The 57,671-nt window shown below is 59.8% G+C and carries 53 protein-coding genes and 1 tRNA gene (1 of these 54 cut by a window edge); 21 read left to right on the plus strand and 33 right to left on the minus strand.

Annotated elements, in window-relative coordinates:
• The first annotated feature begins 26 nt into the window (after window positions 1–26).
• From GDA65_07815 to GDA65_07835, 5 genes are read left to right on the plus strand one after another with little or no spacing between them, the layout of a single operon-like run.
• Window positions 27–1,421 carry an MmgE/PrpD family protein gene (locus GDA65_07815; protein ID MBA5862599.1) on the plus strand — a complete coding sequence of 465 codons (1,395 nt, stop codon included), beginning with the start codon at window positions 27–29 and terminating at the stop codon, window positions 1,419–1,421.
• A complete protein-coding gene (gene prpB / locus GDA65_07820; GenBank protein MBA5862600.1) occupies window positions 1,418–2,356 on the plus strand; it encodes a methylisocitrate lyase in 939 nt (312 codons plus the stop codon). The genes GDA65_07815 and prpB overlap by 4 nt, the downstream gene beginning before the upstream one ends.
• Window positions 2,304–3,482: a citrate synthase gene (locus tag GDA65_07825; protein ID MBA5862601.1), complete on the plus strand. Its 1,179-nt coding sequence runs from the start codon at window positions 2,304–2,306 to the stop codon at window positions 3,480–3,482. Before prpB ends, GDA65_07825 begins: the two co-directional genes overlap by 53 nt.
• Window positions 3,457–5,175 (plus strand): AMP-binding protein, encoded by a 1,719-nt coding sequence (locus GDA65_07830; protein ID MBA5862602.1) that lies wholly within the window; start codon window positions 3,457–3,459, stop codon window positions 5,173–5,175. Before GDA65_07825 ends, GDA65_07830 begins: the two co-directional genes overlap by 26 nt.
• Window positions 5,176–5,200: 25 nt before the next feature.
• On the plus strand, window positions 5,201–7,198 hold the full coding sequence (locus GDA65_07835; GenBank protein MBA5862603.1) for a hypothetical protein: 1,998 nt from the start codon (window positions 5,201–5,203) through the stop codon (window positions 7,196–7,198).
• Between the two features lie 202 nt (window positions 7,199–7,400).
• On the opposite strand, the gene GDA65_07840 is transcribed toward GDA65_07835, so the two are convergent.
• From GDA65_07840 to GDA65_07850, 3 genes are all read right to left on the minus strand, one after another.
• Window positions 7,401–8,327: a mechanosensitive ion channel gene (locus GDA65_07840; GenBank protein ID MBA5862604.1), complete on the minus strand. Its 927-nt coding sequence runs from the start codon at window positions 8,325–8,327 to the stop codon at window positions 7,401–7,403.
• A 192-nt stretch (window positions 8,328–8,519) separates the two neighbouring features.
• Window positions 8,520–9,719 (minus strand): hypothetical protein, encoded by a 1,200-nt coding sequence (locus tag GDA65_07845; protein MBA5862605.1) that lies wholly within the window; start codon window positions 9,717–9,719, stop codon window positions 8,520–8,522.
• A 61-nt stretch (window positions 9,720–9,780) separates the two neighbouring features.
• Window positions 9,781–11,154: a tetratricopeptide repeat protein gene (locus GDA65_07850; GenBank protein MBA5862606.1), complete on the minus strand. Its 1,374-nt coding sequence runs from the start codon at window positions 11,152–11,154 to the stop codon at window positions 9,781–9,783.
• A 191-nt stretch (window positions 11,155–11,345) separates the two neighbouring features.
• Between GDA65_07850 and GDA65_07855 the strand changes: the two genes are divergently transcribed.
• Window positions 11,346–11,421 (plus strand) — tRNA-Met (locus GDA65_07855).
• 325 nt (window positions 11,422–11,746) lie between these two features.
• On the opposite strand, the gene GDA65_07860 is transcribed toward GDA65_07855, so the two are convergent.
• From GDA65_07860 to lexA, 3 genes are all read right to left on the minus strand, one after another.
• A complete protein-coding gene (locus GDA65_07860; protein MBA5862607.1) occupies window positions 11,747–12,655 on the minus strand; it encodes a DUF3365 domain-containing protein in 909 nt (302 codons plus the stop codon).
• Window positions 12,656–13,189: 534 nt separating this feature from the next.
• Window positions 13,190–13,438, minus strand: coding sequence for a hypothetical protein (locus GDA65_07865; protein ID MBA5862608.1), 249 nt, complete (start codon window positions 13,436–13,438; stop codon window positions 13,190–13,192).
• Between the two features lie 12 nt (window positions 13,439–13,450).
• Window positions 13,451–14,002, minus strand: a complete 552-nt coding sequence (lexA, locus tag GDA65_07870) for a repressor LexA (protein ID MBA5862609.1) — start codon at window positions 14,000–14,002, stop codon at window positions 13,451–13,453.
• A 510-nt stretch (window positions 14,003–14,512) separates the two neighbouring features.
• Between lexA and GDA65_07875 the strand changes: the two genes are divergently transcribed.
• Window positions 14,513–15,232: a hypothetical protein gene (locus GDA65_07875; GenBank protein MBA5862610.1), complete on the plus strand. Its 720-nt coding sequence runs from the start codon at window positions 14,513–14,515 to the stop codon at window positions 15,230–15,232.
• A gap of 13 nt (window positions 15,233–15,245) precedes the next feature.
• Window positions 15,246–15,992: a hypothetical protein gene (locus GDA65_07880; GenBank protein ID MBA5862611.1), complete on the plus strand. Its 747-nt coding sequence runs from the start codon at window positions 15,246–15,248 to the stop codon at window positions 15,990–15,992.
• 75 nt (window positions 15,993–16,067) lie between these two features.
• Here GDA65_07880 and GDA65_07885 read toward each other — a convergent pair whose 3' ends face one another.
• The 16 genes from GDA65_07885 to GDA65_07960 form a co-directional block, all read right to left on the minus strand.
• Window positions 16,068–17,162, minus strand: a complete 1,095-nt coding sequence (locus GDA65_07885) for an ATP-binding cassette domain-containing protein (GenBank protein MBA5862612.1) — start codon at window positions 17,160–17,162, stop codon at window positions 16,068–16,070.
• Entirely contained in the window at window positions 17,147–17,821 is a 675-nt protein-coding gene (modB, locus tag GDA65_07890) for a molybdate ABC transporter permease subunit (GenBank protein MBA5862613.1), read from the minus strand. Before modB (GDA65_07890) ends, GDA65_07885 begins: the two co-directional genes overlap by 16 nt.
• An 81-nt stretch (window positions 17,822–17,902) precedes the next feature.
• Complete coding sequence (locus GDA65_07895; protein MBA5862614.1) at window positions 17,903–18,106, minus strand: molybdenum-pterin-binding protein; 204 nt, start codon at window positions 18,104–18,106, stop codon at window positions 17,903–17,905.
• Window positions 18,107–18,116: 10 nt separating this feature from the next.
• Window positions 18,117–18,548, minus strand: a complete 432-nt coding sequence (locus GDA65_07900; protein ID MBA5862615.1) for a helix-turn-helix domain-containing protein — start codon at window positions 18,546–18,548, stop codon at window positions 18,117–18,119.
• Window positions 18,549–18,766: 218 nt separating this feature from the next.
• Window positions 18,767–19,861 carry an ATP-binding cassette domain-containing protein gene (locus GDA65_07905; protein MBA5862616.1) on the minus strand — a complete coding sequence of 365 codons (1,095 nt, stop codon included), beginning with the start codon at window positions 19,859–19,861 and terminating at the stop codon, window positions 18,767–18,769.
• A complete protein-coding gene (modB, locus tag GDA65_07910; GenBank protein ID MBA5862617.1) occupies window positions 19,846–20,520 on the minus strand; it encodes a molybdate ABC transporter permease subunit in 675 nt (224 codons plus the stop codon). Before modB (GDA65_07910) ends, GDA65_07905 begins: the two co-directional genes overlap by 16 nt.
• A gap of 75 nt (window positions 20,521–20,595) precedes the next feature.
• Window positions 20,596–20,799 carry a molybdenum-pterin-binding protein gene (locus tag GDA65_07915; protein ID MBA5862618.1) on the minus strand — a complete coding sequence of 68 codons (204 nt, stop codon included), beginning with the start codon at window positions 20,797–20,799 and terminating at the stop codon, window positions 20,596–20,598.
• Window positions 20,800–20,848: 49 nt separating this feature from the next.
• Complete coding sequence (locus GDA65_07920; GenBank protein ID MBA5862619.1) at window positions 20,849–21,157, minus strand: hypothetical protein; 309 nt, start codon at window positions 21,155–21,157, stop codon at window positions 20,849–20,851.
• Between the two features lie 64 nt (window positions 21,158–21,221).
• Window positions 21,222–21,968 (minus strand): molybdate ABC transporter substrate-binding protein, encoded by a 747-nt coding sequence (gene modA / locus GDA65_07925; protein MBA5862620.1) that lies wholly within the window; start codon window positions 21,966–21,968, stop codon window positions 21,222–21,224.
• A 116-nt stretch (window positions 21,969–22,084) separates the two neighbouring features.
• Window positions 22,085–22,441, minus strand: coding sequence for a hypothetical protein (locus GDA65_07930; GenBank protein MBA5862621.1), 357 nt, complete (start codon window positions 22,439–22,441; stop codon window positions 22,085–22,087).
• Between the two features lie 69 nt (window positions 22,442–22,510).
• Window positions 22,511–24,244: a hypothetical protein gene (locus GDA65_07935; GenBank protein MBA5862622.1), complete on the minus strand. Its 1,734-nt coding sequence runs from the start codon at window positions 24,242–24,244 to the stop codon at window positions 22,511–22,513.
• 50 nt (window positions 24,245–24,294) lie between these two features.
• A complete protein-coding gene (locus tag GDA65_07940) occupies window positions 24,295–24,996 on the minus strand; it encodes a hypothetical protein (protein ID MBA5862623.1) in 702 nt (233 codons plus the stop codon).
• Window positions 24,997–25,079: 83 nt separating this feature from the next.
• Window positions 25,080–25,919: a molybdate ABC transporter substrate-binding protein gene (modA, locus tag GDA65_07945; protein MBA5862624.1), complete on the minus strand. Its 840-nt coding sequence runs from the start codon at window positions 25,917–25,919 to the stop codon at window positions 25,080–25,082.
• A 65-nt stretch (window positions 25,920–25,984) separates the two neighbouring features.
• On the minus strand, window positions 25,985–27,178 hold the full coding sequence (locus GDA65_07950) for a helix-turn-helix domain-containing protein (protein ID MBA5862625.1): 1,194 nt from the start codon (window positions 27,176–27,178) through the stop codon (window positions 25,985–25,987).
• A gap of 531 nt (window positions 27,179–27,709) precedes the next feature.
• Window positions 27,710–28,159 (minus strand): hypothetical protein, encoded by a 450-nt coding sequence (locus GDA65_07955; GenBank protein MBA5862626.1) that lies wholly within the window; start codon window positions 28,157–28,159, stop codon window positions 27,710–27,712.
• Window positions 28,160–28,191: 32 nt separating this feature from the next.
• Complete coding sequence (locus GDA65_07960; protein MBA5862627.1) at window positions 28,192–30,477, minus strand: TonB-dependent receptor plug domain-containing protein; 2,286 nt, start codon at window positions 30,475–30,477, stop codon at window positions 28,192–28,194.
• Window positions 30,478–30,773: 296 nt separating this feature from the next.
• Between GDA65_07960 and GDA65_07965 the strand changes: the two genes are divergently transcribed.
• Genes GDA65_07965 through GDA65_07990 form a run of 6 tightly spaced genes read left to right on the plus strand, consistent with a single transcriptional unit; the run spans window position 30,774 to window position 36,687 of the window.
• Complete coding sequence (locus GDA65_07965) at window positions 30,774–31,031, plus strand: hypothetical protein (GenBank protein ID MBA5862628.1); 258 nt, start codon at window positions 30,774–30,776, stop codon at window positions 31,029–31,031.
• A gap of 31 nt (window positions 31,032–31,062) precedes the next feature.
• Window positions 31,063–31,761, plus strand: a complete 699-nt coding sequence (locus tag GDA65_07970; protein MBA5862629.1) for a hypothetical protein — start codon at window positions 31,063–31,065, stop codon at window positions 31,759–31,761.
• On the plus strand, window positions 31,758–32,861 hold the full coding sequence (locus GDA65_07975) for a molybdopterin-dependent oxidoreductase (protein ID MBA5862630.1): 1,104 nt from the start codon (window positions 31,758–31,760) through the stop codon (window positions 32,859–32,861). Before GDA65_07970 ends, GDA65_07975 begins: the two co-directional genes overlap by 4 nt.
• A 22-nt stretch (window positions 32,862–32,883) precedes the next feature.
• A complete protein-coding gene (gene epsI / locus GDA65_07980; protein ID MBA5862631.1) occupies window positions 32,884–34,494 on the plus strand; it encodes an EpsI family protein in 1,611 nt (536 codons plus the stop codon).
• Entirely contained in the window at window positions 34,491–35,618 is a 1,128-nt protein-coding gene (locus GDA65_07985; GenBank protein MBA5862632.1) for a GNAT family N-acetyltransferase, read from the plus strand. The genes epsI and GDA65_07985 overlap by 4 nt, the downstream gene beginning before the upstream one ends.
• Before the next feature lie 4 nt (window positions 35,619–35,622).
• On the plus strand, window positions 35,623–36,687 hold the full coding sequence (locus GDA65_07990; GenBank protein MBA5862633.1) for a hypothetical protein: 1,065 nt from the start codon (window positions 35,623–35,625) through the stop codon (window positions 36,685–36,687).
• On the opposite strand, the gene GDA65_07995 is transcribed toward GDA65_07990, so the two are convergent.
• The 10 genes from GDA65_07995 to GDA65_08040 all read right to left on the minus strand — a co-directional run bounded on the left by GDA65_07995 (window position 36,684) and on the right by GDA65_08040 (window position 46,694).
• Entirely contained in the window at window positions 36,684–38,861 is a 2,178-nt protein-coding gene (locus GDA65_07995; protein ID MBA5862634.1) for a tetratricopeptide repeat protein, read from the minus strand. The genes GDA65_07990 and GDA65_07995 overlap by 4 nt on opposite strands.
• Window positions 38,861–39,664 carry an ATP-binding cassette domain-containing protein gene (locus GDA65_08000; protein MBA5862635.1) on the minus strand — a complete coding sequence of 268 codons (804 nt, stop codon included), beginning with the start codon at window positions 39,662–39,664 and terminating at the stop codon, window positions 38,861–38,863. Before GDA65_08000 ends, GDA65_07995 begins: the two co-directional genes overlap by 1 nt.
• Window positions 39,661–40,722, minus strand: a complete 1,062-nt coding sequence (locus GDA65_08005; GenBank protein MBA5862636.1) for an iron chelate uptake ABC transporter family permease subunit — start codon at window positions 40,720–40,722, stop codon at window positions 39,661–39,663. Before GDA65_08005 ends, GDA65_08000 begins: the two co-directional genes overlap by 4 nt.
• Window positions 40,723–41,805 carry a TonB family protein gene (locus tag GDA65_08010; GenBank protein MBA5862637.1) on the minus strand — a complete coding sequence of 361 codons (1,083 nt, stop codon included), beginning with the start codon at window positions 41,803–41,805 and terminating at the stop codon, window positions 40,723–40,725.
• A 149-nt stretch (window positions 41,806–41,954) separates the two neighbouring features.
• Window positions 41,955–42,506 (minus strand): hypothetical protein, encoded by a 552-nt coding sequence (locus GDA65_08015; GenBank protein MBA5862638.1) that lies wholly within the window; start codon window positions 42,504–42,506, stop codon window positions 41,955–41,957.
• 3 nt (window positions 42,507–42,509) lie between these two features.
• Window positions 42,510–42,998 (minus strand): TOBE domain-containing protein, encoded by a 489-nt coding sequence (locus GDA65_08020; protein MBA5862639.1) that lies wholly within the window; start codon window positions 42,996–42,998, stop codon window positions 42,510–42,512.
• 134 nt (window positions 42,999–43,132) lie between these two features.
• Complete coding sequence (locus tag GDA65_08025) at window positions 43,133–43,576, minus strand: hypothetical protein (GenBank protein ID MBA5862640.1); 444 nt, start codon at window positions 43,574–43,576, stop codon at window positions 43,133–43,135.
• 35 nt (window positions 43,577–43,611) lie between these two features.
• Entirely contained in the window at window positions 43,612–44,652 is a 1,041-nt protein-coding gene (locus GDA65_08030; protein ID MBA5862641.1) for an ABC transporter substrate-binding protein, read from the minus strand.
• 105 nt (window positions 44,653–44,757) lie between these two features.
• On the minus strand, window positions 44,758–45,759 hold the full coding sequence (locus GDA65_08035; protein MBA5862642.1) for an LLM class flavin-dependent oxidoreductase: 1,002 nt from the start codon (window positions 45,757–45,759) through the stop codon (window positions 44,758–44,760).
• Between the two features lie 170 nt (window positions 45,760–45,929).
• Entirely contained in the window at window positions 45,930–46,694 is a 765-nt protein-coding gene (locus GDA65_08040) for a helix-turn-helix domain-containing protein (protein MBA5862643.1), read from the minus strand.
• A 276-nt stretch (window positions 46,695–46,970) separates the two neighbouring features.
• Between GDA65_08040 and GDA65_08045 the strand changes: the two genes are divergently transcribed.
• From GDA65_08045 to GDA65_08070, 6 genes are all read left to right on the plus strand, one after another.
• Window positions 46,971–48,611 carry a hypothetical protein gene (locus GDA65_08045; protein ID MBA5862644.1) on the plus strand — a complete coding sequence of 547 codons (1,641 nt, stop codon included), beginning with the start codon at window positions 46,971–46,973 and terminating at the stop codon, window positions 48,609–48,611.
• A gap of 39 nt (window positions 48,612–48,650) precedes the next feature.
• Entirely contained in the window at window positions 48,651–49,475 is an 825-nt protein-coding gene (gene modA, locus GDA65_08050) for a molybdate ABC transporter substrate-binding protein (protein ID MBA5862645.1), read from the plus strand.
• Window positions 49,472–50,206: a hypothetical protein gene (locus tag GDA65_08055; GenBank protein MBA5862646.1), complete on the plus strand. Its 735-nt coding sequence runs from the start codon at window positions 49,472–49,474 to the stop codon at window positions 50,204–50,206. Before modA (GDA65_08050) ends, GDA65_08055 begins: the two co-directional genes overlap by 4 nt.
• A gap of 546 nt (window positions 50,207–50,752) precedes the next feature.
• Entirely contained in the window at window positions 50,753–52,348 is a 1,596-nt protein-coding gene (locus GDA65_08060) for a HAMP domain-containing protein (protein MBA5862647.1), read from the plus strand.
• Window positions 52,218–53,711, plus strand: coding sequence for a response regulator (locus GDA65_08065; GenBank protein ID MBA5862648.1), 1,494 nt, complete (start codon window positions 52,218–52,220; stop codon window positions 53,709–53,711). The genes GDA65_08060 and GDA65_08065 overlap by 131 nt, the downstream gene beginning before the upstream one ends.
• A gap of 116 nt (window positions 53,712–53,827) precedes the next feature.
• Window positions 53,828–54,430, plus strand: coding sequence for a pyridoxamine 5-phosphate oxidase (locus tag GDA65_08070; protein MBA5862649.1), 603 nt, complete (start codon window positions 53,828–53,830; stop codon window positions 54,428–54,430).
• Between the two features lie 42 nt (window positions 54,431–54,472).
• On the opposite strand, the gene GDA65_08075 is transcribed toward GDA65_08070, so the two are convergent.
• Window positions 54,473–56,863 carry a S1 RNA-binding domain-containing protein gene (locus GDA65_08075; protein ID MBA5862650.1) on the minus strand — a complete coding sequence of 797 codons (2,391 nt, stop codon included), beginning with the start codon at window positions 56,861–56,863 and terminating at the stop codon, window positions 54,473–54,475.
• A gap of 317 nt (window positions 56,864–57,180) precedes the next feature.
• On the opposite strand from GDA65_08075, the gene trkD reads away from it, so the two are divergent.
• Window positions 57,181–57,671, plus strand: the 5' portion of a protein-coding gene (trkD, locus tag GDA65_08080; protein MBA5862651.1) for a potassium transporter Kup. It continues 1,393 nt past the right edge of the window; 491 of the gene's 1,884 nt are visible here — the first part of the coding sequence; the start codon lies at window positions 57,181–57,183; the stop codon falls past the right edge of the window.

Here is a 57,671-nt window from a genome sequence, read left to right on the forward strand (position 1 = left end):
TTGTGGCGTTTGCCGTGAGGTGGCGCATGCTGGCCGACCGCCTAGCGCACTATACGCAGTCGCTCCGGTTTCATGACCTGCCCGGCGACGTGGTCCATGAGGTGAAGCGGCGCATCCTGGACAGCCTCGGGTGCGCACTTGGCGCCTGGACTGCGACCCCGTGCAAGATCGCCCGCGAGATGGCGCTCACCGCAAAGGTTCCCGGCGGGGCGACGGTGTGGGGAACAAATCAGAGGACCCTTCCCGACCTCGCGACCTTCGCCAACGGAGCCATGGTCCGTTATCTCGACTTCAACGATACCTATCTGTCGAAAGAGCCGGCCCATCCCTCGGACAATCTCGCGGCGGTCCTCGCTGCCGGCGAAACAGCCCATGCTTCCGGCAAGGCCGTTATCCAGGCTCTCACCGTATCCTATGAAATCCAATGCCGGCTCTGTGACGCAGCCGCCCTGCGGCCCCGGGGCTGGGACCATGTCACCTATGGACCGGTCTCGTCCGCGCTCGGCATCGCCAACGTCCTTCAGCTCACGGAAGCGCAGACCCGGCAGGCCGTGAATCTGGCCGGCGTGGCCAATATCGCCCTGCGTCAGACCAGGGTCGGCGACCTGTCGATGTGGAAGGCCTGCGCGTTTTCCAACGCGGCGCGCAACGGCATGTTCGCCGCCCTGCTCGCCCGGCGCGGTATGACCGGGCCCGCCCCGATTTTCGAAGGCGACAAGGGGTTCATGAAGCTGGTCTCCGGCCTCTTCGAATTGCCGATGTTGGGCGGAGAGGCTATGCCCGGGGGAGAGCCGGTGCCTTTCAAAATTCTCAACACCTGCATCAAACACTTTCCCGTGGAGTACCACGCCCAAAGCGCCGTCGAAGCCGCCCTGGCCTTGCGGGCGGAGCTGATCGCGACGCAAGGACGGGGCTACCTCGCCGAGCTGGCCGATGTGGAGATCGGCAGTTACGATGTCGCCATCGAAATTATCGGCCGTGACCCGGAAAAATGGCAGCCCTCGACGAGGGAAACGGCCGACCACAGCTTCCCTTATTGCGTGGCGGTGGCCCTCGTCGACGGCCGCGTGACCATGAATTCCTTCAGCCCGAAACGGCTGCGAGATCCGCGTCTTCACGAGCTGATGAAGAAGATCCACGTCGTCAAGCTGCCGGAACTCGAACACCGATACCCGACCACAATGCCGACCCGCCTCACGATCAGGACTGCAGAAGGATCGACGTACAGCCGGCAGGTGGATCAACCGCTCGGCCATCCAGGCCATCCGTTGTCTGATCGGGAAGTGGAAGACAAACTCCGTCGCCTGGCATCCAGGCGTCTCGACCGCCCACAACTTCACCGCCTGCTCGATTTCGTCTGGCGCCTTGAAGCACAGCAGGACATCGCCGCGATGATGCCGCTGGTGAGGGTGCGATCATGACCAACGATCAATCGACCGGCGACAAAGGGCAACGATTGCGTGAGGTATTGGCCAGGCGCACGGTGGCCGTCCCGGGAGCCTGCAATGCGTTGACCGCCATTCAAATCGAACGGGCCGGATTTGAAGCCGTCTACGTGTCCGGAGCCGCCGTATCCGCCGCGCGGGGCCTGCCGGACATCGGCCTCATTTCGTTGGCAGACATGGCTGAAGAGGCGGGCGCCATTGCGAGGGCGGTGGCGATTCCCGCCATCGTCGATGCGGATACGGGATACGGGCCTCCTTCAATGGTGATGGACGCCGTCCGGGAATTCGAACGCGCCGGACTCGCCGGTATGCAGATCGAAGATCAGGAGGCGGCCAAAAAATGCGGGCATCTGGAGGGGAAACGCATTGTTCACACCGGCGATATGGTCGCCAAGATCACTGCCGCCGTGAGCGCGAGGCGCAATCAGAATTTTCTGATCGTGGCGCGCACCGATGCGCGAGCCGTCGATGGACTCAAGGCCGCAATCCAACGGGCGCAGGCCTATGCTGAGGCCGGGGCGGATATGCTGTTTCCAGAAGCTCTCTTGTCACCTGAAGAGTTCGAGACCTTTTCACGAGAAATACGGAACGCGGGCATCCGTGCGCCGCTGATCGCCAACATGACGGAGTTCGGCCGCACGCCTTATCTCAGCGTGGACGAGTTTCACGCACTGGGGTATCACGCGGTGCTGTTTCCTGTGAGCACGTTACGTGTCGCGGCCCGGGCGGTCGAACAACTGCTATCGGAGCTGAAGTTCTTCGGCTCCCAGCGGAATTGGCTCGATCACATGATGACCAGGCAGGAGTTGTACGACCTGATTCGCTACGAAGATGGCGCAGCATCGATGCGGAGGTCCCATGAACCAGACCATGCACGAGCAGCCCGTGGTGAAGGCCCCGGATCATCCTGAGTACAGCCCGGGGCTGGAGGGTGTCATCGCCGGGGAATCGGCGATCTGCCAGGTGGATGAAGGAGCAGCGGGACTGCGGTATCGAGGGTATGCGATCGGCGACCTCGCCGACCGGAGCAGTTTTGAAGAAGTCGCCTACCTGCTGCTCTTCGGTCGTCTCCCCGTACAAAAGGAGCTGGAGGAGTTCTCAGATCAGCTGGCGCGCAATCGTTCGCTCCCCGAGCAGGTGCAACGCTTCGTCGAGAGCCTGCGTCCCGCCATGCATCCGATGGACCTGTTGCGAACCGGGATTTCCCTGCTCGGGCTGAACGATCCCGATACGCAAGACGGGTCCCGCGCGGCGAATCTCCGCAAATCAGTCCGATTGCTGGCTCAAATCCCGCACCTGATCGCCGACAGCTACCAGGTCATGGCTGGCCGGCAGCCCGCGAGGCCGGACACACGGGGGAGCTTCGCCGAGAACCTCCTGTCACTCGTCGCAGGACGCCGGCAGGGTACGGTCGGCGAGGCCATGGCGCAGGCGCTGAATGTCTCATTGATCTTGTATGCGGAACATGAGTTCAATGCCTCCACCTTTGCCGCCCGGGTCACCGCGTCCACCCTCACCGACCTGCATGGCGCCATCACGGCGGCAGTGGCCGCGCTGAAAGGCCCCCTCCATGGAGGCGCCAATGAAGCGGTGGCCGCGATGTTGATCGAGATCGGCCGACCTGAGCGCGTGGAATTCTGGCTGCGCGAGACCCTCGCGCACAAGCGGCGGGTGATGGGCTTCGGCCATCGCGTGCTCCGGCAAGGCGACGCCCGGTCGGCCATCATCCAGCGCCACGCCGAACGATTGAGCGATCTCTGCGGCGATCGGAATTGGTATCAGATTGCCGCCACGCTCGATCGGCTCATGCTGGAGGAAAAGGGACTCCGCCCGAATCTCGATTTTTATACGGCCGTGGCTTATCTCCTGATGGGCATCCCGCGTGAACTGTCCACGCCCTTGTTCGTTTGTTCACGCATTACCGGCTGGTGCGCGCATGTCATCGAGCAGCAGGAACACAACCGTTTGATCAGACCACGGGCGCTCTATACGGGCCCCGCGCCGAGGGCGTATGAACCTCTTGAGCGACGCGCATGACCATATCCAGCAGGCTCGCGACGCGGCGGGACGCGCGACGGATCTGCCCTGGGTGTCGTTCGCGGAGTTTTTTCGATCACGCGTCTACGACCCGCAGCTCGCCGCCAGGAATTTCCTGACCTTCTGCGACGACGATCGCCGTCTGCGCCGGACCTATACCTATGCCGAACTGGGAACGATCGTCGAACGGCTGGCCGGGGTCTTCCATTCCAGGTTCGGCCTGACCCGGGGAGACCGGATCGCCACGCTGCTCTTCAACCATGATGTGACGGTGCTGGCCTATTTCGCGGCCTGGACGCTGGGAGTCGCGGTCGTACCGATCAACATCGAGGAGCCGCGTGAGAAGAAACGCTACATTCTGGAACATTCGGAGGTGTCAGCCGTCGTCTGCTGGCAGGACGCCTATGACGAACTGTGCGCGCTCCAATCGGACATTCCGGGGTTGCGCAATGTTATCGCCCTCGGAGACGCCGGTCTGCTCGACAGCAACAGGATCGGGAAGAAGCCACCTCCGAACGGCGCGGCCCGCTCTCGCCGCCTCTCTCCGTCGACGTCGCAGCTCGACGATCATGCGCTGATCGTCTACACCTCCGGCACAACCGGCCCGCCCAAGGGGGTCATCCTGACGGTGGCCAATCTCTTGATCGATGCGGATGCCATCGCGGGCTGGCACACCTTCGGCATCAATGATCGTGTGATGTGTGTCCTGCCCATCCACCATGTGAATGGCATTGTCGTCACGCTGATTACCCCGTTGTACTGCAAAGGCAGCCTGGTGCTGAACCGGAAATTTAAGACCGAGAGTTTCTGGCGAAGGGTCCATGAGGAACAGGTCACCTCGGTCAGCGTCGTTCCCACGCTGCTCGAATTTCTTCTCGATGCCGGCGAGGACCTCGCCCCCTACGATTTGACCCGTCTCGGCGGCGTGATCTGCGGCGCCGGGCCGTTGTTGAAGGATACCGCTATACGCTTCGAAGATCGTTTCGGGGTCCCGATCCGCCATGGATATGGCCTGTCCGAGACCACCTGTTACTCCTGTTTTCTGCCGAACGATTTGACGCAGGAGCAGCACCGTCACTGGCTCACCGGATATGAGTTCCCCTCCGTCGGAGTGCCGCTCCGCCACAATATGATGACGATCCTGGACGACCGGGGACAGTCTCTGCCCCAGGGCGCCCGCGGAGAGATTTGCATTCGCGGGCGCACCGTCTGTGCCGGCTATTTTCATCGGGATGATGCCAACGAAGCTGCCTTCCGATGGGGATGGTTCCGCTCAGGCGATGAGGGATTCTATATCCCTGACGACCGGGGGCGGCCGTTCTTTTTTGTGTCGGGACGCCTGAAGGAACTCATCATCCGCGGCGGGGTGAACATTTCTCCTTTGGAAATCGATGACGTCCTGAAGACGCACCGGGCCGTGAAATTTGCGATGGCCCTGCCGTTCGAGAACCGCTACTACGGCGAAGAAATCGCGGCCTATGTGGTGCCGAAAGATCCCGCTTCCGCCCCGAGCGAAGCCGAGCTGTTGGCGCATTGCCGCACGCGGCTCCCCTTCGCCAAACAACCGAAAGTCGTGCTGCTGGGTGATGACGTGCCCTACACCTCGACGGGGAAACCCAAGCGGTTGGAGTTAAAAGCCAGGTTGGCAGGAATCCTGGCCCAGTATCGTGACAGACAGTTCAAGGATCAGTGATTGAATAGACCGGGTGAGGTCATTCATGAGCACGCTCTTCAAAGGATTCGAACGGATCGAGGAAGCGCGGGAACGCTTGACCGGGGCAAGTTTTCTCGCCGGACTGTTTGACGGCCGGCCGGACTTCGAGTTGCTGCTGACGCCTCCCGAGCCTCCCGAGGAACAAGCGGCCGGCGCCGCCTTCTGCAAACAGGTCGAGGTGTTTCTGCGGCAGGAGGTGGATCCGGATGAGATCGAGCGCGAGGCGAAAATTCCCGAATCAGTGATTCAAGGCCTGTTCAAACTCGGAGCCTTGGGCATGAAAATTCCGAAGGCTTATGGCGGGCTGGGCTTCTCCTCTACCAACTATGGCCGCGTCCTCACGGTGATCGCGAGCTGGAGCAACATTCTCGCTTTGACGGTGGCCGTGCCCCAATCCATCGGGATCGCCATGCCGATCCTCCTGTTCGGCAGCGAAGACCAGAAGCAGAGGTATCTTCCGCTGGTGGCGACGGAAGCCCTTTCCGCATTCGCCCTCACGGAACCGCTGACCGGCTCCGACGCCGCGAATGTGCGGACCCAGGCGGTCCTCGACGCCACCGGCGGCCACTTCATTGTGAACGGCGAAAAACTCTGGTGTACGAATGGGCCGATCGCGCGGTATGCCACGCTCATCGCCCGCGTTCCGGCGCGACGCGTGGTACGCGATGGACAGACGACATGGATGCCGGCGCCAGAGGGACATGGAGCCGACGATCGGGTTCACACAGCCTTCATCCTGGACATGTCCGCGCCGGGCGTGCAGGTCCGTCAGCGCTGCCAGTTCGAAGGGTGCCGCGGGATCGAGAACGCCCATATGACGATGCAGCAGGTTCGGGTTCCAGTCGAGAACGTGATCGGCGAGGTGGGGAAGGGGTTGAAGTATGCCCTGACGATCCTGAACGTGGGGCGCGGGATCAGCATTCCGGCCATTTGTCTCGGCATGGCAAAGCAGGCCTGGCACCCCACCCTGGATAGGGCCAACGCCCGGGTCACCTTTCACAAACCGCTGGGCGAACGTCAAACCCAGCAGATTCGGCTCGGAGACATGGCCGCTCATCTGTATGCCATGGAAGCGCTCTCGATGCTGGTTTGGCGACTGGCCGATCAACACCGACATGACATCCGCATTGAAGCCGCAGTCGCCAAAATCTTCTGTTCCGAGCACACGATTCAATTTCTACGCGATGCGCAAATTCTGTTCGGCGGCATGGGGTACGAAACCGCTGCGTCCAAAATGGCGCGCGGCGAAGCGGCCTTCGGGATCGAGCAACTCGTGCGCGACGCGGAGATGTATCGCATCGGCGAGGGAGCCACGGATATCCTTCGGCCGTTTATCGTGCGTGAGGGGTTGAGCCATCATCTGGATCGCGCCAAACCGCTCTATTCCGGGGAACTTTCCATCCTCGACCAGCTCAAGCAGGTCGTAAAGCTGGCCGGGTTTTATGCGCCCTGGTACCTGCGGCAATGGCTGAGACGCCCGTTGCCGACCGGTCCGACCTTTGTCCATCCGCAGGTCGGGCCTGTCGTCAGATATGTCGAACGAACCGGTCGACGCCTGGCGCGCGAAATTTTCTATGCGATGGTGCGCTTCCAGGCCTCGTTTCAAGATGAGCAACGGGTGCAGAACCGGATTGAATCCGTCGGAGAAGATCTGCTGGCGCTGGTGGCCACAGTGCTCTATGCCGAGCAACAGACCAGATTCGAGGGGCGAACGACGGTGTGGGAGTTGGCCGATGCCTTTGAGGTCGCTGTACGGCAACGAGTGACGCAACGGCTCAGTGAAATCCGGCGTCATCGCGATGGCATCACAGCGGCGACCGGCAGGCAGGCGCTGAAGGGTTATTATCCCGGTCTCTCGGAAGGCATCGTTCATCGCCGATTGGACGATTACCGCCGCACGCAGAACGTGAGGGAAGCCATGCCCACAGCCCCCGACCACATGCCGGTACAGATGGCGGGCACGCGTGCATCGCAGACCAACGGGGTTGACGCAGACGACTGATCGCTCAGTCCCCAGGCCCGCCTTATTCATGACGAACCGTCATGAGTAAGGCGAGTCACGTTTCGAGACCGGCGCCCGGAGCCGGAGGACCCGCGGCGCATTCGTACAGGACGGTGAGGGGCCTGGGGCGAGCCCGCCGGCCGAAGGCCTGTCGCAGCAGTACACCGGCGAGTGCAGCAGACATGCTCATGGAGAAGGCGGACTAGCCCTTTCCAAGGCCCAGACCGGCGATCACCTCGACCTTCAATGGCGGGTTGGTGCCTCCCATCACCAGGTTGCGCATCGGGAAGGGAATTTCGATACCTTGGGCATCGAATGCTTTTTTGAGACGGCGCCGGTATTCACGTCCGACTTTCCATTGCTCAATCGGTTTCGTTTTGATTCGCGCGCGAATCGTCACGGCGCTATCGGCAAAATTTTCGACCCCGACGATTTCAATCGGTTCAAGGATCAGCGCGCTGAAGTCCTGGTCCTGGCGCAGTGCTTCGCCCACCGCCCGCATGACCTCCACTACCCGATCCGTATCCTCACGATAGGCCACGCCCATATCGAGGACGAATGCCGACCAGTCTTTGGTCATATTGGACAAGGAAGTGATCCCGCCATTGGGGAAAATATGCACCACCCCGGAGAAATCGCGTAACGAGATCGTTCTGAAGGTAATCGTCTCAACCTGCCCGCCCGTCCCGTTGATCACGGCAACATCTCCGAGCCGGATCTGATCTTCCAGAATGATGAAGAATCCGCTCATCAGATCGCGGACCAAGTGTTGCGCGCCGAAGCCGACGGCGAGGCCCAGAATGCCGGCGCCGGCCAAAATCGGGGCAATATCCAATCCCGCCACTTGCAGCGACTCAATGATGATGATCGCCCAGAGCGCCGACAATGCGATGGTTCTCAGAATTCCCGTCAGGGTAGCCGCCCGCTTGGCAGCCACTCCTGACTCCTGGTCCGGCTTATCGCTGGCCACAATCATCACTCGTTCCACCTCGCGCAAACCCAGGCGCACGAACCGAATCGCCACGTACCCGATCGCGAGTACCAAGACGATCCGTAAACTGGCGAGGCCCACGCTGGTGGCCATGCTGATCAGCCATGGCCCGGCGGTCTCGATCGAGAATCCGGTCATCATCGATATGCTCCTTTCACAGTATCGGTCAGGATCCGGCAGGCGGTCCTCCTGCCGTCATGGCACTGGCTGCTGCGTCGTTACTCCTTGGATAGATTCGGCATCAGCAGCGTCCCGGCCCTCGTCGTGATCGCGTCCTGACGACGCAAGCCCGGCGTCGACGTGCCGCGGCCAACAGCGCGCCAGGCAGGATTACTTGGCAATGGTGATCGCCGGAGTCGGGGTCTTTGAAATGTCGGTAACCGTCATTTGAAAGAGTTGCGCCAACACACGGAAGGTGCCGAGATTCCACGGATCCAACCTGCCGTCGTCATGGGAGGCCTTGCCGATCGAATACCAGCGGTCTTCGAACTTCACGGCAAACGCGGCATTGTCCGGTCGTGAGGCGGTCTCGCCGATATCCAACGTCCGCACGGGATTCAGCACGACGGGCCCCGTACGCTCGTCGGAGTCGACCTCGAATTCGGGATCGGCGGCAATGCCGTTGGCCAGAAATCGCATGATCTTGTTGAAGCTTCGGATGACCAGAAATCCATGCAGGGGATAGTCTCCGCCAGGACCGTCCGGCCGGATGTCGATGAGAATGTAGTTGCGCGGATACCGCTGCGCCTCCTCATGCAACAACCGGCGTTCCTCATTGGGCAATTGCATAGGATCGTAATTGGTGATCACGGTCCTCCCGGTAACCTGCCGTCGGACGGTCAGGAACGGTTCCTCGCTGGTCCCGCCGATGGCATACCCTCGATCCATCGCGTCGAGAATTTTATCGAGCCCTCGCACCAGGTCGCCGGAGCCCGATCGTGCGGAGAGCGGCAGTGCCACCGTCTGTTCGAAAATTAGTGGCGTGATTTGTAACTCACGCGAGAGATTCAAAGCCGAGAGATGCATGACGCGACGGCGGAACTCCCGATACTCGCCGGAAAAAAACGGCATATTACGATAAAACGCGGCTTCTCCGTACCCGCTGACCTGGATACCGCTCGCCATCAGACGAAGGATAATCCCGGGTTCGACGCCCTGCTGAAACATGAAGGTCACACGGCTTTCGTCGAACGGAGTGAGGATGCGGCTGGTAAACTCCTCGCCTTGAATCGGGATAATCGTCATCGTCGGACGTTCGGCCATGCTGCCGCCGAACGAAAGCCCCAGCGAATCCGGACCCGGGGACACAACGGAATGCGTCAAGCCGGCGCTCGCCTGGAATTCAAACGTCGCCGCCACACTCGACACCCCGGTGAAGTGCTGAGGAAGAAAATGCCGTGACCGGGCGATGTTGAGCAGCAACATTTCAGCTTCAACCCGCCCAACCGCTCGATCATATTCAAGCACGGCCTGGTGAAGCGCAATCGGCGAGAGGCATCCCGCCGACAGAAGAGAGAGCAGCCCGACCATGACGGCGCTCAGCGCGGTTCGCAGACATGACGGCTGCCTCTCGCACACCTGCATCGATCGCCTAGGGCTCCAATGCCGCAAGTTGTTTCCGCACCGCCTCCACCTTGTCACGATGATCCGGTTGTGATTCAGCCAGCCTGATGTACCTATGGTAAGACTGAATCGCCTCGCCGCGCTGATTGCGCGCGATGAATGCCTCGCCCAAGTTGTAGTAGGCGACAGGATCATTGGGCTGCAACGAGGCCGCCGCACGAAATGCCGCCAACGCATCGTCGACCTGCCCCTTGTTCAACAAGGCCACCCCAAGATTGTTCTGGGCCGCGACACTGTTCGGTGTCGCCTGCAGCGCTGAGCGGTATGCCGCAATCGCCCCGTCGAGATCTCCCTGCTTCTGCAATAGCACAGCCACCGCTTCCTGCGTGGGGGCGTGGGAAGGCTGATGCATCAACATGGCTCGATACTCCGCCAGCGCCCCTGCGCTGTCGCCGGCCCGGTCGAGAAGCTGCCCCACGTCGTAATGCAAAGCCCCTTGCCCGGGATCCAGTTTCAACACTTCGCGGAACGCCGCCAACGCCCCGCTGAAGTCCCCTTTGGCCTTCAGTGCCAGGCCAAGGTTGTAATGGGCGTCCGCATTCTCGGGCTGCAAACGGATGGCGGTGTGACCAGACCCGATGGCGCCGTCCAGTTCCCCCTTCGCCAACAAGGCGGCACAGAGGTTCACGCTGTACAGGGCGGCCGCCGACCCGGCCTGAAGCCGTAATGCCGCGCGATACTCCCAGATGGCCTCGTCGAGCAATCCCTTTCGTTGCAGGACCAAACCCAGGTTGTTATGGGCCGTGGCATTGTTCGGTTGCAGGCGTAGGGTTTCGCGGTATTCCTCGATCGCTCCGTCGGCATCTTCCTTTGCCTCCAACGCCAACGCGAGATTGTGATGGGGGGCGGCATTGCCTGGCTGAAGCCGGATCGCATGCCGATAGGCCTCGATCGCCTCGTCAAGCTTCCCCTTTTCGCTCAACGCCACGCCCAGGTTGTTGTGAATGGCGGCAAACTCCGGTTGCACGCTCAGCGCGGCTCGATATTCCTGAATGGCTTCATCGAGAGCGCCCTGCGCCGCCAGAGAAAGCCCCATCGCGTGGTGAGCCTCGGGAAAGTCAGGCCGCTTGTGGAGCGCAGCCTTGAATGTCTCCACCGCCTCTGCGTAGCGACCCTTCGCATGAAGCGCCACACCACCGTAGTACAGGCTCTCGGCTTCGCCGGTGTGCCTCCCCGGCCGCGGCTTCTGCGGAATGATTTGAGGACTGGACGAGCGTGCCCGCTGCCCGGACCGTTTCTTCGCTACCGGTTTGACATCGTGGCCCAACGCCCCCGAGAGCGGAGCGACAAGGCAGAAGGCAGCGAACACGGCAATGGAACAACGAGCGAAGGACCGAGTCATAGTCACCCGTGGGCAAGATCAAAAGGTGGCTATCTTGCCGACCGAAGGCAAACAAATCAAGCCCCCGCAGACCGCATTCTCCTGCTCAATCCGGTCACACGCGCCACAGTTTTCCTCACGCGTTGGTAGACACCTCTGGGCCTATTCGGCTATGATAGCGATTCGTTTCAGCCAGCCTTCGATACGACCGTGGCGGTGTAGCTCAGTTGGCAGAGCAGCGGACTCATAAGCCGCGGGTCACCCGTTCAATCCGGGTCACCGCCACCAAAAAACCCTTCAAAGCATCACATGGTCACTTCGCATCGAGCCCCATCCAGGATCGGTGTTCCATCACTATTTGAGCACCATTCCGAAAGGGATGGAAGCAACGCAGACGCAGAACCTGCGGGATTTCACCGCTCTCGGGGACAATACTGGTAGATGGCGCGAGATAGAGTGACGCCCAACAGTTCAACGTGTGGTAGACGAGACGCACACCTGGCCGACACCGCCGCTGACATGATGCAACTTGCCCTGGAAAGACTCTCTCCACTCACCCACAAGAGAAGTGAACAACCGGTCTCGAGGATTTTTGCTAGAACCTCCTCTGGATTTACCGAACCGCGAGCTGGTTCATCTCGATTTTTACGCTGATCGCACCGCCCAGTTGACCTTCCTTGCCTCCCTCCTTGGAATAACCGGTAAGATCCCGCTCGCCTTTTGGCTCTCCGTGGCAACTCAAACACGCCTTTTCGTAAAAGAGCGGCAACAGGACTCGCACGCTGTTTCCGCCCTCTATCTTGCTGATGACGGTCTCCTGATTGCCCTGAAACGTTGCCGCACTCAGTTCCTTCATGTGTTCCACCTCAAACGAGTCGGGTTTGTTATTGGCATTGCGGAGAAGGTGTTCAGGAGCTGTCTGCTTCAAATAGACACCGGACCATTTCTGAAATCGCGTGGCCGCTTCCGTGCCGAATGTGGCGGGAATGAGTCCCTTGTATTTAAGCCCCTTCATTTTGAGCACGGGCTGAAAACTCTCCACGGTCTTTTTACTTTCCAGCAACAACCGTTCCAACAATCGTTTGGCCAAGGCCGGCACACTCGCGCTCGGCAAATCATCCAGGTTATGTCCGGTGCGCTCTTTAAAAATGGCCGTCATGTGGGTGGCGAACAGTTCCTGAGTAAATGCCGTCTGCGCGTTTTCCGGATCATTGATCAGCGCTTGATTGCGTCCGATCGCCACTCGACCGGAATCGAGCAAAATCGCCAGGAGCCGTGCGGTCTCCGACACATCGGAGGCAGAGTCGTCCGCAGCAGCACTCACACCCTGCGGGAGACAGCACAATACGACGAAACACCATAGGAATACGCGCATACTACCCCTTTCTTTCCGTATAAGGCCTTCTCGGTTGACTGACCGATCCATATGATCGGCGCTGCTCAATTTATACCAGCCGGCAACATACGCAGGACAACTTAGCGTGAGGCTTGTAGCCGGCTGATTGATGCTCATCTCCATCATATTGCTATTGCACGGGCCGAACAATAGGACAGCTTCGAGGAATGCTCCCGGGATGGGGTTGCCTACTCGAACGGCTGAACCAGCGGGCAGGCACGGCCAGCCGGGGAGAGTTCTTGTACTTATTACGGGAGGGCGAACCGTTACGACTGGATGAAGCCTGGACACCCCACAGGCAGGCCTTCAGGTAAGAGCAAACGGAGGCGCCGATGTACGGCAGACGGTGTCCAGCGAGGGCATCCGAGATGTGATTGGTCGCAAGCCTACCCCCGGAGAGGACAACTGCGGCTCGCCCACGACTGTGAAAGCCACCGATACGGAGAGAATCATTCGTGCATGCGTCCGGTCAGGTTTGTTTTGCGCCAGAAATCCCTTCAACCACAGCAGCCGGACTCAAACTGCCGGCGCTGGTAGGCGAAGACCAGACAGCGGATACAAACCTCCCGCACCGTTTTGGCCTGCTCATCGGAAAGAGGTGTTCTGCGCATGACAAGCTGCCCGCAATCGGCACAGCAACCGGCTGTCGTCGCATCAATGTCAGAAGAGACAGGCATCATGGCGTTGGACCCTCCTATTTTCTCGAACGGGATGCGTGGTGGTCATAGTTGGCTTCATTCCACTCAGAAGTGTTCGCAAGCGGGAGCCGCCGCTCCATCCTTGAGTCATGCCCTTCGTGATCTGTAACTCGCGCTGCAATTCCCCGATCCGGCCGTTCAGCCGGACGATCATACGCTCCAGTTCATCCACCCGTTCGACCATTATGTGTTGCGGCTGAGTCATCATCATGCCCTCCTTGGATTATGCGTTCTCGCAATGACGAATCACCCCGACAAGGACTCCTTCGATGGCGAATTCATCGGTGGGTGTCACCAGCAAAGGTTTCATCGTGGCATTGGCTGGATGAAGTTCGATGGACCGCTCCCGCTGAAAATAGGTCTTAATCGTCGCCTGCCCGTTGACCAGGGCCACCACCGTTTGGCCGTTGTGCGCGGTCGGCTGCTTCCGGATCACGACCAGATCGCCCGGTAGAATCCCATCTTCGATCATCGACTCGCCTTTAACCCGGAGCGCGAAGGTCTCTCCGGCCCGCACCATGCTGGGAGGCACATCCACCCATTCGGATTGAGTCACGGGTTCGATAGGCACTCCGGCGGCCACCATCCCTGCCATGAGCACCTGTGTCCTGTTCGCCAGCTGAGTCATGGCTACTTGAACTGCTCCGCTGATACGGCGCATCCCGGATTCGTAGCGAGCCACAGAGACGCGAGTCGTATGCAACGCCTCGGCAAGCTGCTCCTGCGTGAACCCCAACTGCTCCCGGTAACTTCGAAATTGTTTTGGCGTCATCATGTAACCAATGGTTACATAACAGGAACGTCTTGTCAACCCGTCCGTTCATCATTTTCTTGACTCATGCGTTCTCTTCTCTCAGCGCTGTTTTTGCGGCCGGAAGCGGTAAAATCCGGCGAAACCGTTGAGCTTCTGTGCATAAGTCAAGAGCCATTCTGCCCGGTCCAACAAATAATCTCAGTGTCCACAGCAGAAAACCGCAAATCCAGCCCAAGTGTACAAATATGAATGCTAATACATACACATCGAACGACCACCCCTATATATTGTGGTCGCACAATGTATCTTCTCTATGCTTAATAATTAGGCAACCTGGTGCGAGGCGTGGATTAGCAGTACTGTTCGCATGCGCCTGGAGGACTATCAACAGAGATATCCACAGATTTTGGGGAGAGGGTTTTTTTCGAAGAATTGTCGTTTTCTTGATTGAAACCTCTGAACCATTCACCTAGAATCGCGCCGCGACTTCGTCTCACTTGCACGGATGTGTGGCACATTGGGGAGTGGCACATGGCAGGAGGCTCACTCCGAGGTTTCCTGGCTGTTATCCTCCTTACCGTGGGCTGCAGCGCCAACGTCCGGGACACAGACCTCCTGGCCAGCAACAGCGTCATGCTGGCTCCTTCGACCGCGCGAACCGTCTTCCTTCAAAATCGCAACTCTTCCGATAACCAAGACGTGTCCTTGCACGACCTGGGGTTACGCCTGGGCGCAAAAGGGTACCAAGTCGTGCAGGATCCCCAGGCAGCAGCCTATGTCGTGTTGACGAACATCGTCTATTGCAACCAGACCAAGATTGAATTGCCGGTGGAAGACATGGTCGCCGGCGGGTATGGATCGGGAATCGGTAGTTCCATCATGTCCGGGCTCCATGGATTGACGGGCATGGCCGGTATGGCCGGGCCGCAGGGTGCTCTCATCGGAGGCGCCGCCAGCCTGGGGCTCAATGCGGCCGAGGGAATCGGACAGGCCATGGGTAATATGTTCGGCGGACCATCCCGGCCCGACGCCAATGAGAACATCAACTATGCCTGTGTCGCCGATCTCCAAATCACCGATTTGGGGGCCACAGGAGGGATGTTGCCGGTATCGCACCCGGGTTCGCCGCCTCCTTCAGGGGTCTACCAAACCAGGTTGGCGGCAAACGTGCATCAAAAGAAACTCGATGAACAGGAAGCCACCCCGCTGGTTCAACAACGGCTGAGCGCCGCAGTGGCGGGGCATTTCTGATCATACCGGCAGGATGTCTGACATGACGGCAATCCGGTCCATGAATACGGCGATAGCCATGTTGGTCGGTCTGCTCATGCTCACCGGCTGCAGTAATATCTTGCGTTCTGGGCTGGTCAATGATTCCTCGATCCTTCTGCCCCCCGGCGCCGCACGGACCATCTATGTGCAAATCCGCAACACCTCTGAAAACCAAACCGCAACCCCGACTGATATTCCGTCCCGGCTGCAGGCAAAAGGCTACCACGTCGTCACCGATCCGATGGAAGCCGCCTACTGGCTGCAAACCCAGGTGATCTATTGCCACAAAGCGGGTGATGGCGTGAGACCGGAGGCGGTAGCCAAGGCCGGCTTCGGCGCGGGTATCGGCAGTGGAGGAACTCCGCTCGCGAATGCCGGCGGTTTCGACATGGACGCCATGGGCGGGATGTTCTCAGGAATGCCCGGCGGCGGCGTACACGCGCAAGCCATGCGTGTCATGGCCATGGGCGAAGGCGGGATGCCGGACATGAATGCCATGATGCGAATGGCCATGAACGGCCGCGGCGGTTACCCCGGACTGGCCCAGCCTCAACCGAGCGGCGACGTGATCTACCTATGTGTGGCCGACGTCTTGGTCACGGAACAGGGGAAGAACGGTCCGGCACGGACCTACAAGATGCGGTCGGTCGCCCACGTGCTGCAAAAACATCTGAACATCGAAGAAGCCACACCGATCGTGCGCGAGAAGTTCGGCGCCAGCATCACCGGCGCATTCTAGCAGGGCCGGTGAACAACCTCTCGACAAGGCAAACACAACGGGACTTGGGATCGCGGACACAACCAGAAGCCCACCCTAGTCAGCTTGCCTCGACACCAAATGGACGGCTCCGGCCTTGATCGCGGCTGTGATGACGATCCCGGTGGCTAGTTTGAATTCCTCCGCCGTCGATCTCGTCACCATGGCCACGAGAGGAAATCCGCAATCCAAGGTGACCCGCGCCACCGCTCCCAACATGGTGATTGCCTGCACCGTACCCGTGAGGTGATTGCGGGCGCTACTCCCGGAGGCTCGCCCCTGCTCCAGCATCACATCTTCCGCCCTGATGCAGGCAAACACCTCAGGCCCGATCGACGCCGGCTCGAGAGCCATGAGGGTCGTTCCATTCACGCTCACACGCAACATGCCGCCGATAGCCTCCACGACCCGTCCCTTCACCACCGTATCCACTCCGACGACGCGGGCCACGTCCGCATTCTGCGGACGACTGAACACGTCGATCGGCGCGCCGACCTGCAAGACTTCTCCCGCGCTGATGACCGCCATGACATCGCCCAGCGTCAGGGCCTCGGCCCAGTCATGCGTCACAATCATCGAGGGCAGCGCCAGCTGCTTCAGGAGGGCCCGCAGTTCATCACGCAAATGCAGCCGGGTCGGCGCATCCAAGGCCGAGAGGGGCTCATCCAGCAGCAACAAGAGCGGCCGGGGCGCCACGGCTCGCGCCAGGGCGACACGCTGTTGCTGGCCTCCGGACAGTTCTCTGGGCTTCGCCTGCTCCAATCCGCGCAGTTGAAACAGCTCCATCACTTCCTCCACCCGTTTCTTTCGTTCCGCGGAAGGAAGATGGCTCAGTCCATAGGCGATATTGCCCGCGACCGTATAGGTCGGAAACAGGGCATAGTCTTGCGACATGTAGCCGATATGGCGAGCCTGGGGCGGCACACGAATCCCCGACGCAGTCTCCAGCCACAGCCTCGACACAAACCGGATCGTGCCTTCCTCAGGCCATTCAAGCCCCGCCACGCATCGCAGAATGGTCGTCTTCCCCGACCCCGACGGGCCGAACAGAATCAGGACCGTCGCCCCCTCGAGCGGGTAGCGGATCTGCGCGCGAATCGGCGCCCGACCGGGGAACGTCTTCACCAGATGGATCGTTATTTCTGCGGCCATGCTGCCCACACGTTTCGATTGACAGCGTACACGAGAAGCAGCACGGCATACGAGACCACAAACAGGAACAAGGCGGTCCTCGCCGCGCCCGCATAATTCAACGCCTGCACTTCATCATAAATATCGATGGACACGGTGCGCGTGGAGCCTTCGAGGTTGCCGCCGATCATCAATACGACGCCGAACTCGCCCATCGTATGGGCAAAACTCAACACCGCGCCGGTCACCAGCCCGGCTGTCGACAGCGGCAGAATCAGTTTGAAAAAGGTCTGAAGTTTTGACACCCCCAACGTCCAGGAGGCTTCAATGACCCGCCGATCGACCTGATCAAAGGCCGCGGCAAACGGCTGCACCGCAAACGGCAAACTATAGAGCATGGAGCCCAGGACCAGGCCTTCAAAGGTGAACGGCAGCGGATGGCCGACCAACCCGGCATAGAGTCGCCCGAACGGACTGTGGGGACCGATCGCGAGGAGAATATAAAAACCCAGGACGGTGGGAGGGAGCACCAGCGGCAATGCGACCACGGATTCGATCACAAATTTCCACCGCCAGCGGGAAAAACTGAGCCAGTAGGCGATGGGGAGGCCGACGAACAGCAGCGCCAGCGCCGTGAGACCGGCCAATTTGCACGTCACCCAAATCGCAACCCAGTTCACTCGCCTGCCAGCCTCTAGGAGATCGTTCCCGACCGGCCCATAGTAGGGAGGCCGGTCGGGAAGATCAACTCCCAACGAGGCTTACTTACCGATCATCACTTCGGTCGCCTTCACGGCAACGGTGACGCTGTCGTTCACCTTTAGGCCCATGCTCTTGACCGAACCTTCCGTGATGGCCGCCACAAAATCCAGATTGCCCACCTTGACGGTCACTTCGGCCATCGCGGCGCCCTCGGTGATGCGAGTGATGGTGCCCTGAAATTGGTTCCGTGCGCTGAGTTTCATGCTGTCCTCCTTAGTTTTTCACCACCATGACCTCGGTTGCTTTGACAAGGGCCACGGCGGAGTCTCCGATCCGCAGACCCAGTTCTTCAAGCGCATCCCGGGTGATCACAGCGGTGATCAAATGTGGTCCGATATCGATATCGACTTGTGCCATAATGGCATCCCGTTTGATCGCCGTCACTCGCCCGACCAGCTTATTCCTGCCGCTCACGTCTTCCGTGCCGGCCTTTTTGGTTCCCAGCCACTCGTCGAGCAGAGCCCGCTTAAAGCGGTACCGGCCTCCGATTTTCGGCGCTCGAATTTTCCCCTCCCAGATGTACCGGTAAAACGTCGGGAGTGTGAGGCGCACATAACGGGCCGCTTCCCTGGCCGTAAACACGTCCCCTGTTCCCGCTCGCTTGTGAGGCATGCTGAGAGGTCCTTCATTCAACCTGATCACCATTCGCACATCATGATCGGCTGATCACATTCTCACCTCCTTTCACCCTGGCGCCACGATTCGAAGTCGGCACCTGCGATCTCTGCGTACCTTAGCAAGATCGACTGAGAATTGGAGGTGAGTCGCGTGAGAATTTATCGATAGTGAAAATCCATCCGTGCCATGGCCTCGCAGGAACGACGCAGGACGCTCATCTTTCGCTCAGGCAAACGTTCCCCGGGTCAGTGGTCCTGGCGCGAAACCAGGTGCACCGCGCCGGCTTTAATCACCGCGATGACGTCCTGGCCGGGAACCAATTGCAAATCCTCTACCGATGACCGGGTCACGGTGGCGACCAGCGGAAAGCCGCAGTGCAATGTCACCCGCGCTAGCGCACCCAACGTGGCGACGGCCATCACCGTCCCTGCAAGCTGATTGCGCGCGCTGCTCGCGGCAATGGGACCGCGTTCCAATGCGATATCTTCCGCCCGGATACAGACGTACACATCCGGCCCGCAGGCTTCTCCCTCAATGGCGTTCACCACGACACCGTTGACGTCGACACGCAGCATCCCGGCAGCCGCCCACACCACCCGCCCCTTGACCACCGTTTCCACGCCCACGACATGCGCCACGTCGGCATTCCGCGGACGACTGAAGACGTCCAAGGGCGTGCCGGTTTGCAAGACCTCCCCTCCGCTCACCACGGCCATGAGATCCCCCAGCGTCAGCGCTTCGGCCCAGTCATGCGTGACGATGATCGACGGCAGCGCGAGTTGCTTGAGCAGGCGCCGTAGTTCATCCCTGAGATAGATCCTGGTCGGCCCATCCAGCGCGGACAGCGGTTCATCCAGCAACAGCAGGAGAGGGCGTGGGGCCACGGCTCGCGCCAATGCGACCCGCTGTTGTTGGCCGCCTGATAGCTGCCGCGGCCTGGCATGTTCCAGCCCGCGCAGTTGAAACAGATCCAAGACTTCGGACACCCGCGCCTTGCGCTCGTGCGCTGACAGATGCCCGAGCCCATACTCGATGTTGCCTGCCACCGTGTAGGTGGGGAACAGTGCATAGTCCTGGGACATGTACCCGACATGCCGATCCTGAGGAGACACCCGGATATCGGATCTCGTATCCAGCCAGGTGCGCGAGACAAATCGAATCCGCCCTTCTTCCGGCCATTCCAGCCCGGCCACGGATCGAAGAATCGTGCTCTTGCCCGCGCCCGATGGCCCGAACAAAATGAGGACCGTCGAGGCCTCGACGGGATAGCGGAGTCGCGCGCGGATGGGCACGCGGCCCGCATACGATTTGACGATGTCGAGCGCTAATTCTGCGGCCATGCTGCCCAGACGTTTCGATTGACGGCGTACACGAGAAGCAGCACGGCATACGAAACCACAAACAGAAACAAGGCGGTCTCGGCCGCCCCGGCATAGTTCAACGCCTGCACCTCATCATAGATGTCGATCGAGACTGTGCGCGTCGTCCCTTCCAGATTGCCGCCGATCATCAATACGACGCCGAATTCGCCCATCGTATGGGCGAAACTCAACACCGCGCCGGTCACCAGCCCGGCCGTGGACAGCGGTACAATCAGCTTGAAAAAGGTCTGAAATTTTGACACCCCCAACGTCCAGGAGGCTTCAATGACCCGCCGGTCGACCTGATCGAACGCCGCCACAAACGGCTGCACCGCAAACGGCAAACTATAGAGAATGGACCCCAGGAGCAGGCCCTCGAAGGTGAACGGCAGAGGGTGGCCGACCAGCTCGGCATAGAGTCGGCCAAACGGACTGTGGGGACCGATCGCGATGAGGATATAAAATCCCAGGACGGTCGGAGGGAGCACCAGCGGCAGCGCGATTACAGACTCGACGAGGAATTTCCACCGCCAGCGGGAAAAACTGAGCCAGTAGGCGATGGGCAGCCCGATGGCTAACAGAACAAGCGCGGTGAGACCAGCCAGTTTCACAGTCACCCAAATCGCAATCCAGTTCACGCGTCCGCCCCACGGTTCATCGGCGCCATGACATGAACACGGCGATCGGGAAATGCCTGCCGTTCCCGCCGAGTCTTACTTTCCGATCATGACCTCCGTGGCCTTCACGGCCACAAGCACTGAATCATTGGTCTTCAACCCCATGTGCTTGACGGATCCTTCGGTAATGGCCGCCACAAATTCGAGGGCTCCGACCTTGACCGTCACTTCGGCCATCGCCTGCCCTTCCGTAATTTTGGTCACCGTCCCCTGGAATTGATTTCTCGCGCTCAGTTTCATCGCCGTGCTCCTTTCCCGTGAAGGCGAATCGCCTCAACTCAATAGCCGTTCATCCTTTGGCCCGCCCCTGCGCAGACGTCTCAGGCGCATGTTCAGGGTCGGCACTCCCGGGCTTGCACTCAAACTGCATCCCCCAACGCCTGCCTCTCGATTCGTCCTCCGTGCCTTCAACAATACCCATCCCGGCGCTGGTGTATCCTTTGACCTCTCCCTCACGGATCATCCGCCACCCTTTCCCGCACTTCGCGTGAATCGCATCCAGCGCGGGTTTTCGGTAAGCGGAGCCCATCGGACCGCCACGGTCTTCCTTATAACTGTAGGTCATGACGCCCCCGTGGTCCGATTCCTGACTCATCATGACCGCCTCAGAGCAGCCCGCGACAGCGGTCAGAACCATCGCACACAGAGAGAGTGATCGGCGATCAACTCGGCAGCGTGAATCCATATCGGATCATAATCTCCTGTCCCCGGTCGCCTTTCATAAACTCCAGAAACTGTCTGGCGACGTCCTGGTTCTTGGATTGCTTCATAATCACCGCGCCCTGTTCCAGGGGAGCATGGTGGCCGGCGGGAATCTCCCAGTAGTTCCCGGCGCTTTGCATGGCAGGGGCCATCGCCAGCGACAGAGCGATGATACCCACATCGCAGGCGCCGGATTCGATAAACTGGGCGGCCTGAGAAATGTTCTCTCCGAGCACCAGCCGATCCTTCACATCGCCATACACCTGCTCATGCTCCATCGCGGCTACCGCCGCCCGGCCGTACGGGGCATGTTTCGGGTTGGCAATGGCAATCTTCTTGATCACCGGCTCGCGCAACACCGTGAGTCCCTTGGTCACGTCAAGAGGAGAGGTCTTGGGCGCCCATACCACCACCCGCCCGACCGCATACCGATAGAGAGACCCCGGTACTGTCAGACCCGCTTCCTCCAATTTCCTGGGATAGCCGATGTCCGCTGAAAAATACAGATCGAATGGCGCACCCTGCTGCAATTGAGCAAAGAAATTGCCCGACGAACCTAACGATAACTTCACCTTGTGCCCGCTGTGTTTTTCGTACTCCTCAATCACTTCCTTGATAGCGAAATTGAGATCGGAGGCGGCAGCAATGGTCACCTCGCCGGCTTGAACCACAACCGGTACCGTCGCCATCCCGAGCATGAGCGCCATCGCGAGGATGCAGGTGACCGGCCATAGCGGTCGCATATATTTCAAGATTGGCACGTGTGAGCTCCTTTCATTCCAGGTCATGTGGCACATCGCGAGGCGACGCGATACGCGGGCCCTTATCGTGCGCTTGCGAGGGATTGGTGGTCAAGATACAACAAACCGCACAACACCGGAGAACAATCCCTGCCCCAGGGCTTGATCCAGGCTTCGTACCGGCCGATATGAATATCAATGATCATGCCGGCCTCCCAGGAAGCACAGTGGTCATCCTCCTGCTCCACCAGCACTGAGACACGGGCAGTCCCAACGAGCAGTGAGAGCAGGCGACCGTCCAAGTCCCTGTCGACATCCACGATTGTGGCTCTCAGCCACACCCGGACATCCTGGCCTGCAAAAGACGCCTGCTTTCCGGCCCCCTCACCCGGCGCTACGTTCAGCGGCGCCCCACCCTTACGCCCGTCGTGATTCATCATGAGGGTGACTCACTGTTGACGAGAGCCCCGCCATCACATGATCGGCGAGGGCTCTCGCGGTCGAGCTGGTTAGAAGAAGATCTGGTATTGCACGCGAATCATATTTTCGATCAAGGTGCCCCCCCGCGCATCGAGCGGGACCGATCCCGAAAGGGGAGGGAGCGGATTGCTCCTTCCGATCGCATAGCCGCCGGTTCCCATTTGCGTGTTGCTGTACGTCAACATGATTTGATGATCGTAGGTGCCGTTCAGGAACCAGTTGACCGACGCGTCAGTCTGATACACCAGGTCGCCGCCGGCATTGGTATCCGGATCCCAATACGAGAATCGGCCCGCAAGCTCCAGGTACCGAGGGATAAGATAATAGCCGGATTGCACATACCAGCCGGTGGAATTGCCGAGCAACGCCGGGGCCGTGGTCGTGCACGCGACGTTCATGCAAGGCACCCCCTTGTCGTGCCGGTTGACGTTCTTATAGAAAAATTCTCCCTGGAGGGAAAACCCTCGATACTTGAACACGCCGTCCACCGCCCAGGTGAGATAGTCCACGACGCCCCAGCCGAGTTGTCTGCCGTTGCCGAATGCCGCGATCTGCCGTCTGAAATTGAGATTGGCCAGGTCCGTGCCGATGTACGAACTGTTCGAGCTGGTGTTCACGGACGGGTTGTACGCAATTCCTCCGCCGACCGCCATTTGGGGCGTTTCGGAATAGGCCAAATCGCCTTCTCCATACCCGGGCCGCCCCATGATGTTCCAATTCAAGCGGGCGCTGTACATGAGTTGATTGATATCGTTCCGCAAATTCGCATTGATATTGCGCTGAGGCGTAGGGCAGGAGGCCGACGATGGAAAGGGCGCTTGCCCCGTGGTTCCTCCCGCGCAATCCGCGGTGGGCTGTTCGCTGAAGAACCCGCCCAGGCGATTGAAGCTTGGTCCGGCCCCGTTGAACACGCCGAAATAGTAATTGACGGGGAAGAGTTCCTCATCGTTCATGAACGTGATGCCGATGTCACGGCGATCCAACCCGCTGGCTGTGAAGGCATCCATCACCAGCGATCGCTCGGCGAACTGCATGGAGGCCGTCGAGTTAATCTGAGAGCGATTGAAAAAGACTTTATACTGACCCACCTGAACGTTGAAGAGCGGGAAATGCGTGCTCAAGAATTGCATATCCAACAGACGCAGCGACCCCGGCGTTTGAGAGTTCTCCGCCGTTTCTCCCGCTAGTTGAATGTAATATTTGAAATCCGGGCTAAACAGGTGGCCCATGAAGTACACCCGGGCTCGCCTCACGTTAAAGGAAGATGCCGTCTCATCTGATCGGTTCGCCCGGTAATCGCCGAAGACACCAAGCAACTCGGGAAAGTTCTTCGCGTCGCCGGGATTTCGCCAGGCATCATTCCGAAACCGTTGCGTGTACCGCAATTGACTGCGGAATCGAATTTTCAGGGCAAACGCATTGTCGTTCATGGAAAGGTTGAACCCACGATCGTACCAGGCCTTGAAGCTCGGTTGGAGCAGGTAGGTTCGCTCCTGCGATTCCTTGAGGACCTCCGCGTATTCTTCGGCCGTAATGATGCCCTGCTTTGCCGCGCGATCCAGCAACAGTTTCGTGGCCGGATCCATACTCTCGACGAATTCGTACTTGCCGTTCTTCATCACCAGAGATCCTGTCTCCGTGGCGAATGCGGGTACGGCAAATGCGGCCTGCCATGACGCACACAGGCACGCAACCATCAGCAACACAGATCGAACGCGGGGCATCAGGGTAACCGCATGACCCCCTCGAAGTTGTCTCATCATAAGATCCCTCACTCCTCTGCAACACGATGACTAAATATGGACGTGATTTGTTAGGGAGCCACCGGGGCCGGGATAGATTTCAGCCCGGTTCCGCCGGCCTCGCCAGAATTCAGAAATTGGCGATACTGGACGGCTCTCGCACCTTTTTGATCCTCTAGCCAAAATCGTCCCGGTTCGAAATAGAGGATGTAGTTACGAGGAGGCGGCGGAGTGGCGGGATAATTGATGTCGTACAAATCATCTTTGCGGATCGGGACCTGGCGATGAAACTGTTCAAGGGTCAGGTACAGGTATGGCTCCTGAACCGCCATCCATCCCGCGATGACGTCCCGGGATTCGGCCGGATTGAAACCCGGTCCACGCACTTCGAAATGGGCCCGCTCATTTGCCCCAAGCTGTTTCATCGTCGCCGACAAATGGGGCGACACCGCTTGCAACTCGTCTTCACGGAAGACCGGCTTCGGCGGCGCCTCTTCGGCAAACCAACGGAGCGGCAATCGCTGTTGCTCACGCACTGAAAATCCTCGCAAAATGCTGGCAATATCCTCGCTACTGAGCTGCACGGGATGCGTATGGGCCTGCGCGTCAACCTCCTGCTGCACCGTCACGATCACTCGCTGGTCCTCGTGGACGGTTTTGGTGGTGTAGGGCAGCCTCGCGCATCCTGTCGCCATGAGGGCCGCCGCCCCCATAAGAACAAGGGCGAGCGACGCCGCGAGGCCTCGGCCTGTCTTTCTTCTTCGTTCCCTCATTACTCCTCCTTGCAAAACGCCACAAAAATCATGTGTAGATTTAATAAGTTAATGTATACTTGATACCATCACAAAAAAATCCGCTATTTCTTTCCAGCGGGAAGCGCATAGCCGGCTTGACGCACGATGGCTTGGCCATCGCGCCCCTGAATGTACGCGAGAAACTCCTCGCAGAGCTGACGGTTCGGGCAGTATCGCTCCATGGTCATGGAGTGCACCGTCGGCTGATATCCTTTCTCAACCACTCCGGCAACCCGCACACGCTGTTGCTGCCTGACCGCCTCATGTCCGTAAATGATTCCGACATCCGCCTGGCCGCTCAAGACATGGTCAATGACCCCGTGGGAATCCGTGGCCACATCCAGACGCCCCTTGAGCGACTCGTGGAGCCGAAGAGCCCGAAGCACCTCGTCCGTCTGGACTCCGAGCCGCGTTCGCGACCGGTCAGCAACCGCCAGCCGTGCGCCCCCCCGGCTGATCGTGTCGAGCGATGCCGGCGCTTCCACCAGAGATTCCGGCACCACGAGCACCAGTTGATCGGCGGCATAGGCCCGCTTCGCGTCCGGCAGGACGTAATACTTTCCTTCCAAGCGCGTGATCAGCTCGTCCCCGCCAGGCGCGACAAGACTGATAGGACCGGTTCCGATAAAGTATCGGCCCACCATACTGTTTTCCATTCCGGCAATGGTCTGCCGGAGACTCAATCCTGTATCGAAAAACAACCGCACATTGACTCCGGCATGGCTGCGCTCAAAACCATCCCCCAACCTTTCCAGCACTTCTCTCAAACTCGGGGAAGCGGCGATGACGAACGTCTCATCGGCAGACGCGGGAACCGCCCGCACACCGCTTTCACACGTGAGGAACAGAACCAGGGCGAGCAACGTCCTGACAACATTCCGAGCACACGCATAGCGCCTCATTAATATCCTCGCCTTGAAAGATGATGCCTGTTCACATGCATGCACGACCGGTATTGCACACTCACCTACCCGGCCCGCAGACTACGCACCTTACCGGTCTCCGTCATATCGTACCCACCCAACGCTTCGACTTCGGTTCTGAACTGACGGCTGGCAATCGCATCCAGCAGATGCGAGAGGCCCGGATGAGTGGAGAGGTATCGCTTCGGCAGGACCAGATCGTAACGGGCCTGTTGCAGCGGCACGAAGTCGAGCCCGAAGATCTGCGCAGCGGACCGCACGCCGATCCCCGCATCGCCTAGCCCGTCCGCAATGTGCCGGGCCACCTCAAAATGCGAGCTCACCGTCATGCCATACCCCTTGACGGACACGCTGTCGATGCCCAATGCCTGAAGACGTTGGTCCAGCAACATCCTGGCGGCGGCGCCTTCTTCGCGATTGACCAACGACACATTCGTCCTGGCCAGGTCCTCCACACCGCGGATCCGTTTGGGGTTCCCCGCTCGCACGATGAGCCCCTCTTCCCACGCGGCAAACGTCACGACAATATAATCGTCGCCCTGCAGGTGCCGGCGAAGGTAGGGCAGATTCGATTCTCCCGTTTTGGCATCAAGAATGTGCAATCCCGCCATGTGCACTTCTTTGCGCTTGAGCGCCTCCAGCGCCGCGGCACTGCCCATGGACCACCCCACGACCGTGGACGTGTCTTTATGGCGATGGAGATATTCGCTGGCCAGATTGATGGCCGGATCACAACCGGCCACCGCAATTTCCCGCTCGACGATTTGACGTTCACGCAGCAGGCGGACGAGCACCCGGCGATCGGACTTCGCCGCGCGCAACCCCGATCCCGCCTTGCCGATGATCAGACCATCAGCCGGCACGGTGTAGTTGAGGATTTCACCCAGAGCGGCAACCGGACGAACGACGAAACGATCTTCGATCTTGGCCACCTTCACTCTGGTGCGCGGTTGAACGGCCGATACGGCCAATCCGGGCCAGACCCAATCACCTTCGATCAACTCGCCGGTCGTCTTGAGACTGAAGATATCTTCCACGTGACAGCCCAAGACACTGGCCAACCGTAAGGCCACCGCCGTGGTCGGGAGATACTGATCCGCCTCGATGGCGCAGACGGCCTGACGGGTAATCAAGGCGCCGTCGGCGAGCTGGCCTTGAGAAAGGCCTTTGGCCATGCGCAGGGCGCGAAGGGAATTGACGACATTGGATGCTGGCTCTGCTTTGCTTTTCTCACTCATGGCGCCTCGGGTGATATCATGGTAGATTAACTAGTGTCAACTATTATGATAGTCTTTCTGCATAAAATTGTTGCTACCCGGTGATTGTTCGACTTGGAGCGCCACCGCATGCCCACCCGCTCCGCTCCCTGACGAGCGATGCGCTCCCCGCGAATGCACTCGTTCGCTCATGTATCCTGTTCCGCGCTGTGCTGTCAACGACGGCACCCGCGGCGCAGACTTCCACAGCAAACGCCTGCCCCCCATCGCGACGAACCGACGCGCAGAACCGGGTCGCCAAGAAAGCAGGATGTCGCATGTCAGCTTGGACACCTGATCGATGGGCCACAAGGAACAGTCAGGACGAATCGGTGCGCCGGCCATGAATTCACGTGAGTCCGCCTTACGGCCGCACCGTTGCCTCCCGCCTCTCCCGGATCCGGGTGAACGGATGAGGCGCCGCGGTGAATCACTCCACCCGCCCCGATCCATCCACCACATCCTCTTCTATTCCCACCATGCCCGACGTGCGACATGGCATCGGCACGTCACTCACCGGAACACAACCTTCCGAACCCCTGAGACCGGCACGAGGACCTCACCGAAATCCGAGATGCCCTTAAAACTCCCCGCGATCGCCAGCTGGAACGTTCCGGTTTTACCGTTCGTCAGCATGACATGCGCCGTCCGCGATTCGTCGTTCGGCCCGGGCCCGAATTCAATCTGCTTGATCGTGTGAAACTTCACATGCACGACAGCCGCCCCTCGCTTCAAGGGCAGCGCGTCGAGCTCATGAGGAATAAACGATGTCTCGCTGAGCTTTTCTTCATAGTAAAACACCGTGCGCTGGAGTTCCGTCTCGATATTCTTTTCGTCCGTGGCCACCACATGGAAGCCCTGGTGATTTGCCGGTTCGGCCAGCGCTGCAACAGCGCCGAGCATGAGAATCACTAGCGCGGCGGCCCATCGCAACAGGCCAAGACCCGGTCGATGCTGATCCATCTCTCCTCCTTCTGTTCAAGGCGCCACTCAAATCAGAACTTTAATCCCACCGAACCGGCCACCGTAAACGGAGCGCCGGGGAAATAGGCGGCGCCGCCGCCCAATCGATCTTCAAAGGCATTGATGACGCCGACATATTTTTTATCGAACAGATTCAAGAACGCCAGACTCACAAAACCGTCTTTCACGCCAGGCAGCGCGCCGAACAGCTTCGGATTGCTATAGGTCAAGAAGAGATCGACGACGGTATAGGGCGCGATCTTCTCACTGTTGTCGACATTCCCGTATCGCGCGCTGATGTACCGCACGACCGGAGAAATTTCCAACCCGTACAGCTTGTAGCTCAGGCCGCCCTTCAGCATGAACTTCGGAAAGTCCGGCGTGTCGTGCCCCTTCGTCGCCACCACTGCTCCTGACGCAGCCGTGGTATCACTGGCCATCTCCGACTTGCCGTAGAGAAAGGACCCATAGATCGAAAGATTCTCGACCGGCGTCGCGCCCATTTCAATTTCGCCGCCATAGGCCCGCGCATCGGCCGCACTGGTCCTGACATTGGTGTTCAGGGCAGGGTCAAACACGCCCACCAGCAGATTTTCGTAATAGGTATAGAACAGCACCGGGGCGAGATAGACCTTCTCTCCCGTATACCGCACGCCGAGATCGACATTGTGCGACGTGGCTAATTTGACGCGATCGACTAACGTCTGCACGCTGAGGCCGGCGGCATTGAAGGCCGCCCGGTTGTTGGCAAAGACCTGCTGAAACTCCGGAAACCCATGAGGCTGCGCGTAGTTTTTTCCATAGGTCGCATAGGTGGTCACCTGCTTATTGATCGCGTAACTCAACCCGAAGTTGGGTAACCAGGCTTCATAGGTCTGCCCCTTATAGCTGGTCGCCGCATCCTTCGTCGGATTCAGCCCCTGTACATCCTCAAACGATCCGTTGGGAAGACCGGCATTATTGAATCCGGTGACCGGCGGCTCATACATATTGAAATACCGGAATCCTCCCTCCGCGTGAAAACCACCGATGTCCTTCGTGATTTTGACATAGGGGCTGCTGATCACCCCGTTGCCCTCTTTTTTGGTCAGCAACCATTGATTGAATTGGAGCTGGCCGTTCTGAAGACGTGAATATTTCTCGGCGATGGGAAGGCTGAACTGCTCATACCAATACCCGATCTTCAGCCCCGTATTCAGGATGCTGGTGTCATACTCGACGACCGTGCCGTAGCGATCGAATCGATTGGTGCGTTCACGCACGGCGGGAGCCCCAAGGAAGGTCGTCCCTGCGAGCCGAGGCGCCCATTCGCGGAAATAGTAGGGCTTGATGGTGATTCGATGATTGTCCGTCGGTGTGATCGTGATCAGCGAGAACGCGTGATAATTGGTGATTTTCTCGCGGTTGAAATCAAAATAATTGACATCCTGCGCCGCGTTATTGAGGATCGACCGGTTGTAGTCCAGGTCGCGCGCGGCGTCGAGGTTCCGGACCTGCGCAAAGGTCAGCGGGCGAAAGGCATTCTGCGTGGCTTCATTGTAGTCGAAGAAAAGATCCGCCTTGACGTACCGTGAAAATTCCTGGCTGGCTCCGAAGGAGACATGGTGACGATCTGACGGCGCGCCCCCCGCTCCCCGCCATTTGTCGGCGGTGGTATAGGAATACGACGCATAGAGTTTGGTGCCGGTCGATAACGTGCCGGAATCAATCCGTGCGTAACTCCGCCGAAAATCGAAGGCGCCGAATCCCTGCCGCACATCGATCCCGAATGTGTCCGCCGGCCGCCGTACGCTCAGATCGATATTCCCCGCAATATTCATCGCGCCGAGGCCTTTGTCTGGCGCAATGGCGCCTCGATATAACGTCATGTCTGAAATGTTTTCCAAATCCAACATATCCGGCCGCGGCCCCGGCGACTCCTGCGCCCAGACCGGCACCCCTTCAATCGTCATCGCCGTACCCTTGCCGGGCTGGCCCCGGACCCGGAGATTGAATGGTGTTCGCGTATTCAGACCGTAGGGATCGGCCGTCTCGACGGTGACCGACGGCAACATACGAAGGGTTTGATACACAGACACCTGCGCGGGACCGCCGAGCTTCCGGATCCCTTCCTTGGTCACAGTCGTTTCGGTTCGAGGCTGAGTCGTTTTCTCTTCGATCAAACCGCGATGTTTCACGCCCGCCACTTCGACCTCGTCCAACGCCACCTCGGTCTGTGACTCCGTGGCCACCGGCGCGTCTGCCTGTGCATATCCCGCCGCCGCGATCATGAAGCATCCTCCCAGCACCAGGCCCCATGCGGTGATGAATCGTCCCATTCTGCCGATCTCTTTCTGAAGGGCGAAGGTTCAGGTCATTCCGAATCCGCTTCGCCGCGACGCGAACGGTTGTAGGCCAACCCCTTCACCTTGTCCTTGATCGCTCTCAGGCGTGAATTTGACGGGCATCAACCTCCGGCATAAGCCGAATAGGCCGCCGGGCGGCGCAGCCCGGAAATACAGATTCTCCTATCTATGATACTTGACATATTTTACTTTATCCTGATACGTTCCGTGACACATTCCGGCACCGTCCGCGAAAAAGTCACCGCATACCGGATGAAAGGAGAGGTGGAATGAACGTTGTCCGACGCAGTCGTTTAGCCATCGGTACCTGTCCTGGCTGCTCCGGAAATACGCTGGTCTCGAATGGAGCGTTCTGGCGCTGTGAAGTCTGCTGCTACGCCGTCACCTCAACCGCATTGACTGCTGATCGCGCGGCGGCGGAAGCGGTGGTGAGGGAATCCCTCCACGGGTTCACACGACGCGTCGAGACACGCGCAGCCGTCAAGGATGACGAGTTCGATGTCGTAGGGGCCGGCAGCCGGCATTAGTGGAGCTTTCACCGTAACGCGAGGAGGGCACATGACACTCACAGCGGTTCTCCCACAGAGCGGCCAGACCATGGGCAGCACGGTCAGGCCCCCCGTGATCGTCCTGAACAAATTGGTTGGGCTGATCGTGGCCCGCCGCCATCCCCATCGTCGGCACTATCAGGTGCGTACGGCCGACGGCATTCATGTGACGGTGCACGATCCCGCCTTCCCCGGACGCACGCGCACGCTGTCGATTGGACAGCACGTGTCGCTTCGCATTCCTCCGCATGCCGTCGTGATCAGCCCTGCGAGACCCATCGAAGCCACGGAAGACAACGTGTGGCCCGCGCGGGTCGTCCTACCGGCCGGTCAGGAACGAGGCTCCCTGCTGATTGTGAAAATCCTCGGGCGACCGTGGACCCTGACCAGCACCCAGGAAGAAGGGAAGCCCGCCCGCCCGCTCCGCGCGTGGGACCGTGTCACCGTCCGGATTCGCCCCGAGTCCTGTGTCATCGATTGCCGCTACCCCGGCGACTCTCGTCTCCACCCGCGCCTCCTGACCGAATCATCGTGCATGCCCGCCGATTCAGACCACACGCCGCCGGATACACGCCCACCATATCCGGCTCACAAGGGTAGGGAACCGCTCTCCTGTGTTCCCTGCCCCCCTGTTCCCGAAGACAGGTGCCACCGGTCATCCCGCCACGTCGAACATCAGTATTTCCGCAGAGAAAGGAGCCGATCATGATCCGTCCACACCGCCACCACCGTCCTCTCGCACCTATCCTGCTCGGCCTCCTCCTCAGTTTCTGGTCGGTCCCTCCCCTCCTCGCCTCGACGATCACCGACCAGTTCTCCCTGTCTGGACTGGTCAACAACATCAGGTCTTTTGCGCTGAGTGATCTCCAGGCATTTACGCCGGTTACCCAAAGTGTCTCCTATCAATCCGGGTCGGGCACCGTCTCGACCAGCTTTACCGGAGTTCCGCTCTATGACTTTTTGACAAGTGCCCAGGGGGGAGGCGGGATTACCCAGAACGCTGGCGTAAAAAATGATCTGCTACGCGACTATGTGGTCGCCACAGGGAGCGACGGCTATCGCGCGGTCTACTCCGTCGGCGAAATCCAGCCGAACTTCGGCGGCCAGAAAGACCTGATCGCCTACCAGTCTAATGGGCAACCATTGGGAAACGACGGGTTCGCGAGAACCACCGCACCCGGCGATATCGCGGGTGGACGCTATGTCTCCAATCTGAGCAGCTTGCAAGTCTTGTCCGCGACATCCGCCTCTCAGATCAACGGAACCGGTGGAGGACCCTCATCTCAGCTCAACCTGACAGGGCTGGTATCGAATCCCAGCCTGTATAACCTCTCGAGGCTGCAAACCTTACCCTCCGCCACCGAAACCGTCACCTATCGAGCCGGCTCATCCACCGTGACCGGCACCTTCACCGGCGTTCCCCTTTGGACCCTGCTGTCCAATGCCGGGCTCATCACCAATCCCGACATCAAGAACGACCTGCTGGGGAAATACCTGGTGGCAACCGGCAGTGACGGCTACAAAGCCGTCATCGCGCTCGGCGAAATCTCTCCACGGTTCGGGAATAAGGATGTGCTCGTGGCCTACAACGTTAACGGACAAGGCCTCGGCGCCGACGGATTCGCACGATTAGTGGTTCCGGGCGATACGCTAGGCGGCCGTTATGTGTCGAATCTCATCGGCCTGGAAGTCTTCGACGCACGAGGCTCCGTCTCAGCTCCAGAACCGGCGACGGGCCTCCTTCTGCTCGCTGGTATTCCGGCCATCATGTTCCTCGGTTGGCGGCGGCAAGACCAACCACACGCCTGAACAGCACGCTTGTCCCGCCATCATGAAACCCGCAGGCGGCATATGGCATCCCACGTTGGAGGCGGGACAAGCTGAGAGGCTCCACAGCGAGGCCGGTGTTCACATATCGAAATCCAGGAGTACCGGCACGAGTATCGCTCTCAAGCTCGCTGTTGCCGGTACTCTGCTCAGCCTGCTGGCATTCCCCACCTTCCAAGGCCTCTGGACGGTATGGTCGAGCAGACCGGACGCCTCGCACGGCTTCCTCATTCCACTCATTGCCGCTGTCCTCATCCGGCAACGGTGGCCGGAGCTGCGGCGACTCCCCTTCCAACCCTCTCCCGGCCTGGGCATCCCACTCATCCTGCTGTCCCTGGCCGGCCTTCTTCTCGGCGACGCCGGCGCTGTCGTCAGCCTCAGCGGCCTCTCATTCATCGGACTCACTGCCAGCCTCATCGTGGCGCTATTCGGTTGGGCCTGGTTCCGGATGCTGGCGTTTCCGTTGGGCTATGCCGTCTTCATGGTGCCGGTCCTTGATTCCGTGACCGAACCGCTACAACCCTATGTTCAGTTCGTTACCGCCACCATGGCCAGGCTCATGCTCGCGCTCTTGTCCATACCGGTCTTTCAATCAGGCACGCTGCTCCACCTTCCGACCGGAACAGTGGAGGTGGCGGCGGAATGCAGCGGAATGGGATTCCTGATCTCGATCCTGGCCATCGGCCTCCCGCTTGCGATGATGGGATTGCGGACCTGGCCGATGCGGATCGCACTGATCGCCACGACGCTCGTCCTCAGCCTCGGCGTGAATTGGATGCGTGTGGCCCTGATCGCTCTGAGCGGCCACCTCTGGGGCTGGTCTGCTAACCTCCACGGTCCCCTGCATCTCCTGCATGCCATGTCGGTCTACTGGATCGGTTTGGGCTTTCTGCTTTGCGGACTCTGGGTAGGACGCACAGTGGAACGCAGGATCTCCTGGCAGCCACAGAAGTCTCGCCTGCTTTCAGGGCAGTCCCTTCCGTTGAATGCCCTCCCGCGCTGGAATCACATCTGGGTTGCCACCTGCCTGTTGATGAGCCTGGCGCTCATCCTGCTCTCTGTCCCTTTGATGACGAGCCTCAACGCCTCTACGGATCTCTCTCCATTTCCCGGCACGATCGGGGATTGGATCTGGGACGATGCCGTACATGGCACCCCGCTCATCGCGGTCGGCCAGGTCGATCAGGAATTACTACGGACCTACCGCAATGCCTCCGGCGACCAAATCCAGCTGCACATCGTGTATCTGGCGTCTCAATCACAAGGCAGAGAGTTGATCAACCATCGAACCAGACGCCTCCATCAAGCAGCATCCCGGGTCACCATCGACGCAGGTGAACCCGCCCTCACAGTAAACCGGACGACATTCGAAGCCTCCCATCGCGCCTACGACCTGGTCTTTTGGTACGAAGAACAGGGCCGGATGTTTACCGATCGCCTGTACGCCAAACTCATGGCGGCCATTTCTTCATTGACGGGCGGTGGCTCTGCGGGAGCCCTCGTGTTGATCAGCCGCCCCATCGCCTCGACTCAACCGGACACACAGCCAACCGACGACGCGCTCGCCCGCTTCACTCTTCTGGCCCTTCCCATCCTGCAGGCCTATTTGCCATGAATGAGCTTCAGCCCTTGCGGGTCTCCGTGATCAACAACCTGGACGCCTTCCACGCACTTGCCTCTGAATGGCGCGCCCTTCACGACGGTTCCGATGCCAATTCTCCCTTTCTCACCTGGGAATGGCTCTACCACTGGACCATCACCTATCTGAGTGACGACCGATTATGGATTCTCTTATTCATGGATTCCGACGATCGATTGCGCGGCATCGCGCCGTTCTGTGTGCGCCAGAAACGCTACGGGCCATGGGCCACGTATCGGGAGGTGGCCTTCCTGGGAGGCCGAGGCGTAGGCTCCGTCTATCTGGATGTGATCGCCGCGCGAGGGGACAAACCGTCCGTACTGGCGTGTCTGTGCAACTACCTCTTCCTCGAAGCGTCCACGGAATGGGACATCGTGACCCTCGCGCCAGTCCCCTCCGAATCCGTCACCGTCGATCTGTTGCAGGAGCAATTCGATATCGCAGGAAAAGTGGCATCGATTATTGGCCACACCTGCTGTCCGACCATGGACCTTCCCCCCTCCATTGAAACCTACCGGGGAGCCATGCGCCCCAGTCTCCAGCGCTCGCTTCAACGCAAACGTCGCTATCTCGACCAACAAGGCACGGTCACCTACCGGAGGACCAGCAGTGACGACGACATTTCTGCGGCACTGGACACGTTCAGCGCACTGCACCAAAAGCGCTGGGCGACGCGTTCACGCCAAGGAGGGGCCTTTCGAGACAGTCGATTTCGCGCGTTCCACACAGAGATTGCACCATTGTTTCACACGCGAGGCTGGCTCGACATCACCTTCTTATGCCTCAACGGAAGTCCGGTAGCCGGTATCTACGGCTACTGCCACGACCGTACCTACTATTACTACCTGCCGGGATTCGATCCCGAACCAGCCGCCAAGGGAAGTCCCGGGATGCTCCTCCTCTCCTATCGCATCGAACAAGCGATTGAAGAAGGCTGTCGACGGTTCGACCTGCTCCAAGGCCCCGCAGGCTACAAGACGACCTGGGCAGACCAGTCGACCCGCTGCCTCTCCCTTCGCCTCTACAATCGCACCTGGCGCGCGCTGGCCTTGCATGTACTCGAAACGGCCAAGCAGGGCATGAAGATTCTCCTGAGGTAATGCCATGCGACTCGTGATAACCATCGATGTCGAGGAAGACCAATGGGGGATGCGAAAAGGGCGGTACAGCACAACCGACAACATTCGCCAACTTCCGCTGCTCAGTAACCTCTTCCAGGAATTCAACATCGTGCCGGCCTACCTCGTGACGTTCCCCGTCCTGAATGACGACGGCGCCGTGGCCATTGTGCGGCATGCCTATGATTCCGGGCGTTGCGAAATCGGCATGCATTGCCATGCCTGGACCACCCCGCCGTTCGAGGAGGAGCTCACCCGCTCCAACAGTATGCTCTGCAACCTGAATCCTGGGCTGCAGCGAGAAAAACTGTCTCGCCTTTATGAAGCAGTGACGACTCGCCTGAGAACGCGTCCGATCGCCTATCGAGCCGGACGCTGGGGTTATGGGCGAGACACGGCCCATGTCCTCCAGGATCTGGGCTGCCGCATCGACAGCTCGCTCACCCCCTACACCTCCTGGGCCCGATCCCATGGGCCGGATTATACGCACGTGACGCCACAGCCCTATCGATTCACTCCCAGCCACATTTTTTCGCCAGCCCCCATCGGCCCACTTTTGGAGGTGCCTGCCACGATCGGCTTTCTACGGGGGCGATTCGACACCTGCGCCCTGCTAGCCAGACGTCTGGATGCCTATCCCCTTCAACGATTGAAACTCTCCTCCCTGCTGGGACGATTGGGCATCGCCAGGAAGGCCTGGCTTTCGCCGGAACAGGAGTCAGCCGCACGCATGATCCAATTGGTGAAACAAATGCAGTGGCACGGGTATCCGTTGCTCAACCTGGTCTTCCACTCCTCAAGTCTCCTGGCCGGCTGCAATCCATTCGTTCGTACCATCGCCCAGCAGAACACCTTCCTGTCGAGATTGCGCCGCTTGTTGGAGTTCTGCGAACGAGCCGGAATCACCTTCGAGCGCCTCTCTTCGCTCGAGACGCGATTCATGGGAAGGAGGAATTGGGGGGCACCACCACATCTCGCCTACCCGACAGGACATCGGCCAGGCGTTGAAGACACCCATGGGGCCGGCGAGCCGGGACATCCCGGCAGCTAGTTCTTCAACGATGCCAAGGTCTCTTGCGCATCACGAACCCCGGGAAACTGAGCGCTAAGCGAGAGGGCGGATGCGAGTTCCTTTTCGGCCAGGACCTTCTCCCCCCGCCTGGCCAACAACATGCCATAGTGATACCGCACCACCGGACTGTCTTCCAATCGCTCCGCGGCTTTCGCCAACAGAGGAGCGGCTTTCTCCCACAATTCTTTTTTGTAGTAGATCCATCCCAGGGTATCCATGATGAACGGCGCCGCCGGAGCCACTTCGCGGGCTCGAATGGCATAGTGCAACGCCTCATCGAGCTCTCCCTGCTCCATGAGATTGACTGCCAGATTATTCGCCGCAACCGGGTTGGGACTCACGCCGGAAAGCGCTTTCCGATAGTACTGATTCGCTTCGTCGGTCTTCGCCTGGGACAACAGGAGCATGCCGAGCGCTGTCAATGCGTCCTCAAACTGTCCATCTTTGGCGAGCGCCTGCCGCAACCTCAATTCCGCGTCCTGCGGTTTCTGCTGAGCCACATCCAATTGTGCCAGTTCATAGTCGGGGCCGGCTGCATTCGGCATCAGCGCGCTGACTGTTCGCCAGGCCGCTCGCGCTTTATCAAGCTGCCCTCGCGCACGATGGTATCGAGCCGCGACCTCCAATCGGCGAGGATCCTGCGGCGCTTCCCGCACGGCGTTGTTCACGAGCTGATCGGCCCGTTGTCCCTGGTCCGCCGCGACCATGACAGACAAATATTCCATCCAGAGGCTGACGTTGTCCTTATCACGCGCCACCGCTTGCGCATACCAGGTCACCGCCTTGGCAGTGAGCCCCTGCCGCTGGGCCAATTGCCCCAGCTTTCGATACCCGATCGGGTTTGCCGGCGCCTGGTGGCAGATCGCTTGATAGATCGCCTCCGCTTCGTTCCAATGATCCTGCCCCATCTGCGCGTCGCCATAGATCAGCGCAGCCTCGAGGTGTCCGGGATTCCGTCGGAGCACCTCCAACGATTCCCCCGCCGCCCTCTCATACCGCTCCTGCTGCACGTAGAGTCCGGCGAGCGCGAGATGACCGGCGGGGTTGTCGGGATCGAGACGCACGGCCTTTTCCAGCAGCGCCTCTCCCTTTCCCGCATGGCCTTCGAGCAGTTCCAATCGCCCCAGCCAGAGATGCGGCCCTGCCTTGACCTCTTGCATGGTCATCGCCTGGGAGAGCAGGCTGCGGGCCTCTGCCCACCGCTGGTCAACCATCGCGAGCCGCCCCTGAAGGTAGAGCGTGACGGCATCCGGAGAGGCCTGACTGGCCAGTTCTCCGATCACGACACGGGCCTCGTTCGCTCGGCCGATCTCAAGCAGAAGTTCCGCCAACAAGGCCCGGCCTTTGCTCGAACCCAGCGCACGGATCACATCCTGCAGTTCACGCAGTGCGCGGTCCTGCCGCCCGTGCGCCAAATGCTGCACCACCAGGCTCAACCGCGCCGGCTCGCTGTCATGGGCTAATTCCACGGCGCGATCAAACTCGCGTTCGCCGGTGTCCCGGTCGCCCGCGGCCAAAAAATAATTGCCGCGCGCCAGATGCACGTCGATGGAATCTGGATGCCGCTCCAATGCCAGTTGATACCACAGCGAGGCCCGAATCAGGTCGTGCATCAACATCGCCACATTGCCGGCGGCCAGCATAGGTTCCAGGGACCGCTCATCACGCACATGGGCCTGCTCGAACTGATCGAGGGCTTTCGCCAGGTCTCCCGCCTGCAGCGCGAGTTCCCCTTGCAGGATATATCCGGCTGCGTGATGAGGCTGTGTGGCTATCAACTCCTTCGCCATGCGTGCAACCTCGTCCTTCTTGGCTGAAGTCAGATAGAGCCGACCCAACAGCAGCCGAGCGGCGGCATGTCCGGGCTCACGCTGTAACACCGCGCGCAGTTCGGTGAATGTTCGATCGTAATCCGCCGCGTGCAGACTGGCCTGAACCAATTTCCACCTGATCGCCGTGTCGTCCTGAGCATGTTGCACGGCGTTGAGATACTCAATGGTCGCCTCCCGGAACTGATGTTGTTCGACGGCCCGATCGCCGCGCAGCTGGTAGGCCGCCGCCTGTTCCGGATCGGATTGACCACAAGCCGCCAGGAGACCGGCCACGAGCGCCCCGAGCAGCGCCCCAGACCATCTCGTTCGGCATCTCTCCATCAGAGCACTGAAGCTTCCGGTCGTTTCCCCGCTCCCGCAGGCACACAACACCTGATCCCGCCCTCCTGGGTGAGAATGTTGACCTCCACGCCGTACAGCAGATGCAGACGATCCCTCGTCATCGCTTCGTCGGGACTCCCCTGCGCCAAGACTTTTCCCTGATGCATCAGCACCACGGCATCGGACGACAGAAACGCATGATCCGGGAAGTGCGTGGATTTCAACACCGTGAATCCCTCCTCGGCCAAGGCGCGGACTTCCCGCAACAAGCGCAGCTGATTGCCGTAGTCCAGTCCGCTCACTGGTTCATCCATCACCAGAATGGCGGCCCCTTGCGCCACGGCCCTGGCGATCAATGCCAGTTGCCGCTCCCCGCCGCTGATCTCCGTATAGATTCGGTCGGCCAGGTGGGCGATCCCGACCCGTTCCATGGCGCCGTGAGCCAATCGACGCTCGTGTGCCGAATAGGTCTGTTGAAACAGGTGCCGCTGCGCGAAGCGGCCCATCAACACCACATCCCGCACGCGATAGGGAAACGACAGGGTATGAGCCTGCGGCACATAGGCCATTCTGCGCGCCCGTTCCCGGATGCTCAGCCGACTGACTTCGCAGCCATCGAGCCATACGCGCCCTCCTTGCGGGCGCAGCAGCCCCAACATGATTTTGATGAGCGTGCTCTTTCCACATCCGTTGGGACCCAGCAGAGAGAGAACCCGCCCCCGTGGAGCAGACAACGACACTCCATCCAGCACGAGGCGCTGCCCGTAGGAAAAGGTCACACCATGCGCCTCCAAGGCGGTCATGTCAGCCATCCCGCACGGCCCCGCCGTAAGACGGCAATGAAGAGCGGAATGCCGATCAGTTCCGTTGCCACGCCGATCGGAATTTCCGTGCTGAACGAAACTCTCGCGAGATCATCGACGACCAGTAGAAACGCCGCTCCCAGGAGCGCGCTGCTCGGAAGCAACAGACGATTGTCCGGGCCAACCAGCAGACGCGCCACGTGAGGAATGACCAATCCGATCCAGACAATCATTCCGGCCATGCTGACTGTCAAGGCGCTCACGAACGTCGCCGCCAGAATCACGGCGCTCCGCACGACCGGCACATTCACGCCCAGCGTCAACGCTTCCTCATCTCCCATGCTGAGCGCATTCAGCGCCTTCCCGAGGAGCATCAGGATCGCGATCCCGGCCACGATGGGCACAGACAGTGCGAACACCGTCGTGGTATCGACCGCCGAAAGCCGCCCCATCAGCCAGAACACAATGGCAGGAAGCTGGTTATATGGATCAGCCAACGCCTTCACCACGGATAACAGCGACGTAAACAACCCGGTGCTGATGATGCCTCCGAGTACCAGCATGAGCAGCGACTCAGCCTGATAGATACGCGCCAGTCCAAGTGAGAGGAAGACCGCCGCCAAGCCACCGGCGAAGGCTCCCACCTGTACCAGAATCCACCGCTCTGCCAGCAGCATGGCCACCGCCGCGCCGAACGAGGCGCCGGCCAACACTCCGAGGAGCCCCGGTGAGACCAGCGGGTTTCTGAACATGGCCTGAAATGCCGCGCCCGAGACCGACAAGCCGGCGCCGATCAGAATCGCCGCCACCACTCGCGGAAGCCGCACATGGAAGATGACGTTTTTGAGTTCGTCAAAACGTCCCGGCTCGATGAGCGGGACATCTGATGTGAGCGAGAACACAAAGCGGACCAGTTCACTTGCGGAGATCCCATAGCGCCCGATGCCCAATGACAGTATGGCGAGTCCCGCGAGGCAGAGCAGCGAGCCCAGGAACCACAGAGGGCCGGCTGCAGGAGCGAACCACCGCGCCCCCCGCGAAATGAGACCGACTTCCATTCAACGAATCCCGTAGCTGATGGGAATCCGTAACGTCACCTGAGGCGCTCCGAGTTGGTGTTTCAGGGGAACAGGGGAAAGGCGTCTCAGCAATTCCAATGATTCACGATCCAGCAGCTCATGCCCGGAACTCTCCACCACCGCCAACTCCAGAAGGTGGCCGTCCGCACGGATGACTGCCCGCACCACCACACGGCCCTCCCACCGGTTGTCGAGCGCAAACTGCGGATAGCGTTTCATCCGCTCGATCTGCGCCATCACATCTGTCTTCAGCCACCCGTAATGAGGACGAACCGGCCCCACCGACTGAACTTCGGCGACGACGGGTTCACTCCGCTTCGTATCGACCTGTTGAACCTGCACCGACTCTACCGCCGCGCGCACATCCTGTACGGGCTCCCCATGCCGAATCGAGGCGTCAGTGGTTTTGATCGACCCCTTGTCCTGCACCTCTGCCTTTGCCCGTTGATCATCCGGCAGGCCTTCGCGGGATGAGACTGCTGGAGAAGATGAGACTGTTGGAGGAGTGGAAACCGGCACGGCGACCGCTCGTACGGACGCCTCGGTGGTTTCGACGGAGGTCTGCGTCCGCTCCTGCGCGAACGCCCGCGCGTGTCGAATTTCTCCGGCCGATTGTATGACGGCTGCAGCCCGCTCCACGGCGGGGGTGCGCTCTGTCGGCGCATCCCGGCTCACGACCCGGGACTCTACGGGCGGGAGCGTGCGTGGCTGCATCGTGCGTACCTGCGCCATCGCACGCTGGACCGGCCGTCTGTCAACCACCGTCTCGGACGTTCTGGCGACGGGGACGGGAGAAGACTGCGATGGCAGCGATGATGCGGCAGGCGCAGACGGACTCGACTCCGGGGGAGGCGGATCAACCATGGTCACCTCCCAATGAAACGGGTCGGGCGGAACTGCCGGTCGAACATCGATGCGTATCATGATCACCGCGGCGATAAGAGCCAGGTGTAGCAGCAGGGATATTCCCCAGGCCTGCCACTGCACCTTCAGAACCGAAGGGGACACAACTGTCGCCCTGCCACACTCAAGGCGAGAACTCTGAGGTGCAATGTATTCCATTCGAACAAACCATCAAAAAAGCGAGTCTGTTCCAGAGGCCCCCACACCAATGGAAAGGCAGGGATCCTGTGAGGGCTCCCTGCCAGTCGGGAACGGTGATGGAGTCAGGCATCTCCGTTCGCGGGGTCGCATTGCGCGACAGGGGCTCATCAATTCGTGCGTGTCGATTCACCCGGTGTGTTAATCGGCTGATTCTCGCGTATCGGTTTGTCCGGCTTCGGCGGTTCCGCCACTGCCGGCTGCCCGGCCCCTGATGCCTGCACCGGCGGAGCCTGCCTTTGCTCCATTTCCCCGATCGAATCACCCAACCGCTTCAAGCGCTGCTGAAGATCGGCCTGTTCCGTCCTCAAGGCATGCAGGATCGCGTCGCGGAGCGCGCGATTGGTGTCCTGGGTCGATGCGCGCTCCTTGATGGCATACTCCTGGCGAACGTGCAGATCCTGTATTCGTTTCGAGAGAGCCGCAAGATGCTGTTCCTGATTCTTGAGGTCAGTCGCAAACCGCGCGTGCGAGTCGTCGAACGCCTTCCTGGAAGCCTCCGCCTTCGCCATGGCCCGATCGTAGGTGGCGCGGGTCTCCTGCAGTTCCTTTTGTAAATCCTGCCGGACAGTCGTGACCTCTTGAGAACTTGTGCATCCTGTCAACAAGCAACCGATGGACAGCCATTGAACAAACCCGGGTCTCAACGCGTTGATAGTCATCGCTCACTCCTTTTGTTCCGACCTGAGCGGGATGCAAGCCGCCACCGGTTTCATTCCTGAACTCTGTTCGAGCGCGGACCAACCGAGCGGCTCGACCCGCAGGGCTGCGGCCTCGATACTGACTCGCACCTGATCCTCCGGCTGGATCGGTCGGTGGACACAATCGGATACATTCGTACTGGTGAAGGTGAGCGGCTGCCCGACGATCTTCACGGTGACGACGATCTCACCGTTTTGGTATTGGCTGGAGAGCACACGGCCCGCCCATTCATTGCCGGAACACCATTGGTGTAGCCGGGGGGAGGCGATTTTCACATCGGTACTCGCCACGGTCAGGCGAACCCGCTGACCGGGAGAAAGAGGCAGCCGCGGAAGCCCTATCATGGAGCATTCCACGGTGACACACGCTCCCCCATCGGTGCACAAATGAACGTTCCGGTCACTCCTGGTCCCACAGGAAAGCAGCGTGGCCGGCGTCTCATTCACAATCATGGGAGTACCTTCAGCGCGAGGGCGATCGACATTCACTACGACGATACATAATACATTTATAAATATCAAGTATAGTGATATCCATCAATGGCTCTACCAAGCGCGGCCGAACATTCGGACCCGGCGCGAGACGTTCAACAATTCTTTTGTGCCTTCCTCCCCGCATCAAACGCCTGGATGAGTATGCGCGCTTGATGCGTGATCGCATCGACCAACAGATCCAGCTTTCCGATGGCCAGAAATCGCAGATCCCTGGACGCATCCCTCAACGGTTTCGGTGCCCCGTAACTGGCAATACCTTTGGCGGCCCAATCTTCCTCCTGCGCATGGACGATATCTCTCACCAACAGGATCTGCCCGCCATTATGCGGGCCGAACCCGATCACCTTTGCCACGACGTGCGATTTGCCGTCGACGACCGCCATGTGAGACGTGAGCGGGTCGTTCAGCAGCCACACCTCCAGATCCAAATCCATGGCGGCAAGTTTTCCCTCAACGCAATTCAGCACCTTGTGACTCTCCTGGTTTCGCTCTGCCAGCTGTCCGACCAATGCGGACAAATCACCTAGACTCGACATCTTCCCCTCCCTCTCTTGATGGTGGCTCTCCCCGCTCAGGGCTCTGCACGCAACACGTTCTGTAACTCTTCATCGCTCAGACGAACCTGAAAGAAACGTTCGTAAAATTGTTTCATTTCCGCAATCAGGTCCAGCCCGGCAAAACCCGGGCCATACAACAGCTCCGCCGTCCAGACAACCATGAGCGGCTGCTCCGCGGTCCGGTATCCCCATGGATGCACTCCGACCGGAATTGAGTAGATCCGTTTCGCCTCGACTGCTTTGACCCTCTTCAACCGCTGATCGGCATACACCTGCGACACCTCGCCGGGATCGTTCACGATCATCACGTCAGGATTCCACTGCACCACGTGCTCGATCGAGAAATCGAATTGCTCCGCGAGGCGGCCGTCTCCCGTGACACTGACTCCTCCCGCCTGCCTGATCCACCAATCTCCGATCAGGTGGGGACTTCGCAGGCTCTTGAAGTGAGAAAACAACACGCGCGGGCGTTCCGCTACGGGCCGATCAGCCACCGCCGCTTCGACTCGCGCAATGATCTGATCGAACCACCCCACATATGCCTCCGCTCGATCTTCCGTCTCGAAGACCTGCCCCAACAAGCGCATGAGCGGCCGCACGTCACTCTGTTCCCGCCAGGCCAGGAACATGACCGTGAAGCCTTTCCGTTCCAAGAGATTGAGCAGCATCCTGTCCATGACGAAGACAATTTGGGGCTTGAGCGCAAGCAGCCGTTCGATGTCCGGCTCGCCTCCCGGGCCCTGAGTGGCCGGTTGCTGTGCGACGTGCGGCGCGATCCGCCGATGAAATGCGTACCGCTTGCCCTGCGCGAACAACGGCATGCCGTTGACGATCGTCTCGGCCTTGCCCATCGTGAAAATAAAACTGTGTATCACGGGGACCGATCCGACCGCCGCGACCCGCTCAACGTGCGCGGGAATCACGACCGTCCGGCCCGCCATGTCGGTCACGGTGCGCGCCGGCGGTTCTGCCCAAACGATCACCGGCATCACGACCAACCACACAATCAGGGTCAGGTGGTTGAGTACCCGCCGGCCTGTATCGTACCCTCTCATCGACCTGACCCTCCCTTCGACTTAGCTATCTTCAGCCAAGGAGCGGGCGCTCCTGCCGTGCACGTACTTCCAGACCCATATCGCATACTTCGGTGGCTTTAAGGGCTAGCCGTCGATATCACCAGCCTGAGCAATATGGGGCAAGACTTCATCGGAGAATAACCGCAAGGAACGCCCCAGGAGAGCCGGCGGCAGATACCCGAAGAATCCCATCAGACAATTCACGTGCCGGCTTCCGGTCAAATGACCGAGTTCGAGCAGACGTTCACGACAGGTGGCGGGGCCACCGGCAATGACCATCTCCCGATAAAACCGTTCGACCTCCAGCTCACCCTCCGTCATCGTCCCAGGCCTCGCCGGAATGCCGGCTTTTCGCAATCGATCCGTCAAAAGCTGGATCACGGGCAGAAGCTCCCGTCTGGCGTCTTCGTCATTGCCGCCGACATACACAAAACGTCCGATCGGCGCATGGCGGACGTTGCCGCCCTCCTTTTCGAATGCTCGAACGACGCGGATGATGTTGGACAGGGACTGAATCCCATGCTGAATCAGACGGTGGCCCTCACGCGCCGCCCATCCGGCAGTCTCTTCATTGTAGGTGCCGATGTAGATGGGCGGAGTGGGTTGCTGAACCGGTTTGGGCTGCACATTGAATGAACCGCCATTCATGCGAATGTCTCCGGGCGCCCAGCATTGCAACATGGTCGCGAGATCCCGCTGAAAATCCGCTCGCCCTGTCTCCGGATTTACTCCGAACGCCGTCGAGTAGTCTCGATTGCCCCCTCGCGACACGCCGACATTGATCCGTCCTCCGCTCATCACATCCAGCGTGGCGATTTCCTCTGCGAGCCGGATGGGGTTGTGAAGAGGGAGCAACAGAACGGAAAATCCAATACGAATGTGCTGAGTATGCGCCGCAAGTTGAGCCGCTGCGATGAGAGGCGATAAGCAGAGCCGTCCCCGACCGTCCCGGGGACGTTGAAAATGCTCCTCATTCAGCCAGAGCGACTCGAACCCCGCCGTTTCGGCCATCTTCGCGAATACCGGCCACTGCGTCGGCAGAAGCGATTCGAAACCGGCCCCGCATCCCGAAAGGCCAAATTGCATCATGTCCCCCCCTGTGAAAATGCGCCTCAGCACAACAAGGGTGAGACTACCTGGCCTTCGTCCGGGACTCCTTGATCAAGGAGTCAGCGCGCGCTGACGCGCATCAAGTCATTGGGTGGGCCTTAAGACCTACGAGAACGCTGCGGAACGCCGGCTCGCCTTGTTCCCGCCTAGAGCAGCACCGGTTCCGCGTCGACGAACGGCTCCCGGACATCCGATGTGCGACCTCTGGCGAGACGGGTGAGTCGAGGAAGATTAATCAAGGTGATCAGACGGCCTTGGGTCAACAGAAGTTTCTCCGACTGAAAGGCGCTCAGCAGACGGGCCAGCGTCTCGGGTGTGATCCCAGTCATTTCGGCGATTTCTTCCCGTTTGAGGCTCATGCCTATTTGAATGCCACCCTCCCCGCGCAACCCAAATCGCCGGCCCAACTCCAGCAATGTGGCAGCCAACCGCTCCCGCGCATTCTTGAAGGTGAACGCGTCGAGTTGCGCGAGATTGGATCGCACCTCGCGGCTGAGCAACTCGATGAGTTTGAGCGCCAATGTGTTGTCGCGCCGAATCAGGTCGAGATACGCGCTCCTCTCGATCAGGCAAATCTTGCACGACTCGAGCGTCTCGCACGTTGTCTGGTGGACGGAGTTTTGCGCGAAGGCGTGTTTTTCGATGATCTCCCCCGCCTCGAGGATTCGCACGATCAGGCGTTGTCCTCGATAGGAGGAACGGGTCAGTTTCACCTTGCCCGCGCACAGCATATACAGACCGATACTGAGATGGCCCTCGTAAAAAACGACCTGATTGGACTTATAGGAGAGCGGAATTCTGATGCGGTGGAAGGCCTCGAGCTGACCTCCGCCTAAGTCGAAGATCCCCCCGTCACCGTATGGTTTCTGCGCTGTACAGCAAGGTGAAATGTGGTCGACTGGTCGGTTCATGATGCGTCTCCATCTGCCAAGAAATCATGATACTTCGCTGATTGGCGCACAGTGGAAACGTATCACAATAGATTTATAAATTTCAAATATACGTGACATGCAAGAGCCATGTGACCAGAGCCAAGTGGCGGGATCAGTATAATGTTGACAAACTTATTAAAGTTCATGTAATTAATACCTCATCGGATTACAGATATTTTATTTCGCACGCAAGAATGCGTCCTTACGACTTCCCACTTCACCTGTAGCGCTTAACCTCAGATGAGGAGACCTTCTATGCAGCGACGAGCAATTTGGAGTGCCGGTCTCCTGGCCGGCTTATTGGTAGGCCTCTCCTCGGTACCGGCCCCGGCAGTCGAGGAAGGCCAGTTTATCAAGAAGGACGGGAAATGGGAGTATTACTCGGGCGAGGACCCCGGCCTCAAATATCTCCTCCTCAAAGGCATCATCACGCAGGACGAATATGACCGAGGCCTGAAGGTCATTGAAAAGCGTGAGCAGGTGTCAAAGCCGAATTACACCATCGACGTCAACAACGGCCTGAACTTCCGCGTGGGAGACAAATTCTTTCTCAAGCTGCGGCTTCTCACCCAGGTTCGGTACACCCACAACGCCTACAATAGTGCATGGGGGACCGTCGGCGACTCACGGAATCCGGAAATTCTTGGAGGACAGGTCGAGTATCGCGCAATCCGGAAGCAAAGTGACTCCAATCAATTCAGCGTGCCCCGTGTCCGGCTTCAATTCCTGGGTTATGCCTTCGATCCTGATTTTCGCTACAACATTTCCTTGGCGTTTGATCAGACAACCTGGAATCAGGAGGGTGGCAGCGGAAGGGCCGGCCTCCTCGATGCCTACGTGTCCTCATGGCACATCCCCTGGCTTACGATTCAGGCCGGCCAACAGAGGGTCTGGTTCAACCGCGCGACTATCAGTTCGATGGCCACCTCAACCTTCGCGGACAATCTGATCGTCCAAAACGCCTTCGCGGCCAACCAGCAAAACAGCCGCGACGTGGGTGTCAGCATTTCCAGCGATGAGGATCAGTACAGATTCAATTACGCCTTCGGCATTTGGGGCGGAGTGGGAGCCAATCTCGCACGGGAGGGCACCTCCGTCAGTCAGAATGTCCTGCCCCAAACCGGCACACCGGGCGCACCGGGAGCCGCGACCACGCGCACCTACAATTACGATACGCGTTTCATGACCGGGGAAATGATGTACACAGCCCGGCTGTTGTACAAAATCGCGGGCAATCCGGGCTATGGCCAGGGCGATATTTTGAACTCCCGGACCCTGCAATCGGCCATCGCGTTCGGCTACGCCTATAATCCGGCCCAAAACTATCTCAGTTCGATCCGCTCGGACATTGTCGATCGAGCCTACCGGCAGGCTGTCACCAAAGCCTACAACGGCCGGCTCCTGGCCGGCGGCATCTGGGATTTTCAGACGTATGAAGCCGACTTCATCGCCAAATATCAGGGATGGTCGTTTCAGGCGGAAGGGTATTATCGTCACCAGCGGCTCCGCAGCGCCAATAGCGGAACCAGCGCGTTTGACTTGAATACGATCCCGGCGGCGCAATTCCTAGGCCCTCCAGTCAACCTGGGACAGGCCTACGGATGGTATGCGCAAGTGGGGAAATACATTATCCCGCGCAAACTCGAACTGGCGGTCCGGTATGGATTCATGGATCCTTCCACCCAACAGGTGAATGATCTGCTCAAAGAATTCGGCGCCGCGATCAACTACAGTTTCGACGGCACGTACAATAACCGGCTCGTGATTGATTACTCCAATATCACGATGGGCAGCGGCGGACGAGCGCCGGATCGGTTCCCCTTTGAGAGTGAGCCAGGATTCGGCCGCGATCTCGTCGAGAACCGGATCAATGTGCAGTACCAATTCTATTTCTAAACCGGGCACGCAGGTCGTCGCACCAACGTGGAGGACAGCATGAGAGCAGCATTTCGTATCAGAGGAATCATCGCCGCGGTCAGCCTACTGCTCGGCCTAGCCTGGAACATCCAGCCGGCCCAGGCGCAAGCGGACATCATTACCATCGCCGCCGCCAACAGCCTGAAAGACGCTCTTCGCAAGGTGCTTCCGCTGTTCGAGGCGGACCACCGGAACATCAACGTGCGGGTAATTTACGGTCCATCCCAAACACTCCGCGGCCAGATCGAACAGGGCGCGCCGGTTGACATCTTTCTGCCGTCGCTTTTTGAAGAAATCGACCAGCTAGAGGCCAAGGGGCTGATCATTCAAGGAACCAAACGCGCCTTTGCGGCCACCTCGCTGGTCCTGATCACGGGGACGACCCTTCCCGCCCCCATCAGCTCGATTCAAGATCTGCAAACCACCCCGATTCGCCGCATTGCGGTCGGCGACCCCAAGACCTCCTCGGTCGGGAAAGTCGCCGCGCAGTTTTTGAAATACAGCAACCTGGAACCCAAGCTGAAATCGCAGTACATCCTCGGCGAACACTCGCGGGCCGTCCTCGATCTGGTGGCCAAGGGCGAGGCCGAAATCGGCGTGGTCTATCGCACCGATGCGATATCCAATTCAGGCGTCCGCATCCTTGATACCGCACCAGTCGGCTCCCACACCCCGGTACGGTACGGCGTCGCCGCCGCATGGACGGCACAGAACATTTCTGCAGCCGGTGACTTCATTGAGTTTCTACTGAGCCCCACGATCCAGACCCTGTTGCAGGAATTCGGATTCGACCGCGTGTCTCCCGAAGTCGGATTCGCACAACGAGAAGAGGTGAAACCATGATTACCATCAGCCGTCTACAGCAGCGAATGTTGTCCCGTCGCGGCAGTCTGATCCTCGCCTTCATCGGTGTGGTCGTCGCGGCCGGTTGCGCAGCACAATCCCCGACGCCGCCCAAGATGATCTATCAGTCGGGATTGAATCAGGTCCGGATCGAGAAAGATCCCGCATCAACGACGAACGCCCACCCGGCCTCGCTGACCGCAACGGAAGTCGGCACGTTGTTACGGGGTGTACGAGTCTGGGAACGACGCAACGCTCTGCATCGTCTCTTCGTCGGGCAGGCCGGCAAAACCAGGGCCTTCCGTGACGGGGAAATTGCGAACCTGGCGCCGGCGCTGGCGAAAGCCTTGTCACAGGCATCTCCCTCTGACCGTGTGTACTACCATCTCAGCCATGCGACTGAACATGGCGAAGAAGAGACCAGCACGGGCTGGTTGTCGGTGCAGGATACGACCCTGCATCTGGCCTTGCGCGAAGCTCACGATCGGCATGGACCCGGGCCTGATATCAGCAAGTATGACCGGCAGATGCCGAATGTCCCCGAACGGTCTCCGGCATTCGACGCCACGTTTGAGCCGGAAGAGTTCCTGGTGAAGGTCGTATCAGGCGGGGGACTGTTCGCGCCGGATCAACAGGAAGAACTCCTCATTCGGTACAAGGACGCGCTCTTGGCCATGCCGGCGCAACCAGGACTGGAGCGAGACAACAAACCAGTGCCGGAACAGCACTGAGCGGCCGAGAAGAAGAAAACAACCATGGCAATCCCGGTTGTCGGCGGTAAACTGGGTCGATGGAATGAACGAGCGGGCACAGGCCGGCGGCCACGGATGCGTCGAACATTGGAGCGGGCGCAAGACGCGTGACCCGGTGAAGGCCATTCCCGGGAAGACGACGGCCGTCGGGATGATCCTCGATCGAGTCAACCACACGCTGGCCCGGAAGATGCGTGCCGAGGCCAACAAGCCAGGCCTTCCGCCTTCTTTCAGAAACAGGACCGCATTATCCGGGGAACCGCCAACCGGCCGCTGGATTTATGAAAAATCGCATCATCCCCCGGCTTCGCGAACCAATGGAATCAGCGAACAGAAGAACCCATGCAGATTCGAGGTTCGTTCGCCACACTCTTTAGCCCTCGGGAGCCTGGACCAGAGCTGTCAAGTGAACGGGACGCGACAGGTGATTTAACCGACAAACAGAATCGATGCGCCTCTCCGCCAGGGCGCTTACTGGCACCAGGCTGACCACTGTGGTACCGTAGGCGTTCACACGAGGCCCGCATGCGCTGGCTCCACGACCGTTCGATCGGACAGAAATTTTTCCTCTCTTTCGGAGTCATTCTCAGCCTCCTGGCGTTGAGCCTCACGGCGCTCCTGGTCTATCTCAGCCGCATCAACAGTTATGTCGACCGCCATAAGCGGATCACTGTGCCGGCCATCGTGACCGCGGCGACGATGCAGCGTTCCGCCTATGACATCAATCTCATCCTGCACCTCTTCTTGGAGCAGGCGACGAAGACCGCCGCGGAAGACACCCTCGCCCGCCTAACCCTGCACGCCGACGAGATTCGTCATTCCCTGCAGCTCTATCGCTCCACGCATGCGGCGCGCACCCACCCGATTCTCCTGGGTATGCTGGACCAACACCAACGCCTGGATCTGGCCGACCAGGAAGACCGGGCCATTGCCGAAATCGATCACGCCCTGCAGGAGTTGAACGGCTTATGGAGCGCGGCCCTGGCGCAGCCGCGGGCTCCCGGAACGCCCCAGTCGCTGACCACTCAGGCCGATGCCCTTATTGCACAACTCACGCACAACCTCGATCAGTTGGTCGCCGCCCACCGCGATATCGACGTCGAAATGAAAATCGAGGGAGACCTGCTGCTCCAACAGGCCCGGATGATTGCGCTGGGGCTGGTGGCCACCCTCGGACTCGTCATCGGCGTGATTTACGTTTCGGTCAACCGCCGGATCGCAAAACCACTTCAACGCCTCTCGATTACCGCCGACCGCGTGGCCCATCACGACCTGACGGCGCAGTTTGAATCCTGGCCGGCCCGGGACGAAGTCGGCACCCTGGCGGCCTCGCTTTCTTCAATGGTCACGAGCCTGCGCGAACAAACGGCCGCCACCGCCAGAAAAACCAAGGAGCTGGAAGCCTTTACCTATTCCGTTGCGCACGACCTCAAGGGACCGCTGCGTGAGATCGAAGGGTTCTCCTCCTTACTCGAAAAACGGTTCCTCGAAGGCGGTGATGCCGAAACTCGCCACCAGATCGATGTCATCCACCGTTCTTCGCTGCGCCTCACCCATATGATCGACGCGCTGCTCAAATATTCACGCTTGGAACAACAGGACCTGCCACGGCAACGCTTCAATGTGCTGGAAATGATCACGACCCTCATCACCGACCGCTTCACTGGACTGCAGGGACCGAAGCCGAAAATTCAGGTCGCCCTGCCGTTCGCCGACCTGTACGGCGAACCGGTCAGCATTCGTCAAGCGATCGCTAACCTGCTCGACAATGCGGCGAAATTCTCCCGGCGGACACCTGTGCCGACTATCACCATCGGCGGAACCAGGACCGACCACGAGCGGATTCTCTGGGTACAAGACAACGGCATCGGCTTCGATCCCACACAGACCGACAAGATCTTCGGACTGTTCGAACGGCTGCACAGCCCGCAGGACTATGAAGGCACGGGAGTAGGCCTGGCGATCGTCAAACTGGTGATGGACAAACACGATGGGCGCGTGTGGGCCGAATCCACATCAGGCGCGGGGAGCAAATTCTCTCTCGCGTTTCCCGAACGAGCCGAGATCGTTGTGGATCGAGCATCACCTTCATCCTACTCCTCCCACCTGCCGTCCGCCTGACATCATGAGCACGGAACGCATCCGCACCCTCATCATCGATGACGAAGAGTTTGTCCGGTTGGTCGTCGAGCAGGCCCTCCGCGAGGAAGGATGCGACACGCGGACGGCAGGTGGCGGGCAGGACGGTCTCGATCTGCTTCGCACCGGCAACTTCGACTGTGTCATCACCGACCTGCGAATGCCCGGCGTGGATGGTCGCGCCGTGCTGCGCTGGGTCAAGGAGCATCAACCGGATGTGGATGTGATCGTCCTGACCGGCCACGGTGACGTCAAGGACGCCGTGGCGGCCATCAAGGACGGCGCCTGGGATTTCATGATCAAAGATACGCCTTTCGACGGCACGGCCGTGAAGGCGGCCTTGGCCAAACTGCGCACGGTGCGCGAACTCCGCCGTGAAAATCTGGCGGCCCGGCACGGCGGATACCGCCAGGAGGCCGTGGTCAAGGGAGTCAGCCAAGCCTGGCAGCGGCTGGAGACCCAGATCGCGCAAGTGGCGCCGTCGCAGGCCCCGGTCCTCATCCAGGGCGAAACCGGTTCGGGAAAGGAAGTGGTCGCGCGCCGGCTGCACGCGCAGAGCCGCAGGGCCACGGGCCCCTGTATTGCCGTCAATTGCGGAGCCGTGAGCCGCGAGTTGTTAGAAAGTGAATTGTTCGGCTACGAAAAAGGCGCCTTCACCGGCGCTGCAACGGCCAAGCCGGGCCTCATCGCCGCGGCCGAAGGCGGATCATTATTTCTGGATGAAGTGGGGGAAATGCCGGGACCGATGCAGGTAAGCCTCCTGCGCTTTCTCGACCGGAACGAGTACCGTCCTGTCGGAAGCACGCGCACATTTCGGGCCGATGTCCGAATTATCTGCGCGACAAACCGGGACCTGCAGGAACTGGTCTTCCAGGGCCGGTTTCGCGATGACCTACTGTATCGCATCAACACCGTCACCCTGCGCGTGCCGCCGCTGCGGGAACGACCGGAAGACATCCCCGGATTGGTCGGCCATATTCTCCACAGTCTTCGCCTCCCCGGAACAGCGGCCAGAACACCGACGCCTGAAGGCCTGGCCCACCTCGCCGCTTACCGCTGGCCAGGCAATGTACGGGAATTGCGCAATGTCATCGAGCGCCTCGTGCTCATGAGCCCGAATACCGGCCCCATCACCCGCGAAGACATCGTGCAGGTCCTTCCGCAGTCATCAGCGACCGGCGCAACGGGAGATCAGGCACAACTTCCGCTGGAGGAAATCGAACGTCTGCACATTGAGCGCGTGCTGCAAGCCAGTGGCGGCAACAAAACCAAAGCTGCCCAAACCCTTCGGATCGACTACAAGACCCTGCTGACGAAGCTGAAGAAATACGAATCCGGCCACTGAACGCCGGACGGTCCGGCAAGGCCATCCCCCACATCGACAACGGGCCACAGACTGTCGGACAATGACCGCGACACATCCTCCCGGTGTCCCAGGCAGATGCCAAAGGAGCGACGCGTATGACAGGACCCGGATCATCGGGTGAACGGCAGGCACAGGCACGTTTCGGGACATCCGGCCGCGCGGCGGCCTTTTATCAGCATCAAGTCCTGGCATACCTGAATCAATCGATGCGGGACTTCATCGCCCGCATGGAGATGGTTTCTATCGCAACTGCGGATGCGCGGGGAAATTGCGACTGTTCCTTCCGCGCGGGCGCGCCGGGCTTTGTGCAGGTGCTGGATGAACGGACGCTGGCCTATCCGGAATACAGAGGGAATGGCGTGCTGGCCAGCGTGGGAAACATTCTGGAGAATCCTCACATCGGCATGATTTTTCTCGACTACTATCAGACGACCGTTGGGCTTCACGTGAACGGGACCGCGCGCGTCACCGACGCAAGAGACATCACCGCTCTACCCAACGCCACGCCGGGCATGACAGAAGCCGCTCACATCACGGGCGGCCGGCAGCCCAAAGCCTGGATTGTCGTGGGTGTGGAAGAGGCCTACATCCACTGCTCCAAACACGTGCCGCTGCTCGAGAGACGCGAGAAACAGATCGTCTGGGGAAGCGACGACGAACGGCTCAAAGGCGGAAACTTCTTCAAGATTGCGCCCTAGCCGTGCTCGCGCGTCACCGACGGCCGCCGCAGATTGAGACGATCATTTTTTCTGCTGGGCGCGCGCCATGGCTAATGCAAAGGCGTTCACCGGCTGAGGAGTTTTAGCTGCCGTCCGGGAGGTATCGGCGGGCTGACGATCCCGAATCCCCCCGGCGCGTGGAATAGGGTGAGGGGCCGTCGCCGCCGCATCATCCATGCGCATGGTCAACGAAATGCGCTGTCGAGCCGCATCGACCGACACCACCTTTACTTTGACGATCTGCCCCGGCTTCACGATCTCATGCGGATCCTTCACGAACTTGTTCGCCAATGCCGACACATGCACGAGCCCGTCCTGGTGTACGCCGATATCGACGAAGGCTCCGAACGCGGCTACGTTCGTGACCACGCCTTCGAGGACCATGCCGGGCTGCAAATCGGCGAGTGACTCTACTCCGTCGCGAAAGGTCGCCGTTTTAAATTCCGGACGCGGGTCGCGGCCCGGCTTTTCCAATTCCGCGAGAATATCGCGCACCGTGGGCAAGCCGAATGTCTCGTTGGTAAAGTCCGCCGGCGAGAGATCCTTCAACACGGTCGGCTTTCCCATGACCTCGGCGATCTCCTTGTTCAGCCGCGCGAGCATGCGCTCGACCACCGGATAGGCCTCCGGATGAACAGCGGACCGGTCCAAGAGATTATCGCCGTTATTGATCCGCAAAAATCCGGCCGCCTGCTCGAACGTCTTGTCACCCAAGCGTGGAACCTTTCGAATCATCGTGCGGTTGGGGAATGGACCGTGCGCATCGCGATATTCGACGATATTTTGAGCCAGGACTCGATTCAACCCGGAGACTCTCGCCAACAGCGGCGCCGACGCGGTGTTCACATCCACGCCGACCGCATTGACGCAATCCTCGACGGTCGCGTCAAGCGATCGGGCAAGCGCCCGCTGATTGACATCATGTTGATATTGCCCGACCCCGATGGATTTCGGGTCGATCTTGACCAACTCAGCCAACGGATCCTGCAATCGGCGGGCGATCGACACGGCGCCGCGCAAACTGACATCCAGCGCCGGAAATTCCGCCGCGGCAAAGGCCGACGCGGAATAGACGGAGGCGCCCGCTTCGCTCACCACGATTTTGGTCACCTTCTGCGCCGGCTTCCGTTCCGCCGCCACCTTGATGACCTCGACGGCCAGTTTATCCGTCTCCCGGCTAGCCGTGCCGTTGCCGATCGAGATCAATTCCACGCCGTGCCGGATCACCAACTCCACGATGGTGGCGAGCGCCCCCTGCCAGTCATTGCGAGGTTGATGCGGATAGATCGTCGTGGTTTCGAGGAGTTTGCCCGTGGCATCCACTACGGCCACTTTGCAGCCGGTGCGGATACCGGGGTCGAGGCCGAGCACCGCTTTGGGACCGGCCGGGGCTGCAAGCAGGAGCTCGTGGAGATTACGGCCGAAAATCTTGATCGCTTCTGCTTCCGCCGCCTCGCGCACCTGGAGCAGTAACTCGGTGCTGAGATGCAGATGCACTTTCACCCGCCAGGCCCAGTAGCAGACATCGTTGAGCCATTTATCGGCGCGCCGGCCACGGTTTTCAATGCCGAAATGGGCGGCAATGAGCGCGGCGCAGGGGTGCGGCACCTGGGCATCGAGCGTCTCGCCCAGGCCAAGGTCCAGTTTCAGCACGCCCAGCGTGCGCCCGCGGAACAGGGCCAGGGCTCGATGCGAAGGAATCGTGCGAATCGTTTCTGAATAGGCGTAATAATCGCGAAACTTTTCTTCTTCCGCCGTCTCTTTTCCGGACAGGACGGTCGACGTCACAATGCCTTCATTCCACAATTTCGTGCGCAGGGTGGCGAGCAAGTCGGCGGTTTCCGCGAACCGTTCAACCAGAATATCGCGAGCCCCTTCCAATGCCGCCTTCGTGTCCGGAACGTTGACCGCCTCGACACCTTCGGCGGCGGCCACCACCTTCACATACTTCGCCGCTTCCTGTTCGGGATCGAGCGTGGGATCGGCCAACAGCGCATCTGCCAGAGGTTCCAGTCCAGCCTCGCGCGCGATCTGAGCTTTGGTGCGGCGCTTGGGCTTGAAGGGCAGATAGATGTCCTCGACGGCTTGCTTGGTCGCCGCCTGCTCGACGGCCCGGCGCAGTTCATCGGTCAATTTACCCTGTTCTTCAATCGAAGCCAGGATCGTCTGCCGCCGTTCCTCCAATTCGCGCAAATAGAGAAGCCGTTCTTCCAGGGTGCGCAGGTGCGTGTCGTCCAGATTATTGGTGGCCTCCTTGCGATACCGCGCAATGAAGGGCACCGTCGCGCCACCGTCCAGCAGGGTCACCGCCGCCGACACTTGCGGTGAGGTGACGCCGAGCTCTTTGGCGAGGAGATCAACAATCCGTTGCTGCGCGGCGGCTGAAATGGTCGGCGTCGTGGAGGCGGTCATGTGTGTCTAACAGGCTTTCCGAAAGCGAGGCGTGGCCGAATGCATTCAGCCGGGCTCAGAAGCTTTCTGGTTAGATGAATTGGACGAGTTCGGGCGGCTCGATGGCGATACCCCTTGCGATGGATGAGCGGGAATCTAGCAGAAGATTCGGCGAACTTCCAGGACGTATCCACGGCGATTGTCCATTGCAGAAATCCTGACAGTGATTCCGGCTGCGCGCTGAGCGCGCCGACATTCATTCTTTGGACATGTTATAGTCGCGGTCGCCACCGGACAGCCGCCTCACAGACCGATCCCCGGCACCGGTCGGCTCATGCATGCCGAAACACCCGCACAATCCACCGGCATCCGCATCTCTCACCGTGGCCGCCATGGGCGTCGTCTACGGGGACATCGGCACCAGTCCGCTATATGCCCTGCGCGAGTGTTTTCACGACTCGCACGGACTCGCGGTCACGCCGGACAACGTGCTGGGCATCTTATCGTTGATTGTCTGGTCGCTCGTGCTCGTCGTCACAGTCAAGTATCTGCTCTTCGTGATGAAGGCCGATAACGAGGGGGAAGGGGGCATGCTGGCGCTCATGGCGCTCAGCCAACGCTCCCATCCGGTCAACCTCCGCAAGGGACTGAGCCTGGTGGTCTCGCTGGGATTAGTCGGCGTCGCCTTTCTCTACAGCGATGGCATTATCACACCGGCGATTTCCGTCCTCAGCGCGGTGGAAGGGCTGACGCTGGCCACCGATGTATTGACGCCTTATGTCCTGCCTGTCACCGTCGGACTGGTTGCACTGCTCTTCAGCATCCAGCG

Source organism: Nitrospira sp. CR1.1 (assembly GCA_014055465.1).
GTDB lineage: Bacteria > Nitrospirota > Nitrospiria > Nitrospirales > Nitrospiraceae > Nitrospira_A.

Excerpts from the sequence above, each read along its gene's own strand:
- GDA65_07815 (MBA5862599.1), top strand. The coding sequence starts at position 27 with ATGCTGGCCGACCGCCTAGCGCACTATACGCAGTCGCTCCGGTTTCAT.
- prpB (MBA5862600.1), top strand. The coding sequence starts at position 1,418 with ATGACCAACGATCAATCGACCGGCGACAAAGGGCAACGATTGCGTGAG.
- GDA65_07825 (MBA5862601.1), top strand. The coding sequence starts at position 2,304 with ATGAACCAGACCATGCACGAGCAGCCCGTGGTGAAGGCCCCGGATCAT.
- GDA65_07830 (MBA5862602.1), top strand. The coding sequence starts at position 3,457 with ATGAACCTCTTGAGCGACGCGCATGACCATATCCAGCAGGCTCGCGAC.
- GDA65_07835 (MBA5862603.1), top strand. The coding sequence starts at position 5,201 with ATGAGCACGCTCTTCAAAGGATTCGAACGGATCGAGGAAGCGCGGGAA.
- GDA65_07840 (MBA5862604.1), bottom strand. The coding sequence starts at position 8,327 with ATGACCGGATTCTCGATCGAGACCGCCGGGCCATGGCTGATCAGCATG.
- GDA65_07845 (MBA5862605.1), bottom strand. The coding sequence starts at position 9,719 with ATGGTCGGGCTGCTCTCTCTTCTGTCGGCGGGATGCCTCTCGCCGATT.
- GDA65_07850 (MBA5862606.1), bottom strand. The coding sequence starts at position 11,154 with ATGACTCGGTCCTTCGCTCGTTGTTCCATTGCCGTGTTCGCTGCCTTC.
- GDA65_07860 (MBA5862607.1), bottom strand. The coding sequence starts at position 12,655 with ATGATGGAGATGAGCATCAATCAGCCGGCTACAAGCCTCACGCTAAGT.
- GDA65_07865 (MBA5862608.1), bottom strand. The coding sequence starts at position 13,438 with ATGATGATGACTCAGCCGCAACACATAATGGTCGAACGGGTGGATGAA.
- lexA (MBA5862609.1), bottom strand. The coding sequence starts at position 14,002 with ATGATGACGCCAAAACAATTTCGAAGTTACCGGGAGCAGTTGGGGTTC.
- GDA65_07875 (MBA5862610.1), top strand. The coding sequence starts at position 14,513 with ATGGCAGGAGGCTCACTCCGAGGTTTCCTGGCTGTTATCCTCCTTACC.
- GDA65_07880 (MBA5862611.1), top strand. The coding sequence starts at position 15,246 with ATGTCTGACATGACGGCAATCCGGTCCATGAATACGGCGATAGCCATG.
- GDA65_07885 (MBA5862612.1), bottom strand. The coding sequence starts at position 17,162 with ATGGCCGCAGAAATAACGATCCATCTGGTGAAGACGTTCCCCGGTCGG.
- GDA65_07895 (MBA5862614.1), bottom strand. The coding sequence starts at position 18,106 with ATGAAACTCAGCGCACGGAACCAATTTCAGGGCACCATCACTCGCATC.
- GDA65_07900 (MBA5862615.1), bottom strand. The coding sequence starts at position 18,548 with ATGGTGATCAGGTTGAATGAAGGACCTCTCAGCATGCCTCACAAGCGA.
- GDA65_07905 (MBA5862616.1), bottom strand. The coding sequence starts at position 19,861 with ATGGCCGCAGAATTAGCGCTCGACATCGTCAAATCGTATGCGGGCCGC.
- GDA65_07915 (MBA5862618.1), bottom strand. The coding sequence starts at position 20,799 with ATGAAACTGAGCGCGAGAAATCAATTCCAGGGGACGGTGACCAAAATT.
- GDA65_07920 (MBA5862619.1), bottom strand. The coding sequence starts at position 21,157 with ATGATGAGTCAGGAATCGGACCACGGGGGCGTCATGACCTACAGTTAT.
- modA (MBA5862620.1), bottom strand. The coding sequence starts at position 21,968 with ATGGCGCTCATGCTCGGGATGGCGACGGTACCGGTTGTGGTTCAAGCC.
- GDA65_07930 (MBA5862621.1), bottom strand. The coding sequence starts at position 22,441 with ATGATGAATCACGACGGGCGTAAGGGTGGGGCGCCGCTGAACGTAGCG.
- GDA65_07935 (MBA5862622.1), bottom strand. The coding sequence starts at position 24,244 with ATGATGAGACAACTTCGAGGGGGTCATGCGGTTACCCTGATGCCCCGC.
- GDA65_07940 (MBA5862623.1), bottom strand. The coding sequence starts at position 24,996 with ATGAGGGAACGAAGAAGAAAGACAGGCCGAGGCCTCGCGGCGTCGCTC.
- modA (MBA5862624.1), bottom strand. The coding sequence starts at position 25,919 with ATGAGGCGCTATGCGTGTGCTCGGAATGTTGTCAGGACGTTGCTCGCC.
- GDA65_07950 (MBA5862625.1), bottom strand. The coding sequence starts at position 27,178 with ATGAGTGAGAAAAGCAAAGCAGAGCCAGCATCCAATGTCGTCAATTCC.
- GDA65_07955 (MBA5862626.1), bottom strand. The coding sequence starts at position 28,159 with ATGGATCAGCATCGACCGGGTCTTGGCCTGTTGCGATGGGCCGCCGCG.
- GDA65_07960 (MBA5862627.1), bottom strand. The coding sequence starts at position 30,477 with ATGGGACGATTCATCACCGCATGGGGCCTGGTGCTGGGAGGATGCTTC.
- GDA65_07965 (MBA5862628.1), top strand. The coding sequence starts at position 30,774 with ATGAACGTTGTCCGACGCAGTCGTTTAGCCATCGGTACCTGTCCTGGC.
- GDA65_07970 (MBA5862629.1), top strand. The coding sequence starts at position 31,063 with ATGACACTCACAGCGGTTCTCCCACAGAGCGGCCAGACCATGGGCAGC.
- GDA65_07975 (MBA5862630.1), top strand. The coding sequence starts at position 31,758 with ATGATCCGTCCACACCGCCACCACCGTCCTCTCGCACCTATCCTGCTC.
- epsI (MBA5862631.1), top strand. The coding sequence starts at position 32,884 with ATGAAACCCGCAGGCGGCATATGGCATCCCACGTTGGAGGCGGGACAA.
- GDA65_07985 (MBA5862632.1), top strand. The coding sequence starts at position 34,491 with ATGAATGAGCTTCAGCCCTTGCGGGTCTCCGTGATCAACAACCTGGAC.
- GDA65_07990 (MBA5862633.1), top strand. The coding sequence starts at position 35,623 with ATGCGACTCGTGATAACCATCGATGTCGAGGAAGACCAATGGGGGATG.
- GDA65_07995 (MBA5862634.1), bottom strand. The coding sequence starts at position 38,861 with ATGGAGAGATGCCGAACGAGATGGTCTGGGGCGCTGCTCGGGGCGCTC.
- GDA65_08000 (MBA5862635.1), bottom strand. The coding sequence starts at position 39,664 with ATGACCGCCTTGGAGGCGCATGGTGTGACCTTTTCCTACGGGCAGCGC.
- GDA65_08005 (MBA5862636.1), bottom strand. The coding sequence starts at position 40,722 with ATGGAAGTCGGTCTCATTTCGCGGGGGGCGCGGTGGTTCGCTCCTGCA.
- GDA65_08010 (MBA5862637.1), bottom strand. The coding sequence starts at position 41,805 with ATGGAATACATTGCACCTCAGAGTTCTCGCCTTGAGTGTGGCAGGGCG.
- GDA65_08015 (MBA5862638.1), bottom strand. The coding sequence starts at position 42,506 with ATGACTATCAACGCGTTGAGACCCGGGTTTGTTCAATGGCTGTCCATC.
- GDA65_08020 (MBA5862639.1), bottom strand. The coding sequence starts at position 42,998 with ATGATTGTGAATGAGACGCCGGCCACGCTGCTTTCCTGTGGGACCAGG.
- GDA65_08025 (MBA5862640.1), bottom strand. The coding sequence starts at position 43,576 with ATGTCGAGTCTAGGTGATTTGTCCGCATTGGTCGGACAGCTGGCAGAG.
- GDA65_08030 (MBA5862641.1), bottom strand. The coding sequence starts at position 44,652 with ATGAGAGGGTACGATACAGGCCGGCGGGTACTCAACCACCTGACCCTG.
- GDA65_08035 (MBA5862642.1), bottom strand. The coding sequence starts at position 45,759 with ATGCAATTTGGCCTTTCGGGATGCGGGGCCGGTTTCGAATCGCTTCTG.
- GDA65_08040 (MBA5862643.1), bottom strand. The coding sequence starts at position 46,694 with ATGAACCGACCAGTCGACCACATTTCACCTTGCTGTACAGCGCAGAAA.
- GDA65_08045 (MBA5862644.1), top strand. The coding sequence starts at position 46,971 with ATGCAGCGACGAGCAATTTGGAGTGCCGGTCTCCTGGCCGGCTTATTG.
- modA (MBA5862645.1), top strand. The coding sequence starts at position 48,651 with ATGAGAGCAGCATTTCGTATCAGAGGAATCATCGCCGCGGTCAGCCTA.
- GDA65_08055 (MBA5862646.1), top strand. The coding sequence starts at position 49,472 with ATGATTACCATCAGCCGTCTACAGCAGCGAATGTTGTCCCGTCGCGGC.
- GDA65_08060 (MBA5862647.1), top strand. The coding sequence starts at position 50,753 with ATGCGCTGGCTCCACGACCGTTCGATCGGACAGAAATTTTTCCTCTCT.
- GDA65_08065 (MBA5862648.1), top strand. The coding sequence starts at position 52,218 with ATGGGCGCGTGTGGGCCGAATCCACATCAGGCGCGGGGAGCAAATTCT.
- GDA65_08070 (MBA5862649.1), top strand. The coding sequence starts at position 53,828 with ATGACAGGACCCGGATCATCGGGTGAACGGCAGGCACAGGCACGTTTC.
- GDA65_08075 (MBA5862650.1), bottom strand. The coding sequence starts at position 56,863 with ATGACCGCCTCCACGACGCCGACCATTTCAGCCGCCGCGCAGCAACGG.